Source organism: Fervidobacterium sp. (assembly GCA_026419195.1).
Classification (GTDB): domain Bacteria; phylum Thermotogota; class Thermotogae; order Thermotogales; family Fervidobacteriaceae; genus Fervidobacterium.
Window position 1 is genome coordinate 209,903 of sequence record JANZZV010000003.1, and the last position, 57,671, is coordinate 267,573.

Annotated in this window: 46 protein-coding genes and 1 pseudogene (1 of these 47 cut by a window edge); 28 read left to right on the forward strand and 19 right to left on the reverse strand. The window is 36.7% G+C overall.

The window, feature by feature from the left end; translation table 11 throughout:
- The 4 genes from N2Z58_02940 to purB all read left to right on the forward strand — a co-directional run.
- Positions 1 to 1,643: flagellar hook-associated protein FlgK (locus N2Z58_02940; GenBank protein ID MCX7653620.1), on the forward strand; the 1,643-nt coding region annotated here is incomplete at its 5' end.
- A gap of 25 nt (positions 1,644 to 1,668) precedes the next feature.
- Positions 1,669 to 2,562 (forward strand): flagellar hook-associated protein FlgL, encoded by an 894-nt coding sequence (gene flgL / locus N2Z58_02945; GenBank protein ID MCX7653621.1) that lies wholly within the window; start codon positions 1,669 to 1,671, stop codon positions 2,560 to 2,562.
- Between the two features lie 3 nt (positions 2,563 to 2,565).
- Entirely contained in the window at positions 2,566 to 3,234 is a 669-nt protein-coding gene (locus N2Z58_02950) for a methyltransferase (protein MCX7653622.1), read from the forward strand.
- Positions 3,235 to 3,257: 23 nt separating this feature from the next.
- Positions 3,258 to 4,547 (forward strand): adenylosuccinate lyase, encoded by a 1,290-nt coding sequence (purB, locus tag N2Z58_02955; protein MCX7653623.1) that lies wholly within the window; start codon positions 3,258 to 3,260, stop codon positions 4,545 to 4,547.
- 56 nt (positions 4,548 to 4,603) lie between these two features.
- On the opposite strand, the gene N2Z58_02960 is transcribed toward purB, so the two are convergent.
- Positions 4,604 to 4,888, reverse strand: coding sequence for a hypothetical protein (locus N2Z58_02960; GenBank protein ID MCX7653624.1), 285 nt, complete (start codon positions 4,886 to 4,888; stop codon positions 4,604 to 4,606).
- A gap of 461 nt (positions 4,889 to 5,349) precedes the next feature.
- On the opposite strand from N2Z58_02960, the gene ord reads away from it, so the two are divergent.
- From ord to oraE, 5 genes are all read left to right on the forward strand, one after another.
- Positions 5,350 to 6,360 (forward strand): 2,4-diaminopentanoate dehydrogenase, encoded by a 1,011-nt coding sequence (gene ord, locus N2Z58_02965; protein ID MCX7653625.1) that lies wholly within the window; start codon positions 5,350 to 5,352, stop codon positions 6,358 to 6,360.
- Positions 6,361 to 6,453: 93 nt separating this feature from the next.
- Entirely contained in the window at positions 6,454 to 6,762 is a 309-nt protein-coding gene (gene ortA, locus N2Z58_02970) for a 2-amino-4-oxopentanoate thiolase subunit OrtA (protein ID MCX7653626.1), read from the forward strand.
- A complete protein-coding gene (ortB, locus tag N2Z58_02975) occupies positions 6,759 to 8,180 on the forward strand; it encodes a 2-amino-4-oxopentanoate thiolase subunit OrtB (GenBank protein MCX7653627.1) in 1,422 nt (473 codons plus the stop codon). Before ortA ends, ortB begins: the two co-directional genes overlap by 4 nt.
- 57 nt (positions 8,181 to 8,237) lie before the next feature.
- Entirely contained in the window at positions 8,238 to 8,606 is a 369-nt protein-coding gene (locus N2Z58_02980) for an ornithine aminomutase subunit alpha (protein MCX7653628.1), read from the forward strand.
- Positions 8,603 to 10,816, forward strand: coding sequence for a D-ornithine 4,5-aminomutase subunit OraE (gene oraE, locus N2Z58_02985; protein MCX7653629.1), 2,214 nt, complete (start codon positions 8,603 to 8,605; stop codon positions 10,814 to 10,816). Before N2Z58_02980 ends, oraE begins: the two co-directional genes overlap by 4 nt.
- 38 nt (positions 10,817 to 10,854) lie before the next feature.
- On the opposite strand, the gene N2Z58_02990 is transcribed toward oraE, so the two are convergent.
- Entirely contained in the window at positions 10,855 to 11,523 is a 669-nt protein-coding gene (locus tag N2Z58_02990) for a hypothetical protein (protein ID MCX7653630.1), read from the reverse strand.
- Positions 11,524 to 11,824: 301 nt separating this feature from the next.
- Between N2Z58_02990 and pruA the strand changes: the two genes are divergently transcribed.
- The 6 genes and pseudogenes from pruA to N2Z58_03020 all read left to right on the forward strand — a co-directional run bounded on the left by pruA (position 11,825) and on the right by N2Z58_03020 (position 17,938).
- Positions 11,825 to 13,402, forward strand: coding sequence for an L-glutamate gamma-semialdehyde dehydrogenase (pruA, locus tag N2Z58_02995; protein MCX7653631.1), 1,578 nt, complete (start codon positions 11,825 to 11,827; stop codon positions 13,400 to 13,402).
- A 92-nt stretch (positions 13,403 to 13,494) separates the two neighbouring features.
- Positions 13,495 to 14,841, forward strand: a complete 1,347-nt coding sequence (locus tag N2Z58_03000) for a transglutaminase domain-containing protein (GenBank protein ID MCX7653632.1) — start codon at positions 13,495 to 13,497, stop codon at positions 14,839 to 14,841.
- A 16-nt stretch (positions 14,842 to 14,857) separates the two neighbouring features.
- Positions 14,858 to 15,889, forward strand: a complete 1,032-nt coding sequence (locus N2Z58_03005) for an L-Ala-D/L-Glu epimerase (protein MCX7653633.1) — start codon at positions 14,858 to 14,860, stop codon at positions 15,887 to 15,889.
- Positions 15,890 to 16,000: 111 nt separating this feature from the next.
- Positions 16,001 to 16,312, forward strand: a complete 312-nt coding sequence (locus N2Z58_03010) for a 4Fe-4S binding protein (GenBank protein ID MCX7653634.1) — start codon at positions 16,001 to 16,003, stop codon at positions 16,310 to 16,312.
- Positions 16,313 to 16,327: 15 nt separating this feature from the next.
- A pseudogene (locus N2Z58_03015) lies at positions 16,328 to 17,284 on the forward strand (hypothetical protein).
- Between the two features lie 267 nt (positions 17,285 to 17,551).
- Positions 17,552 to 17,938: a methyl-accepting chemotaxis protein gene (locus tag N2Z58_03020; protein ID MCX7653635.1), complete on the forward strand. Its 387-nt coding sequence runs from the start codon at positions 17,552 to 17,554 to the stop codon at positions 17,936 to 17,938.
- A 63-nt stretch (positions 17,939 to 18,001) separates the two neighbouring features.
- Here N2Z58_03020 and N2Z58_03025 read toward each other — a convergent pair whose 3' ends face one another.
- The 10 genes from N2Z58_03025 to N2Z58_03070 form a co-directional block, all read right to left on the reverse strand.
- Positions 18,002 to 22,954, reverse strand: a complete 4,953-nt coding sequence (locus N2Z58_03025; GenBank protein ID MCX7653636.1) for a DNA-directed RNA polymerase subunit beta' — start codon at positions 22,952 to 22,954, stop codon at positions 18,002 to 18,004.
- Between the two features lie 72 nt (positions 22,955 to 23,026).
- Positions 23,027 to 26,575, reverse strand: a complete 3,549-nt coding sequence (locus tag N2Z58_03030; protein ID MCX7653637.1) for a DNA-directed RNA polymerase subunit beta — start codon at positions 26,573 to 26,575, stop codon at positions 23,027 to 23,029.
- A gap of 211 nt (positions 26,576 to 26,786) precedes the next feature.
- Positions 26,787 to 27,173 (reverse strand): 50S ribosomal protein L7/L12, encoded by a 387-nt coding sequence (rplL, locus tag N2Z58_03035; protein ID MCX7653638.1) that lies wholly within the window; start codon positions 27,171 to 27,173, stop codon positions 26,787 to 26,789.
- 57 nt (positions 27,174 to 27,230) lie between these two features.
- Entirely contained in the window at positions 27,231 to 27,776 is a 546-nt protein-coding gene (rplJ, locus tag N2Z58_03040; GenBank protein MCX7653639.1) for a 50S ribosomal protein L10, read from the reverse strand.
- 244 nt (positions 27,777 to 28,020) lie between these two features.
- A complete protein-coding gene (locus N2Z58_03045; GenBank protein ID MCX7653640.1) occupies positions 28,021 to 29,784 on the reverse strand; it encodes a penicillin-binding protein 2 in 1,764 nt (587 codons plus the stop codon).
- Positions 29,781 to 30,041, reverse strand: coding sequence for a hypothetical protein (locus N2Z58_03050; protein ID MCX7653641.1), 261 nt, complete (start codon positions 30,039 to 30,041; stop codon positions 29,781 to 29,783). Before N2Z58_03050 ends, N2Z58_03045 begins: the two co-directional genes overlap by 4 nt.
- Before the next feature lie 138 nt (positions 30,042 to 30,179).
- Positions 30,180 to 31,064: a 16S rRNA (cytosine(1402)-N(4))-methyltransferase RsmH gene (gene rsmH / locus N2Z58_03055; GenBank protein ID MCX7653642.1), complete on the reverse strand. Its 885-nt coding sequence runs from the start codon at positions 31,062 to 31,064 to the stop codon at positions 30,180 to 30,182.
- Positions 31,065 to 31,284: 220 nt separating this feature from the next.
- Positions 31,285 to 32,220, reverse strand: coding sequence for a carbamate kinase (arcC, locus tag N2Z58_03060; GenBank protein MCX7653643.1), 936 nt, complete (start codon positions 32,218 to 32,220; stop codon positions 31,285 to 31,287).
- Positions 32,221 to 32,331: 111 nt separating this feature from the next.
- Positions 32,332 to 33,213: a bifunctional enoyl-CoA hydratase/phosphate acetyltransferase gene (locus N2Z58_03065; GenBank protein MCX7653644.1), complete on the reverse strand. Its 882-nt coding sequence runs from the start codon at positions 33,211 to 33,213 to the stop codon at positions 32,332 to 32,334.
- Between the two features lie 37 nt (positions 33,214 to 33,250).
- Entirely contained in the window at positions 33,251 to 34,081 is an 831-nt protein-coding gene (locus N2Z58_03070) for a M55 family metallopeptidase (GenBank protein ID MCX7653645.1), read from the reverse strand.
- Between the two features lie 413 nt (positions 34,082 to 34,494).
- Here N2Z58_03070 and dnaA point away from each other — a divergent pair, with 413 nt between their 5' ends.
- From dnaA to N2Z58_03120, 10 genes are all read left to right on the forward strand, one after another.
- Positions 34,495 to 35,835, forward strand: coding sequence for a chromosomal replication initiator protein DnaA (dnaA, locus tag N2Z58_03075; GenBank protein ID MCX7653646.1), 1,341 nt, complete (start codon positions 34,495 to 34,497; stop codon positions 35,833 to 35,835).
- Positions 35,836 to 35,910: 75 nt separating this feature from the next.
- The gene (locus N2Z58_03080) at positions 35,911 to 36,093 is read left to right on the forward strand and encodes a ferredoxin (GenBank protein MCX7653647.1); all 183 of its coding nucleotides are present in this window, start codon (positions 35,911 to 35,913) and stop codon (positions 36,091 to 36,093) included.
- Positions 36,094 to 36,348: 255 nt separating this feature from the next.
- On the forward strand, positions 36,349 to 38,196 hold the full coding sequence (locus tag N2Z58_03085; GenBank protein ID MCX7653648.1) for a hypothetical protein: 1,848 nt from the start codon (positions 36,349 to 36,351) through the stop codon (positions 38,194 to 38,196).
- Positions 38,193 to 39,293, forward strand: a complete 1,101-nt coding sequence (locus N2Z58_03090; protein MCX7653649.1) for a BMP family ABC transporter substrate-binding protein — start codon at positions 38,193 to 38,195, stop codon at positions 39,291 to 39,293. Before N2Z58_03085 ends, N2Z58_03090 begins: the two co-directional genes overlap by 4 nt.
- A gap of 203 nt (positions 39,294 to 39,496) precedes the next feature.
- Positions 39,497 to 41,011, forward strand: a complete 1,515-nt coding sequence (locus tag N2Z58_03095; GenBank protein MCX7653650.1) for an ABC transporter ATP-binding protein — start codon at positions 39,497 to 39,499, stop codon at positions 41,009 to 41,011.
- Entirely contained in the window at positions 41,008 to 42,042 is a 1,035-nt protein-coding gene (locus tag N2Z58_03100; protein ID MCX7653651.1) for an ABC transporter permease, read from the forward strand. The genes N2Z58_03095 and N2Z58_03100 overlap by 4 nt, the downstream gene beginning before the upstream one ends.
- Entirely contained in the window at positions 42,039 to 42,998 is a 960-nt protein-coding gene (locus N2Z58_03105; GenBank protein MCX7653652.1) for an ABC transporter permease, read from the forward strand. Before N2Z58_03100 ends, N2Z58_03105 begins: the two co-directional genes overlap by 4 nt.
- A 39-nt stretch (positions 42,999 to 43,037) precedes the next feature.
- Positions 43,038 to 43,436, forward strand: coding sequence for a secondary thiamine-phosphate synthase enzyme YjbQ (locus N2Z58_03110; protein ID MCX7653653.1), 399 nt, complete (start codon positions 43,038 to 43,040; stop codon positions 43,434 to 43,436).
- A gap of 14 nt (positions 43,437 to 43,450) precedes the next feature.
- On the forward strand, positions 43,451 to 43,921 hold the full coding sequence (locus N2Z58_03115; protein ID MCX7653654.1) for a shikimate kinase: 471 nt from the start codon (positions 43,451 to 43,453) through the stop codon (positions 43,919 to 43,921).
- 123 nt (positions 43,922 to 44,044) lie between these two features.
- Positions 44,045 to 44,320, forward strand: coding sequence for an HU family DNA-binding protein (locus tag N2Z58_03120; protein MCX7653655.1), 276 nt, complete (start codon positions 44,045 to 44,047; stop codon positions 44,318 to 44,320).
- Positions 44,321 to 44,395: 75 nt separating this feature from the next.
- Here the strand turns inward: N2Z58_03120 and N2Z58_03125 are convergent, their stop codons facing one another.
- The 5 genes from N2Z58_03125 to N2Z58_03145 are packed head-to-tail and all read right to left on the reverse strand — an operon-like array spanning position 44,396 to position 51,409.
- The gene (locus tag N2Z58_03125; GenBank protein MCX7653656.1) at positions 44,396 to 45,649 is read right to left on the reverse strand and encodes an HD domain-containing protein; all 1,254 of its coding nucleotides are present in this window, start codon (positions 45,647 to 45,649) and stop codon (positions 44,396 to 44,398) included.
- A 30-nt stretch (positions 45,650 to 45,679) separates the two neighbouring features.
- Positions 45,680 to 47,842 (reverse strand): FecR domain-containing protein, encoded by a 2,163-nt coding sequence (locus N2Z58_03130; GenBank protein MCX7653657.1) that lies wholly within the window; start codon positions 47,840 to 47,842, stop codon positions 45,680 to 45,682.
- Entirely contained in the window at positions 47,839 to 48,474 is a 636-nt protein-coding gene (locus N2Z58_03135; protein MCX7653658.1) for a DUF3307 domain-containing protein, read from the reverse strand. The genes N2Z58_03130 and N2Z58_03135 overlap by 4 nt, the downstream gene beginning before the upstream one ends.
- 13 nt (positions 48,475 to 48,487) lie before the next feature.
- Positions 48,488 to 49,453 carry a phosphohydrolase gene (locus N2Z58_03140; GenBank protein MCX7653659.1) on the reverse strand — a complete coding sequence of 322 codons (966 nt, stop codon included), beginning with the start codon at positions 49,451 to 49,453 and terminating at the stop codon, positions 48,488 to 48,490.
- A 15-nt stretch (positions 49,454 to 49,468) separates the two neighbouring features.
- The gene (locus N2Z58_03145; protein ID MCX7653660.1) at positions 49,469 to 51,409 is read right to left on the reverse strand and encodes an adenylate/guanylate cyclase domain-containing protein; all 1,941 of its coding nucleotides are present in this window, start codon (positions 51,407 to 51,409) and stop codon (positions 49,469 to 49,471) included.
- Positions 51,410 to 51,574: 165 nt separating this feature from the next.
- Between N2Z58_03145 and N2Z58_03150 the strand changes: the two genes are divergently transcribed.
- Genes N2Z58_03150 through N2Z58_03160 form a run of 3 tightly spaced genes read left to right on the forward strand, consistent with a single transcriptional unit; the run spans position 51,575 to position 54,806 of the window.
- Positions 51,575 to 51,985, forward strand: a complete 411-nt coding sequence (locus N2Z58_03150) for a secondary thiamine-phosphate synthase enzyme YjbQ (protein MCX7653661.1) — start codon at positions 51,575 to 51,577, stop codon at positions 51,983 to 51,985.
- Positions 51,986 to 52,015: 30 nt separating this feature from the next.
- On the forward strand, positions 52,016 to 53,710 hold the full coding sequence (locus N2Z58_03155; GenBank protein MCX7653662.1) for a sigma-54-dependent Fis family transcriptional regulator: 1,695 nt from the start codon (positions 52,016 to 52,018) through the stop codon (positions 53,708 to 53,710).
- The gene (locus N2Z58_03160; GenBank protein MCX7653663.1) at positions 53,694 to 54,806 is read left to right on the forward strand and encodes an MFS transporter; all 1,113 of its coding nucleotides are present in this window, start codon (positions 53,694 to 53,696) and stop codon (positions 54,804 to 54,806) included. The genes N2Z58_03155 and N2Z58_03160 overlap by 17 nt, the downstream gene beginning before the upstream one ends.
- Positions 54,807 to 54,841: 35 nt before the next feature.
- Here N2Z58_03160 and N2Z58_03165 read toward each other — a convergent pair whose 3' ends face one another.
- Together N2Z58_03165 and N2Z58_03170 are read right to left on the reverse strand one after the other, a co-directional pair.
- On the reverse strand, positions 54,842 to 55,462 hold the full coding sequence (locus N2Z58_03165; GenBank protein ID MCX7653664.1) for a hypothetical protein: 621 nt from the start codon (positions 55,460 to 55,462) through the stop codon (positions 54,842 to 54,844).
- 11 nt (positions 55,463 to 55,473) lie between these two features.
- Positions 55,474 to 57,671: the 3' portion of a hypothetical protein gene (locus N2Z58_03170; protein ID MCX7653665.1), read on the reverse strand. The gene runs 511 nt beyond the window's last position; only the last 2,198 of its 2,709 coding nucleotides appear in the window; its start codon lies off the right edge, out of view; the stop codon is at positions 55,474 to 55,476.

The window sequence follows — 57,671 nt, forward strand, 5'->3', positions numbered from 1 at the left end:
ATGAATTTGCACTTTCTCTCACAGACGAATTCAACCTAATACACCAAGACGGCTTTAACGGCGATGGTAGTGTCACAGGTCTGAAATTTTTCAACGACATAGAAGCTGAAAGGATAAAGGATTCTGTTCTTTACAGGCTTGCGGGTGCAAAACGAGTAGAAAACGGACCTATTAACTTTATATCTGGTATGAGTGATAGGTTTAATATTTCAGATATTACTACAAAACCCTTTATCGAGAAGGGTGCTATAGTATTTTTCAATGGAATCAACAAGATTTTCTCAGCACGTGTTAATCCTTACGATGATGTAGAAGACTTCCAAAATACGCTAAACAATATCACAGACAGATGGTTTGATTTAAAGGTAAGTGCACATGGTGATGGTGGTTACAGACTGTATTTTGAATCGTCTCAAAATCTTAGAAATACATTAGCATTGGATTTTAATGGAAATATGTTCAATACAATGGGTTTTGCAACAAAAAATGTTGACGTATTTGCGATGGATAGAAGAGATTTTAAAATAAAACCAGGTCAGTACAAAATAGCGATTAATGGTACTGAAGAGAATATAATCATAACAAACACAACAACCTTGGAGGATTTAGCAAATCAACTTAACACTCACTTTGGTTCACACATAGTAGCGTATGTACACGATGATAAGTTGCTAATAATACCAACCAAAGCAAATGAATTTGACATAAAGAGGCTGAAAATTAGCGACTCTGGTGGGTTATTTACACAAGCAAACTTACACATAGAAACTTACAAAGCATTGGACACGGGGAAAGAGACACTTGAGAATATTCTAAACCGTGCACAAGCGTTTTCTATAAGAATAGGCGCAACGGAGATTCGCATAGATCCAACAAAGATGACTATCAGAGACCTTGCTGATAAAATAAACGAAACGAATACTGGAATAATAGCAGAAGTTACACCACACAGTAAGTTCGTGTTGAGGGGTTCAAGATCCTTGGGATTTGAGTTAAAAAAAGTTGTACAAGGCCCAGAGGCATTGTGGACAGCACTTGGCTTTATTGATCCGGACGGAATTTCTGCAAACGACTGGGATGAAGGTTTTGTTTTTATCAATCCGTTTGAAAAACCAGAAGATCAAAGAATTAGGTATATAAAAGCAGACGCATTGTTTATCGACCGACAACTTCCAAAAGATCCTTACAGATTTGTAGAAAAATTGGCAGTAAACTCAACAATTAAAAGTAACCCGGAGACCTTAGCTGTAGATATTGGTTATACGGAAGAAAATCCAAACTGGGATGCAAAAGTATTCAAACCATCAGGACGTGCAAATACAAAAATTGTTGAACTACTTTCAGCACTAAGAAATAAGAAATTACTCAACGATGGTTTGGAATCTTTTAACGAATATCTCGGTAGCATCGTTGCAGAGCTTGGTGTCGAGAGTGAGACAGCAATGAAAATAAAGAGTAATACAGATCTAATGAAAAAAGAAATAGATGGTGAAAGAGAACGAGTCAAAGGGGTATCACTCGATGAAGAAATGGCAAATATGATTAAATACCAACAAGCATTCAATGCAGCTGCTCGTGTCATGACAGCAGTAGATGATATGATATCAAGAGTTATAGACAGACTCGGATTAGTCGGAAGATAGTAGGAACAACAATGGAGGGATGATTATGCGTATAACAAATAACATGATAAATGAACGGTCTTTGTTTAATATACAACAAAGTTTATACAGAATTGCTCGTATGCACGATAAGCTATCGTCAGGTAAGGAAGTTCAATATCCAAGCGATGATGCAGTTATCGCAACGCGTGCTTCGAACATATCAAGCCGTTTGAGGGAACTTGAACAATTTAAAAGGAACGTTGATCATATAAACAATTTTGTTCAATCTTACGACACAACTTTGCAGGAATTATCTGAGCTTTACCACAGAGTACGCGAACTAATGGTAAGAGGTGCAAATGGAACAAATACAGCAGATGAGAGAAACGCTATCGCTGCTGAGTTGAAAGCTTTGAAAGAACACCTAATAGAAGTGGCAAACACGAGGGTAGGAGATGAATTTATCTTTGGTGGCGCAAGATCAGAATTAAGACCCGTAGATGAAAATGGAAATATATCAACACCCATCGAGGCAAATGTTAGAAGAAGGGCAAATGTACTTGGATACAGCATAACTTACGGTGTAACAGTGTACGACGTATTCACATTGAGTAATGGAAAGACCGTTTTTTCGACTATCGATGATGCAATTCAAGCCTTAAATGAAGGTAATGAGCAAAAACTTTCTGAGATATCACTCAAAGAGATTGGTGTACTTGAAAAATCTGTAATGGAACACTTCGCAAGCGTTGGCTCAACTTCAAGAATGGCAGAGATGGTGTCATCAAGAATAGATGACTTAAAACTCTTTAACACCGAATATCTCTCAAAAGAACAAGATGCTGACCTGACAAAAATCTTAACTGATTTATCAATGCAGCAATCAGTCCTTCAAGCAGCACTTAAATCCGCAGCAATGGCCATTCAAAAATCCTTAGTTGATTTTGTAGGAGGATAGTGAATGAGAAAAAATCCAAACAATTTTTCAAGCAGTATAATAAAAGATATACTAACCGTTGACATAAAATCACATAAGCCGACGCATGCGTCGGCTTTTTTAGTCTGGTGTTCAAAACCTACAGCAGATGTAAAAAGAGTAATCGAGCTTGGCAGTGGTACTGGAATAGTTGCGTTTTCCATTGCTAAATTGTATAATCTTACTGTTGATGGAATTGAATTACAAAGTAAACTTTTTGAACTTGCTGTCAAAGGTATTGAACTCAACAAACTTCAAGAAAAAGTAAATTTCTACAATCTCGATATAAAAGAAGTGAGAAAGTATTTTAAGAGTGAAAGTTACGATATGGTTGTTTCAAATCTTCCTTTTCATATAGGTAAACATAGTTCTGATGAGATAAGAAAAATATCTAGAAGTGCGGATTTTGGAACAATCGATCATTTTGTAAGAGCTGCATTTTATTTGCTAAGAAACAAAGGGACTTTCGTGTTTGTATCGTCACCAAAGATACTTGTTTACCTTTTAGAAAAGCTTTCACAACAAAGGTTAATCACTCAAAAAATGGTATTCTTTCACGGAAATATTAATAAACCTGCCAAATTAGTAGCACTCCGCGGTAAGAAAAACGGTGGATACAATTTAATTGTTGAGCACGTAACTGAAAATGACTAACACTTGAAGTGGGGGATGAGACTGTGGTAGAAAGATACGCGTTAGAACCTTTGAAAAGCATTTGGACACTGAAAGCTCAATATGAAAGATGGCTCGAGGTTGAATTGGCTGTTGTTGAAGCATACGAAGAAAAAGGAATTGCTCCCCGTGGAACCACACAAAGTATTAAGGAAAAGGCAGTTATAGATGTTGATGATATACTTGAAATAGAGAAATCCGTTGACCACGACGTAATTGCTTTTATAAAATCTGTAACCAAAAATATGAAAGATGAAGCAAGATTTTTTCATTATGGTTTAACTTCTTCTGATGTAGTTGATACAGCAAACTCTCTTGCACTTACCAGATGCTTAGACATTATAACCAATGCTGCCGAAAGACTAAAAGACACTTTATACGAAAATGCCTTAAAATACAAAGAGTTACCAACAATAGGCAGAACTCACGGAGTTCACGCCGAACCCACTTCATTTGGTTTAAAATTCTTGTCATGGTATGCAGAACTTCTAAGAGATATTGATAGAATAAAAGCTGTGCGCAAAGAAATAGCTGTTGGTAAACTAAGTGGTGCGGTTGGAAATTATGCAAATATAGATCCGGAGATTGAAGAAATAGCTCTGAAAAAACTAGGGTTAAAACCAACACCCGTGGCTACTCAAGTTATTTCAAGAGACTATATAGCCCATATGCTTTCAACATTTGCACTTGTAGCGGGTTTAATAGAACGTATAGCAATAGAAATAAGACATCTTCAAAAAACAGAAGTGTTGGAAGCGATGGAACCATTTAAAGAAGGTCAGAGAGGTTCATCAGCAATGCCTCATAAGAAAAATCCAATACTTTGTGAAAGGCTATCAGGAATGGCAAGGCTAATGAGAAGTTACGCTCAAGTAGGTTTTGAGAATATGGCACTTTGGCATGAGAGAGACATATCGCATTCTTGCACGGAAAGATATATCCTTCCAGATGCTACAATGACTATTTACTATATGATAGAAAAAACAGAATACCTAATTAGAAACCTTAGGATATTTGAAGAAAAAGTGATTGAAAATATGAACTTGACAAAAGGTTTAGTATATTCACAAAGAGTTTTATTAGCCTTAATTGATGCCGGGATGAGTCGCGAACAAGCTTACAACATTGTTCAAAAACATGCGTTAAAGTGTTGGGAAAGTGGTGAAAGTTTTAAAAAATCTTTGGAAAGTGATGAACTTATAATAAAATACTTAGGTAACAAAATTAACGAGCTTTTCAAGCCTGATTTTTACTTAAGAAACGTTAATTACATATACTCAAGGTTCGATGAATAAATAAAAAACGGGCATCGTAGACGATGCCCATTTATATTTACCTACCCTTTTAAAGATTACTGGTTTGGAGTTGCTTCTTGAGTTGGTGTCCCTTCCATTGTTGTTTCCACAGGTGTTGCTTGTTCTGTTGTTGCTGGAGTGGTTTCTTCTGTTGTCGTTTCTTGCGTTGTAACTTCTTCTGTTGTTGTTTCTACTGGTGTTGCTTCTTCAACTGCTGTACTTGTTGCTTCTTCTGTCGTAGCACTAGCTTTTCCTCTGTTAGCCGCAACTGCCCAGATGATAGCCACAACGATGATAGCAATAACTATGAGTGTTACTGTAAGACCTTTTTTGGATGCCATAACTCCAACCTCCCTATAGAAATATTGAGTTTTCATCACCTTAGTGTCAAACACTTCGTGCTTATTATACCATTAGACAAGTTACTTTCAATGGTCCATTCGTGAAAAATGTTTGTTACATCCATATTAATCATATTCTGAATCCATGGTTTAATGAAGCATTTAGAAATTTACTTAATTTATTTACAAAGGAATATCCTATCTATATTTTTTCTTGGACTGAAATTTTAATGGTTTATCAAAGTGAGCATACTTAAGCAAACAAACGAGAAAGCGAGCATAAGATAAGTACAAGATAACATTTATTAATAGCATTTGAACTCTGTTAACTTGGAAATTTGAAAAATGGATGTAAAATTCTGTAAAATATTAACAAGCAGATTTTTTTGAACACGATTAGCAATCTCGTTGTATACCTTTGTATACTTCTAAAATTTGGAAAAAAAAAGGAGGTTTCAAATATGCGTATAGTAACTTGGGGATTTGGAGCAATGGGCAGGGGCATTGCAAAGAATATTGTAGATAGCAAATTTATGAAGCTTGTTGGGGTAATTGACAAAAATCCAGAGTTTATTGGTAAAGACGTAGGAGATTTATTGGGAACTGGAAGTTACGGTGTAAGAGTTAGAGATTCAATAGATGTTATTGAAGAATCGAATCCCGATCTTGTTGTTATAGCAACAAGTTCTTTCGTCAAAGATGTGTTACCACAGGTAGAATACGCTGTGAAAAACCACGCAAATGTAATCACTATTGCTGAAGAAATGGCTTTTCCTTTTGATTCACATCCAGAAGAATCATTGTATATGGATAGCTTAGCAAAAAGATACGGCGTTACGATCCTTGGTACAGGAGTTAATCCCGGATTTGTATTGGACACCCTCATAATAGCGTTGACAGGTGTATGTACAAGAATTAACAAGATAGTAGCGAAGAGAATAAACGACCTTTCACCATTTGGCAAGACAGTTATGGAAACACAAGGTGTTGGAACAACTTTAGAACAATTCGAAGATGGCTTGAAAAAAGGAACTATAGTCGGACATATTGGTTTTCCACAAAGTATATCGATGATTTCAAGAGCACTTGGTTGGAAGATAACAAGAATAGAGGAGGAAAGGAAACCTATTATATCAAATGTTTATAGAGAAACTCCGGTTGTAAAGGTCCAACCCGGAATGGTTGCAGGTTGTAATCATTCTGCTAAAGCATACATTGGTGATGAATGCGTTATAGAACTCTACCACCCACAGCAAATTCACCCACATCTTGAAGGTGTGGAAACTGGAGACTATATAGAAATCCACGGTGATATAAACATAAACCTTGCTATAAAGCCAGAAATTCCTGGTGGAAAAGCAACTATTGCAATAGCTACAAATATGATCCCCATTGTAATAGATGCTCAACCTGGTTTGAAATGTATGGCTGACTTACCAGTTCCAAGGTCGATTCTCTGTCAGATAAGATGAAATGGTTAGAAAATAATTGCTTCTTAATATTTAATCTTTTCGTGCCGGATTTCGGACATTAATTCCGGATTCCGGGGGCTGGAGGTGTGTTTCATGGAAGCAAGAAAAGGTGACTGGGTACAGATTGAGATCATGATACTTACTCCTCAAGAACGTGCCCCACAGGTACCAGAGGATACAAAAAAGGTACCGTTAATGATGCGCGTAAAGGGATTTCTTATGGACGAAAGTGCTGCAATTGGTCAAATGGTTACCATTCAAACCATGACAAAACGACTAATCACAGGAAAATTGGTCGCAATAAATCCAAAATACGAACACGATTTTGGTGAACCAGTACCAGAATTGATAACTATTGGTATGGAATTACGTGATTTTTTAACAGGTGGTGAGGATAAATGACTAAGGACAATTCGTACACCGCTGTTATGGCACGTCGTGCTGAAATAATGAGAAAAGCCGTCGGTATAGACTACGAGAAATTTATAATAAAAGGATTTGCATTTGATTATGAGAAAATGATGAGAGAAGTTGGTTATTCTATCGAGGAAGTAAAAAAGATTCAAGCAGAGACATGTGTTGGTAACACACCTCTTGTTGAACTCAAGAATATAAATAAGCTCATAAAAAAGCTAGCTCCTGCAGGAAAAGGTGCAAGAATATTTCTCAAAGATGAAGCAGTAAATCCTTCTGGAAGTTTTAAAGATAGACGGGCTGCGATCAGTGTTTATCACGCTCAAAAGCTTGGATATAAGGGTGTAATCGCAGCAACAAGCGGTAATTATGGAGCAGCAGTTGCTTCGCAAGCGGCGAAAAGGGGATTAAAATGCATTATAGTTCAAGAATGTTACGATAGCCAATGGAGGGGTCAACCTGAAATATTAGAGAAAGGAAGGGCCTGTGAAGCTTACGGGGCTGAAGTCGTTCAATTGACAGTAGGACCTGAGCTTTTTTATTACACTCTTTTGCTGTTGGAAGAAACCGGTTACTTCAACGCATCACTTTATTCTCCCTATGCAATTGCCGGTATAGAAACACTTGGTTATGAAATAGCTGAACAGATGAAAGAACTTACCGGTAGATTTCCAGATGCTGTTGTTGTAACACACGCTGGTGGTGGCCTCATCACTGGGACTGCACGCGGACTTAAAAAGGCTGGCGCAACTCTGACAAAGATAATAGGTGCAAGCGTTGATTTAAGAGGATTACATATGGCAAGTGACAGCGATTTCAACAAAAAATACTTCACCACTGGCCATACAGGATTTGGTATACCATTTGCCGTATTTCCAGACAGATCTGATGTTCCCAAGAATGCGGCAAGACCTCTCAGATATATGGATAAATATGTTCTTGTAACTCAGGGAGAAGTATTTTATGTAACGGAGATGCTTGCACAACTTGAAGGGTTACAACGTGGACCTGCTGGAAATACTTCGCTCACTGCTGCCATCGCTCTTGCACTTGAGATGGATGAAGACCAAACCATAGTGGTAAACGAAACTGAATACACAGGCGCTGGTAAATTACCGTCTGCACAGCTTACTTTTGCGAAAAGAATGGGAATGATTATAAAAAGAGGAGATCCTATCAAAGAAGATAAACCTGGACAGGTAATAGTTATACCTGAGCATCCATCACAGATCAGATACATTGAGTATCCTATCGAAGAAATGAAGAAAAGTTATATAAAAGAACTTATAAAACGTGAAGCAAGGAATAATTTTACAAAAGAGGAGATAGAATTTCTTAAAGAAGATCTAAGGGCCACAGAAGAAGAAATTAACGAATGGATAAAGACAGTTAGTCTCCAGCAATGATTAAATGCTTTTTCAAATTTTGCAAATTCATACTAAAACACCAAAGGAGGTATATTTGTGAAGCCGAGACCAGATGATTTTTTGGAAAGGTCAAAGCATCTTCAAAAAATGAGCGATGAAGAATTAAATGCATACTTTTGGCACCTTGTGGAAAAAGTTGTCGATCCGCTTGTAGAGTTAGCACGCACACACACAACACCATCTATCGAACGATCCGTCTTGCTGAGAATGGGATTCAATAGTCTTGAAGCAAAAAAACTTGTTGACATGATTTTTGAAAGGGGTTTACTCGGAAAAGGCGCTGGTCACATTGTATGGCGAATTGCAAAAGAACATAGTATTGATTATATTGAAGCAGGCAGAAGGATGATTGATGGTGAATACTGGGACGAAGTTGATAGGATTTTTAAAGGGGTGAGTAGATGATGGATAAACTTGATCCAATGCAACCGATAGATATAGAAGAAATATTAAAAGATTTGGATAAATACAGACCAAGGCGTAGAGGTTGGACTTGGAGAAAGAAGCTACCTGAAGGCACCAAAATTGATAAATACGAATATTACCAGATAAGTGAACCTTTGAAAAAAAGTATACCATTGCCAGCTGCACACTATTTTAATAATATCGATCCTCAACCTGACGTCGTTATCACGTCAGAAATAGCATCTGGAAGATTTGAAGATGATGTTAGACGTATGCGGATGGCAGCATGGCATGGTGCAGATCACATAATGGTCATACGTACACTTGGTCAGTCACATTTCGACGGCTTGATAGAAGGAACTCCGGAGGGTGTTGGCGGTATACCAATTACAAGAAAACAAGTTAGGGCAACGCGTAAAGCATTAGATTTAATAGAAGACGAAGTTGGTCGACCAATAAATTTCCATAGTTACGTTTCTGGTGTCGCAGGTCCGGAGATAGCTGTCCTGTTCGCAGAAGAAGGAGTTAACGGAGCACATCAGGATCCTCAATATAACGTTCTTTACAGGGGAGTTAACCCTGTTCGGTCATTTGTAGATGCTGCGGTCGCAAAGAAAATAATGGCATGGGCTGGTATGCTACAAATAGATGGTGCGCACAACGCAAATGCCTCAGCAAAACTTGCTTGGACAGTCATGCCAGAGCTGCTTGTTCAACACGGTATAAATTGTATGTACTCTGTTAAAGTAGGTATGCCAAAAGAAAATATCGCGCTTTCCACAGTTCCACCAGTTATAGCTCCACTACCAGAAATGAGAATTGATTTGCCATATGCTGTTGCACTTAGAGAATTATTCGAAGGTTATAAATTCAGAGCCCAAATGAACACGCGATATATTGAATCCGATCTTTTTGATGCAACGCGTGTACACGTTATTAACGCTATGCTTTCAAGACTTACAAGCGCCGATTTACAATCAACAATAACACCAGATGAAGGTAGAAATGTACCTTGGCATATAAACTCTATAAGAGGAGTTGAAACGGCCAAACATACACTATTGGCACTTGATGGCATAAAAAAATACGTTAAGATAGATCAAGAAGCAATAAGAGAAAAGGTAAGAGAACTTAAAATGAGAGCCATCCTTATGCTTGAAGAAATAATAAACATGGGTGGATACTTTGAAGCACTTGAGGCTGGTATGTTCGTTGACAATGGATATTATCCTGAAAGATTTGGTGACGGAATAGCCAGAAAGAAAGACGGTGAACTTGCGGCTGGCACGGTAGTACCGCGGGACCCAGATTACATGGCACCTGTTTGTGAGCATTTTGGATATAACAATTTACCAACTGAAATAGAAAAACCTTGTGATCTCATTGGCGGTTGCACATTTCATAATCCGGAAAAGATACAATTCATTGACGAGCTTGACGAAACTGATAATGTTAACCTAAGGCTCGAGCGAATTAAGGATATGAAAAACAGAAAGGTTGTAAAACCTGAAGTAGAATGGTTCTCAGATGGCTGGATTCAAATAGATATGACATTCTCTTTACCAGAAGAATATGCAGAAGCTGCCGCACTTGCAGTCTGTGAAAAACTCGGCTTGGAAGAACCAACAATAATTGCAAAGACAGTACTTCATCCAGCCGAAGGAACGTACGTTGAAATAAAGGCAAAAGTACCATTTGAAATAAAAATTGACGAACTTCAACTACCCAAAAAACCAGAAGTATTAGCTGAAGAAGAACTATTCAGCTTTGTTGAAAAAAGACCTATAAAAGTTGTTGCAGCCACTGTTGGAGAAGACGAACATTCGGTTGGATTGAGGGAAATACTTGACATAAAACATGGTGGAATTGAGAAGTATGGTATTAAGTACACATACCTTGGCACAAGTGTACCACCTGAGAAACTTATAGATGCAGCTATAGAAACAGGAGCTGATGCAATACTTGCATCTATGATAATTACACACAACGATGTGCACATAAAGAACATGAGAAGACTTAACGAACTTGCAATTGAAAAAGGTATAAGGGATAGAGTACTTATCATCGTTGGAGGAACACAAATAAACAATGATATGGCAGTGGAGAATGGAGTCGACGCAGGATTCGGAAGAGGTACAAAAGGTATACATGTTGCATCGTTTATTGTTAAAAAGCTGAAAGAAAAAGAAAATACCCAGCAAAATAAATAAACCGAAAAGCTCCTTTCGGAGCTTTTCGGTTTTTTGAATCACTGCAGTTCTTTAAAATTCACTATTTCTAATATATCACCTTTCACTACTAATCCATATATCCTTTTCTTTGTCAAAAGTTCTATTGTCTTTTTTTTCATGTCTACCGCTGCATATATTGGTATTATCTCATAACCTGTCAGCTCTGGTAAAAAGTAATTAAGTTTACTTATCTTCTCTTCAAAATCCTCAATGTATTCTTTCTTATCTGGTTTGGCTTTCACCTCTACAACAAACGCTTTTTTCTTCTCCCTATTTAACGCAAGAATGTCTATCTCAAGATTGTCTCCTTCTTTCTCCACTTCTTTGTTCTTATCAACAACATCTGGTCTTATACCAAAATGCTTTTGAATACACATACTTATAGACGGAGCAAATATATCTTCGACAAGTGTACCAAGCCTGTTTGATAACTCTCCCCACTTCTTCTTCATCTCTTGAATTGTTTTTTCAAGACTTTTTATCATCCCTTTACCCCAATTTTTGTACTCTACCATCTCGTCTTTGAACAATTTCATTTCATCTTTAAATGCTCTCATTTCATTTTTGAATTCTTCCATCTCTTGTTTAAGTTCTTGTATCTCAATTTGTGTTTGTTGTTGGATATATAACACCCTTTTTATTGCCTCTTCAAGAGTATTTACCCTATCTTGTATTGTCGCTTTCATTTTTGATTACCTCCCGGAACTTTTCTACATTTATATTATAACACATTAATTGTTATTTAATGTTATCTAAGAATATCCGAAATTTAGCTCAAAAAAGCAAAGCTTCTTTTGTTCTAAACGTTTTCAGATAAAATCAATGCTCAATATAGTTTAAATCCCTATTTCCTAAGCTTTGCTTCAAGAAACCCAAGTGTTATAATTTAAGTGTAAGCTGATCACTTAGGCTTTATTTTTTACTGAAACATCAGCTAAATCTTTCGATCGATTGAAAAAACTACGAAACCAGGGGGGGATAGCGTACATGTCTTACGAAGTAACTGACTGGACAGTTATACCACCTTTTACCAATGAATCGGTCACCGACTTTTCAAGACCTGACAATGAAGAAAAGATGAAAGAAGCATTGCAAAAAGTCTCAACCGAATTTGGTAGAGAGTACGACATTTTTATAGCAGGTAAACCTTACAAAACCGAAAGAAAGATCAAATCTATAAATCCGAGCAAGTTTGACGAAATCGTTGGATATGTTAACAGTGCCAACGAAGAACTCGCTGAAAAAGCGCTTGAGAGCGCATGGGAAGCCTTTAAATTTTGGAGTAAAACACCTGCACATGTGCGAGCTGAGTATTTATTAAAAGCAGCCAAGAAAATAAGAGAAAGAAAGTTTGAATTTGATGCTTGGCTTGTATATGAAGTAGGAAAGAATTGGTTAGAAGCTGATGCAGATGTTTCGGAGGCAATTGATTTTCTTGAATTCTACGCGAGAGAAATGTTACGCTACGCATCTGAACAACCGTTAGTTAGAATTCCCGATGAGAAGAATGAACTCAGATATATTCCGCTTGGCGCTGGTATAATTATCCCACCTTGGAACTTTCCACTCGCAATATTGGTTGGAATGACAAGTGCAGCCATAGTTACAGGAAATACGGTGGTACTAAAACCAGCAAGTGATAGTCCAGTTATTGCGGCAAAATTTTTCGAAGTCTTACAGGAAGTAGGTTTACCAGATGGAGTCGTTAACTTTTTACCTGGAAGTGGCGCACTTGCAGGTGAATTTCTCGTTAAACATCCAAAAACAAGATTCATTAGCTTCACAGGTTCTAAAGATGTGGGACTAAGAATAAATGAGCTTGCTGCAAAAGCACAGCCTGGACAGATTTGGATAAAAAGAACTGTATTAGAAATGGGAGGTAAGGATGCAGTCGTTGTTGATGAGACAGCAGACCTTGATGCTGCGGCAGAAGGAATAGTCGTAAGCGCGTTTGGATATCAAGGTCAGAAGTGCAGTGCAGGTAGCAGAGCAGTGATAGTAAAGGAAGTATATGATTTGGTCATAGAAAAAATTTTGGAACGCATGGCTAAGATAAAAATGGGAGACGTAAGGTACAAAGAGAATTGGCTCGGACCTGTGATAAATAAGAGTTCGATGGAAAAGATTTTAGCTTATATAGATATAGGGAGAAAAGAAGGCCAACTCATTTGGGGTGGAAATGGAAAAGAAGAACTCGGTGGTTACTTCATAGAACCGACTATTTTCAAAGATGTTCCATGGAATGCAAGAATTGCTCAAGAAGAAATATTTGGACCTGTGCTTGCCATAATAAAAGCAGAAGACTTTGAAGACGCCATGACAATAGCAAATGCAACTGAGTACGGCTTAACAGGATCATTGTACAGTAAAGACAGAAAAAGAATCGAAAGAGCAAAGGAAGAATTTCATGTTGGTAATCTTTACTTCAACAGAAAATCAACGGGTGCATTAGTTGGAGTGCATCCATTCGGTGGATTTAACATGTCAGGTACTGATAGCAAAGCTGGAGGAAGAGATTACCTTGGATTGTTCCTTCAAGCAAAGGCAATAAGTGAAAAGATATAAGCTTTAAAGCTTTTGACCAAACAAAAGCGGCTCTTTTTAAGGGAGCCGCGTTTTGTAAGTTATTCCATAATTCCTTAAGAGGTGATTAAATTATGGATTTTTTGGAAAATCCAACACCGGAAGACATCAAAATTGAAATTTTACGGGGAAATTTAAAAAAGGCGGAAAACAAAATAAAAGAAAGACTCGAATATAAAATACCCCCCGGTCTAAGTAAAAAATTGCATTTTGAGCTTTTTAGAATAAAAACCTTGCGAAAAGTTTACAGTTTAACTGAAAAGGAAGCATATGAAATACTTAAGAAAAATCTGCGCGGTTTAACAAAAAAAGAGTTTGAAAGATTAACCTACGAAAACGTTTTAGACTGGATGTACGTAGACGGTGTTAAATTTTACGAAAATCGTTTTGACAGTAACCTGTTTTTTAACCACCATGAATTTAGAGATAGACGGAAAATGACAAAAAACGTTAGACAAACAAAGAAGCGCAAAAGAATAGTAGACAACTCGATTTCAAAAATAATTAGAAGTGGAAAAGCAACAAAATATGAAGTGCAAGCTAAGATTTCCATAAAAAGAAAAGAACCGATCAGTGAAAAGGTTCGCGTGTGGTTGCCTTTCCCAAAAGAAGGATTTCAACAACACGATGTAAAACTTATATCAGCAAGTCATGAATTTTTCATTTCACCAAACGATGTCGGACAGAAAACAATTTATATGGAAGGAAAAGATACTGAGGAATTCTACGTGGAGTTTTCTTACAAAATTTACGAATGGATAGGTACTAAGAGACTTTGCACAGATTTGCCGTCTAGTCAAGACTTATCTGAGAAACCTCCACACATAAGATTCACCCCATATCTGTACAACTTGTTAGATATTATATTCCATGGAGAGGATTTAAAAAACATGGATGATACAGCAAAAGCAAGACGAATATATGATTTTGTAACACTAAACGTGAATTATTCTTATGTTTTACCATATATTATGTATGATAACATACCTGAATATGTGGCTACTGTCTTCAAGGGAGATTGTGGTTTTCAAGCCCTTCTGTTTATAACTCTATGCAGAATGGTAGGAATACCGGCAAAATGGCAATCTGGTTGGAGTGTCACTCCTATCAGTGCTTCTCCACATGATTGGGCTCTTGTGCACTTAGAGAAGTATGGATGGGTACCTGTTGATCTCTCGTTTGGTGGTGGCAGGAGAGATAATGAAAACTTAAGACTATTTTACTTTACTAACCTCGACGGCTTTAGAATGTTTGCTAATACAGATTTTCAGGATGACTTTATTCCAAAAAACGTGTCTTGGAGACAAGATCCATACGATAACCAATTAGGTGAAATGGAAATAATAACAAAACAGGAAGATGGATATGTACTTGACACTGAAAGTACGATAAATGTTCTAAAATTCGAAAAAATTGAATAAAATTAGAGGTGATAGCATGGCAAAGATCAAATCCGTGAAATTCAAACTCAACACATTTGAATACGTAAAGCCGTTTCACATAACAAACAATATATCATACGACACCCAAAATATCGAAGTTATACTTGAACTCGAAAATGGTGTTGTTGGTTACGGTGAAGCTTCTCCTTCTTTTAGAGTGAATGGTGAAAAGGTACAAGCTTTGATGGCTCTTGAAGACGTTGTCCGTGAAATGGTAGTAGGTATGGACGTCAGAGAATATCGAAAGATATTTGATATAACAGACTCTTTAAAATTTGCAACAAGTATTAAAGCAGCTGTCCAATATGCTGTTCTCGATGCTTTCAGTGAAGAGATAGGTGTACCGGTGTATCAGATCCTTGGCGGCGCAAAAAGAGAACTGGAAACAGACTACACAATTAGCATAGGTTCTATAGAAGAAAGGTTACAAGATGCAAAACAAATTGTTGAGCAGGGATATAAAGTAATAAAGATAAAAGTAGGAGAGAATTTAGAAGAAGATATACAATCTGTTATTGCGATACATAACATTAGTAAAGGTTGTAAATACATAGTTGATGCAAATACTGGTTACACACCGAAACAAGCTGTGAAGTTTGTGACAGAAATTTACAGGGAAGGTATTGATATATCCGTATTCGAACAACCTGTGGCTATGACGGATATTGAGGGATTAAAGTACGTAAGGTGGAACTCACCATTCCCTGTTGCTGCTGATGAAAGTGCTCGCACAAAATACGATGTAATGAGACTTATAAAAGAAGAAGCTGTGGATTATGTCAATATAAAACTTATGAAATCTGGTATAAGCGATGCGCTTGCAATTGTTGAAATAGTTAAGGCGGCAAATTTAAGGTTAATGATCGGTTGTATGGCAGAATCAAGCCTCGGTGTAAACCAAAGCGTACATTTTGCACTCGGAACTGGTGTATTTGATTTCCATGATCTTGACAGTCCACTGATGTTGAAAGAACCGCAATTTAGAGGGAAATACAAAGTAGAAGGAAGTTTGTACAAAATGGGATGAAAAAATTTATGCATATACCTTTGTATAACATAAAGTTTGTGATATAATTAATATATATCAATATTTTGAATACTGCTTTCAAAAGAATCTTTAATACTTACCTTCTGGGGGGTGACTCATGGCTGTTATCAGCTTCCAAAGTTGGTTGATGTTGCTCCAGAAAAATGTGTAAACTGTCAGTCTTGTGTTAGAGTATGTCCAGTAAAGTACTGCAACGATGCTTCTGGAGATCATGTAAAGATTATTCCCGAGCTATGTATTGGTTGTGGTGAGTGTTTGAATGCATGTACACATGATGCAAGGATTCCTATCGATGATTTTGAAAAATTTTTAAGTGATTTAAAACGTGGAGAACAAATCGTAGCAATTGTAGCACCTGGGGTTGCGGCAAATTTTGTTAATTATCTGAAACTCAATGGATGACTTAGATCTTTAGGGGTTAAAGCTTTTTTCGACGTTAGTTTTGGAGCGGAATTAACAGTAAAATCATACGTGGAATACATTAAAAAAAATAATCCCAAAACAGTTATAGCGCAACCTTGTCCTGCTATAGTTGATTTTGTCCAAATATATCATCCAGAATTAGTAGAGTACTTAGCTCCAGCTGACAGTCCTATGCTTCACACGATAAAGATGATAAAAGAGTTTTATCCAAACTATAGAAATCACAAAATAGCGATAATATCACCTTGTGTGGCAAAGAAACGTGAATTTTTCGAAACTAACTTAGGGGATTACAATGTAACATTTATATCATTATACAAATACATTAAAGAAAACAAGATCAATCTTGATTCTTATCCTGAAGTTGAGTTTGAAAACCCTCCAGCGGAAAGGGCTGTTGAATTCTCAACACCTGGTGGACTTATGAAAACTGCGTTAAGAGATGCACCGGAACTTGAAGGTAAGATTAGAAAAATAGAAGGTCCAACGATAATTTACAGATATCTTTCAAAATACATAGACGCTGTTGAAAACGCTACAGCCCCTCTAATTCTAGATTGTTTAAACTGTGAAATGGGTTGCAACGGTGGAACAGCAACAATTGCCAAGAAAGAAAATATGGACGTTGTCGAAAAGCGAGTAGAAGAGAGAAGTAACAGAATGCAAAATTTGTGGAAGAAACGCAGTATTTTTGGTAAAAAGAAAGTTAATATAAAAAAGCTTAGAAGAACAATAGATAGATATTGGAAACCAGGGCTGTACAAACGAACGTATCGTAATTTAAACGACAATTTCAAATCAATAGTAAGATTGCCTTCAAAGCATGATATTGAGCAAGTTTACAAAATGTTGAAAAAAGAGGACGAGAGAGATATCCTAAACTGTGGTTCTTGTGGCTATGAAACATGCGAAAAATTTGCTATAGTAATATTTAACCAACTAAACAAAGCTGAAAATTGCAAACTTTATGAAAAAAAGCTTGTTGAAGAAGAAAACCGTAGACTTCAAGAGCAAACACGTAAGAACGAGGAACTAATAGAAGAACTTCAACAACAACAAGCAACACTTGAAGAAGTATTCGCAACTTACTCAGAAGTTTCGACAAAGGTAAATGAAAACTTAGAAGAGCTTGACAAAAGTAATAAAGAAATAGTAGGGTTTTTGTCAAAGCTCGTTCAGTCTTTTGCAAACCAGCTGAAAAGTTTTGAAAATTCAAGGATGGAGCTTAAAGAATCGCTTCAAACAGTTAATCAACTCTGGGGTATAGCCAAAGCAATTAGTGAAATTTCGTCTCAAACAAATCTACTTGCACTTAATGCTTCAATAGAGGCTGCACGGGCTGGTGAATTTGGCAGAGGTTTTGCCGTCGTTGCAGATGAGGTGAGAAAGCTGGCTGAATCTACCGTCCAGGAAGTAAAGAAAATAGAACCGTTTGCTAAGGAAACAGAAGAATTGTTCATTAAAATAGGTTCAAAATTCGACCACGCCTCAAATACATTAAAAGAAGTTGAACTGGAAATAGAAAAAATCGCTCGTATCACCGGAGAAATAGCAGAAAGACTTGAGCAAGTCTATACTTTATCAAAGTCGATAAAATCGAAATGAAGATTTTTGAAAAAACCTACCTCCGCTTTTAAGCGGAGGTAGGTTTTGTTGAACTTACAAATATTAAGCAAGTTTTTCTTTTTCCTCTTTTGCCAACCTTGGAGTTTCTTCGTACTGCACAGCAGAGAATATCTCGTAACCTGTACCTGCGGGAATCAGCTGCCCTACAATGACGTTTTCTTTCAAACCTTTGAGATAATCTATCGCACCTTTTATAGCTGCATCTGTAAGTACTTGTTGTGTTTGTTGGAAACTTGCAGCACTAAGCCAGCCTTCGTATTCTAAGGATGCCTGTGTAATTCTCAATAGTCTTCTTTTGTATTTTACTGTTTCTTTTGGCATTATTTGGTAAATCTCCCTTTCTTTGTCATGATTGAGAGTTACTACTTCTTTAATACCATTTTCTACAAGCTTTTCAAGTAGTTGTTCGGTAATTTCCTCACCTTCTGAAGCCAGTTTCACAATTTCTCCGCTTTCATCCTTGATTAAAATATGCTTTGCAAGGGTTCTTCCTATTACTCTTTTTCTGTTCAGTTCTATTTTAGCATTACCTTCCATAATTTCCTTGTTAATTTTGTTGAGAACACTAATTGGTACAAGATCACCCGGTAAGAAGTCTGTATCACCAGAATCGATTACTTCAGCTTTGTTAAGCATCTGTCTAATTATGAGTTCAAAGTGTTTATCGTGAATATCGACACCTTGTTGTACATAAACCCTCTTTATTTCTTTCAGTAGGTAAGTAGCTGTCTCTTCGGGTCCCAGTTCTTCAAGTATTTTTCTGACTTTTAGAGAGCCGCTGGTAAGTGATTGACCAGGTAATACTTTCTGTCCAACAATTACGTTTACCCTTACCCTTGACGGAACCTCATATTCGTGGACATTTCCGAGTTCGTCTTGTATGTATATCTTCTTTGGCTCATCTTGAGAAATGTCTATTACAGTCCCCTTAACTTTTGAAAACACTCCTTCTGGATCCTTCGTTTTTTTCCTTGCTTCAAATAATTCCTCAACTCTTGGTAAACCTTGGGTAATATCTGCTGTTGTTGCAATACCTCCAGTATGGAATGTACGCATGGTAAGTTGTGTACCTGGTTCACCAATAGATTGCGCAGCTATTATACCTACTGATTCACCAACGTTAACTATCTTGTGATTGGAAAGATCAAGACCGTAACATTTAGCACAAACTCCTACTTCTGATTCACACGTTAACACAGATCTAACATATATTTCCGGTCTAACATATACGCTCTCAATATTGTTTTCCTCAAGTAACTTTGCCAATGTAATATCGACTTGCTCTTCTTCAACAGCGATTTGCACTTTCTTATTTTTGTCCCATATCACTTCTTCGGCTATGACATTTCCAACGATGGGGTATAATTTTATCTTAACACTCTTTACATTTGCTTCTCTTAATTTTCTAATAACCTCCCAATCTATCTCTGTCTCAGCTGGCAAAACTTCCACACGAATATCAACATCTTCAGCAAGTTCAGCGTATACATCAGGAATATTACCACTGACAAGCTCAAGTACACCTTCTTCTACAACATTTACCCTCTTTTTGTACTTTGAAAGAAATCTTGCATCTTCATCAAGTATAAGTACATCTCTTGTATAAAGTTTTCCGTTCTCTGGGTTCATTAACACATTACCTGTACCCGGTTCGTAAACGTCTTTTGCAAGTACCCTTCCAAATATAAAATCTTCTATCTTCTCAACGACAAAGTTATCAGAACTTCTGAGTAACGTTGCACGAACCCCTTCGTGGGTACCACAATCAGGCTCTGTAATGATTACACTTTGCACAACATCAACAAGTCTTCTTGTAAGATATCCTGCTGAACTTGTTCTAAGGGCCGTATCGGCTGAACCTTTTCTCGCACCGTGAGTACTTATGAAAAATTCAAGCACTGATAATCCTTCTCGGAAGTTTGAAATAATAGGTATTTCTATTGTTCGACCAGAAGGATCAGCCATGAGCCCCCTCATACCCGAGAGTTGCTTGAGTTGGTCTTTGTTACCTCTTGCTCCAGAATCAACCATTATGTAAACTGGGTTGAACGGATTTTCTCCGAGATACCTATACGTCTCTTCTTGAACAAGGTTCGTGGCTTCCGTCCATATTTTGATCGTTTCTTTGTATTTTTCATCATCACTGAGTAAACCCTCATCGTATAACCTTTCAATATGATCAATTTTCTTAAGTGCATCCGATATTATTTCATTCTTTTTCGGCGAAATCATAAAGTCTTTGAGACTTATCGTAAGTCCGGATATCGTTGCATAATGAAATCCGAGATCTTTGATGTTATCAAGCAGATCAGCTGTCCTATCGATACCATGGTTCTTAAATGTTTTGTAAACAACATCTTTAATTCCATTTTTGCCAAATGTTTTGGTATAGTCTCTGAGTTCATCGGGTAATATTGAATTGAATATAACACGTCCAAATGTTGTTTTCAACACTTGCCCTTTTATATTAACAAGTATTGGTTCGTGTAATTTTATATAACCAAATTCATAAGCAAGTTCAGCTTCCTCCGGACTCGAAAATTTCCATCTTATGTCTTCCGGTTGAATATTCTCGTAATTTTTATTCACCATCGTTAGATAGTAAATTCCTGCAACGATGTCTTTTCCTGGCATTGAAATTGGTTTGCCGTGAGCTGGCGAGATTATGTTATATCGTGAAAGCATCAGCAGTCTTGCTTCTGCTTGTGCAGCTGGTGACAGTGGCAAATGAACAGCCATTTGGTCACCATCGAAATCTGCATTAAATGGTGGACAAACCAATGGATGTAACTGTATAGCGTTTCCTTCTATCAGCTTCGGTTCAAACGCCTGGATAGACATTCTATGGAGTGTTGGTGCCCTATTTAATAATACAACTCTTCCTTGGATTACCTTCTCAAGCTTTTCCCAAGCTTTTGGATCTTCCCTTTGGAGTTCTTTTCTGTATTTCTTAACCTTTGTTTGCGTTGCTTCGACGTTTTCTTCCTTAGAAAGTTCGGCAATAACGAATGGTTCAAAGAGTTCGAGAGCCATTTTCTTTGGAAGACCACATTCGTGTATCTTCAAGTGAGGACCAACAACTATAACTGCGCGTCCTGAATAATCGACACGTTTACCAAGCAGATTCCTTCTGAATCTACCTTTTTTACCCCTGATAAGATCTGTAAGCGATTTCAACGGTCTTCCGTTCCTATCAACGTAAGCTTTTCCTATCTTTCCATTGTATATGAGATTATCGACAGCTTCCTGGAGCATTCTTTTCTCGTTCCTTACAATAACTTCTGGTGCATTCATTTCAAGAAGTTTTTTGAGCCTGTTGTTTCTCATTATTACTCTTCTGTACAGATCGTTTAAGTCAGTTGTTGCAAACCTTCCACCGTCAATTTGTATCATTGGTCTTATTTCGGGTGGAACGACAGGAAGTGCCTCAAGAACCATCCATTCAGGTTTTGTTTCACTGTCTATAAGATCTTTAACTATCTTAAGCTTTTTTAACAGCTTTTTAGCTTTAACACTGCTTTTTGGTATTTTCTTCAATTCGGCTTCTATTTCTGCTCTAAGTACTTCCAAATCTATCTGTTCGAGCAATTTCCTTATAGCCATTGCACCGGTTTCAGCTTCTATCTTACCCGGGTATATTCTTATATATGCTTCATAGTCTTGCTGAGTTATGATTTGCCCTTTGGTTATTCCAGTCTCCTCAGTAACTTCTGGATTTACATCCGTAACGACCATTATTGGTTTATCATTTTCTATTTGCTCTTCAACTATAAACATTCCATGGTAGTATTGGCTGAAAAGTTTGTACTCTTCAACTGTCAACTTTTCTTCTTCAAAAAGAAATCTATCTGCGAGCACATCCCCTTCTTTCACCACTTCTCCATCTTGTACATAAATCCATGCACCTTCAAAAACTGGGTACTGCTTCACTTGCTGAACATTTTCGATGTATACATTACCTGTAGTTAGTACTTCGTAAAGTCCGTTTTCTAAAGGTCTTAAGTTGAGTTGTTTGCTGTATCTTAATGTACCTGAAACAGGTGCTATCACACTATAAAGAATTGTTTCAGTTGTAAGCTGTTGGCCTTTCTTTATTTTTTCACCGTTTTTTACAAGTGCTCTTACACCGTACGGTAAAGAAAATGTGATAGGTGTATTCTTACTTGTTGGAAGTGGATTGACCGTTATAGTCTCTGAAAGTTCATCTACTTCAACTGTTCCATCGAATGGAGCAAATATAGCATCCACTCTCTTTTCCGAAACAATTTCATCACCTTGACTAACCTGATCTCCATCTTTAAAGTTCAATACCATACCAGTGTATACCCTTAACTCTACTTTTGAAACGTTACGTACAGTTATCCAATACAAATCTCTATCTGTGTGAGTTTTCTCATGTTTTATACGTATTTCTCCATCTATCTCGGATACTAAAGGGGCCCTCGGCTCTTTAACAATGTACGCCGGAGATACTTCAAAATCCCATTTTTTGGCGTAAATTTCATATTCAGTCTGGTTAAGTATTGAACCTTTAATAAATGGGGTATTTTTTGGATTCGTAACTATGAAAACACGCTCATTCACTCGCCTACTCCCAAAATACACTATGTTCTCAATATCCTTAACACTCATGTCAAGAAGTGTAGCAATTATACTTGGAGTATTTTTCAAATACCAAACATGTGTCACAGGAGCTGCAAGTTCTATATGTCCAAATCGTCTTCGCCTTGCATCTTTGGATTCTACTCTTACACCACATTTCTCACAAACCGTACCTTCGTATTTTTTCCCACTGTATTTTCCACAAGCACATTCGTAATCTTTTACAGGTCCAAATATCCTTTCACAGAAAAGTCCTTCCCTTTCAGGTTTAAAGGTACGGTAATTTATAGTTTCCGCTTTCTTAACTTCTCCACTCGACCAATTCCTTATAACTTCAGAAGACGCTACTCGTACTTTTACACTTGCAATCTTTCTTTTGAAAGAAGAACTCATTTATTTTCCCTCCTCTTAACGTCGGGCACTTATTTAAGTATTCCTTTCCGTACCAATTATATTTTGGTACTACTATAGTTTTTCTATATCGATTTCATTACCACGTTCATCGTATACCCTTACATCGAGTGCAAGCCCCTTCAATTCACGTACCAAGACTTTGAAGCTTTCTGGCAAACCAGGTTCAGGTAAATTCTTGCTTTTCATTATTGCTTTGTAAACTTCTGTTCTACCTTTAATATCGTCACTTTTAACAGTCAACATTTCATTTAGTGTATAAGAAGCTCCATACGCTTCAAGTGCCCAGACTTCCATCTCTCCAAATCTTTGACCACCGAATTGTGCTTTACCACCGAGTGGTTGCTGATGGATAAGCGAGTATGGTCCAGTTGCTCGTGCATGAATCTTATCACGTGCTATGTGAATAAGTTTCATAATGTACATGTAGCCTACGAGTACTGGATAGTCAAATTCTTTACCTGTCCTACCATCCCTCAATACAACCTTGCCAGACGGATTTTCTGGATCATCTCCATAGTGTAGTTTCAACGACTCTCTTGCTTTGTAAAGTTCTGGTAATATTTCATCTTCCTTTGCACCATCAAAAACAGGAGTAGCAAAATATCTATTTGTCAACTTAGCTAGCCATCCAAGTGATGTCTCAAGTACCTGACCAATGTTCATACGTGATGGAACACCAAGAGGACTTAACACAACTTGTACAGGCGTACCATCTGGTAAAAATGGCATATCTTCTTTTGGAAGAATCATTGAAACAACGCCTTTGTTACCATGCCTACCTGCAAGTTTATCTCCAACCTCAAGAGGTTTTCTTGTAGCGAGATAAACTCTAACAAGTGTGTTAACACCTGGACCTAAATCACCAACTTCTTCTTTATGAAAAACATGTACACCTATAACTCTACCTTCGACACCGTGAGGTACTCTGAGTGAAGAGTCTTTTACATCTTTACCTTTTTCACCAAAGACAGATCTCATTATTTTTTCTTCAGGACTTGCATCGCTTTCTCCTTTTGGTGTGACTTTACCAACCAATATATCTTGCGAACTGAAATATTTCTGTTTACCAACGTACGCTCCTATCCGAATGATACCGTTTTCATCAAGATTTCTTAAATTTTCCTTTGAGACGTTCGGTATCTCAGCGGTTATTTCTTCTGGACCAACACGCGTCTCCCTAGCTGTTGTTTCATACACCTCTATGTGAACAGAAGTGAATGTGTCATCTTCAAGAAGCTCTTCACTAACAAGAATTGCATCCTCAAAGTTATATCCTTCCCAAGGTAAGAACGCAACAAGTACATTTTTACCAAGTGCAAGCTCACCATTGTCGGTAGCAGGACCGTCGGCTATTGGTGTACCTCTTTTTACAAACTCACCAACATTTACAATTGGTCTTTGGTTAATCGATGTATCTTGGTTTGACCTAACATATTTCAAAAGATTGTACTCATCAACGATTGGGTTACCCTTTTTGTCATATAGTAACTCTCCATTTTCATTTGTTCTGTGAACTATAATCTTTCTACCGTCTACTTTTTTAACTACACCGTCATTTTTTGCAATGACTACATGTCCAGAGTATATAGCCGCATAATATTCCATACCAGTACCCACAAGTGGAGCCTCGGGTTTGACAAGTGGCACAGCTTGCCTTTGCATATTTGAACCCATCAGCGCACGGTTTGCATCATCATGCTCAAGAAACGGAATTAACGATGTTGTAACACTCACTATTTGCTTGGGAGAAATGTCGACTAAGTCAACCTCATCTTTATGGACATAAACTATCTTTTCCAAATATCTAACAGGTACCCTTTCTTGAACAATATTCCCATATTCATCAAAAGCAATTGTCACAGACGCAATTCTGTAATTTTCTTCCTCATCTGCAGCCAAGTAAACAACTTCATCCGTAAGTTTTCCATCGACAACTTTCCTATACGGTGTTACCAAAAATCCAAATCTATCAATCGTGGCATAAACAGACAGAGAGGTTATAAGACCTATGTTACCTCCTTCTGGAGTTTCAATAGGGCACATTCTACCGTAATGTGAATGGTGAACGTCGCGAACCTCGAATCTTGCCCTTTCTCTTTTTAACCCACCTGGTCCTACAGCTGTTAACCTTCTTTTATGAGTTAATTCCGCTATTGGGTTCACCTGATCCATGAATTGTGATAATGGATTGGTTGCAAAGAAACTATTTAGCGAAGCAATTACATTTCTTAAGTTAATCAAACTTGGTATCGAGATTTTGTCAAGGCTAGTGTACGTAGCCAATTTTTCTTGGATTTGGTGAACTGATTTTGAAAATGCCCTCTCAAACTCAGAGGCAATTAGTTCACCAACGGTTTTAACTCTTTTGTTTGCAAGATGATCTTTTGTGTCAAGTGTTTCTGGATGTTTCTCAGTCTCAAGAAGCATTCTAAGAACAAGTATTATATCCATCGGTGTTAAAGCATTAAAGCTTTCTTCATATTCAACGTTCTCAACAATTTTTTGATTCTTACCCTCAATTTCCATCAGATATTTCCTATAAGCATTTGTCAATTTCTTATTCATCTTGTAGCGTCCAACCTCAGAAAGTTCAAAACGTTCTTCGTTAAAGTATAGATTATGCCAATACGATTTTGCTGCATTGTACCTAAAGACTTCACCGGGTCTGAGTTCTTTGTAAATTTCCATATAAGCTCTCAATTCGCTTATATTCTCTTCCATAGGTATCTTGAGCTTTTCTTTTAATTTCGCATATGTTTTAAAAACGTACTTGTTAACAACCTTTATCTTTTCAATTCCATGTTCTCTGAATATATCAACTAAGGTAGGTGTTAAAACAGACCCCTTTTCGGCTAAAACTTCGCCACTTTTTGAAATAACCTTCTCAAGAATTATTATTCCTTCTGATTGCCTCAAGGTATAATCGTCTTCAACATCGATGTAAGTTGGAAAAAGCGACAGAATATCTATATCATTTTGAAATCCAAGGGTTTTCAAAACGAGGAAAAGGTTTAATCTCTTTCTTCTATCAATTCTTGCGTAAAGTGTTTCATCGTTGAGATTCAACATTATTTCAAGCCAAACACCACGGACGGGTAAAAAGTGAGCCAAATATATTGGTTTTGCACCTATATTTTTGGTTGGCTCTTCAACAAAATAAACACCGGGGCTTCTGACAAGTTGACTTACAACTACCCGTTCAACACCGTTAATAACAAACGTTTGATTTTCTGTCATCACAGGATAATTGCCAAGTGAAACTTCCTCTTCACGCATTTCACCAGTTGAAATATCAGTAACTCTAACTGTTGCGTAAAAAGGAGCAACATATGTTAACAACCTCTGCTTACATTCTTCAACAGAGTGCAATGGTTCACCTACTCTGAATTTGACAAACTCAAGGCTAAAACCTTTGTCCCTTCTACCTTCGACTTTTGCTGAGGTTATAGGACTGAACTTCTTAAGAATACGCAATATACCACTTTCAAGGAGTTCTTGGAAAGATTTACGCTGAATCTCAACAAGGTCGGGGACTTCTACAATCTCTTTGACTTTTCCAAAAAGATGCCTTGTTCTCTTACCAATTTGGTAGGTTTTCATATCATCACCTCTTCCTCATTCATTACACATTCGGTTGGAAATTAAACATCTGCGGGGGTTGAGAAAGAAAAAATGGATAGGTATAAACCTAATTTACCGTTCTTGAAAAACGGTTGATAATAGACCAATTATATATTAAACCATAAAAACCCCGCATTGTACAGTACCATGCGGGGTTTGATACACAATATTCTTTGTTTAGAAAAATATGTTACTTTATTTCAACTTCTCCTCCAACTTCTGTAATCTTTTTCTTGATATCCTCTGCTTCTTCTTTCTTTACACCTTGCTTAATGAATGCATCTGGCGCACCTGCTTTTTCCACCAAGTCTTTTGCTTCTTTAAGACCAAGACCTGTGATTTCTCTTACGACTTTAATAACTTCCACTTTCTTTGCACCGAAGCTCTTGAGCAGAACATCAAATGTATCTTTTTCTTCTACAGCTGCGGCTGGAGCTGCTGCAGCTGCTACAGGCATAGCTGCCATGACTGGGGCTGCTGCGCTAACACCAAATCTTTCTTCAAGCATTTTGACAAGTTGGGCAAGTTCTGCAACGGTTAAACTTTCGATCGCTTTTACGAGTTCTTCCAATGTCATGATATACACCTCCACTTTTTTAGTTATATTTTTCATACACAAGCAAAAGTCAATATCTTATTGTTGCTCTTTTTTCTCCTTAATTGCGTTAAGAGCGTACATAACACTTCTAAGCACACCGGCAAGAGAATTGACCAACCCACGGATGGGTGCTTGGATTCCGCCAACAACCATTGCAATGAGTTGTTCTCTTGATGGAAGCTTCGACAATTCTTCCAGTTGTTCGCCTGGGAAGAACTTTTTCTCAAGGTACACACCTTTGCAAGTAGGTACTCCTTTGTTTTCTTTGACGAAGTTATAGAAAATTTTTATAGCCTCTACTGGATCACCTTCTGTAACGTACAAAACTGCTGTTGGACCAAACAATGCTGTACCGTGGTTTTCAATATCATAGCCTGAGTTTTTAAGAGCCATTTTTAAAAGCGTGTTTTTGACAACAGTTAACCTTGCGCCGGCTCCAAACTTTTCTCTCAACGACCTTCTCAATTTGGTCATTTGAGCGACTGTTAAACCTTTGAAATCTGCAAACAAAACCAACGATGAGTTTTCGAATTCGCCCGTCAACTCCTGGACAAGTTGTTCTTTTTCAGGTCTTCTAAGCACATCTTCACCTCCCGTATATTCATAAGCTATATCAGTTGACTCTTAATAATACAAAAAGAAAAAAGCCTCTCAACGAGGCAAGACAAAAGAGAACACCACTGAGGTTTCTCTTTTGTGCCTCCTGCAGGCGACCGAAAGGTCTTTGTTGAACCTGCATTCTCAGGCGTTATAGCACTGGTATTTTATCATCATGTACGATACGTGTGGTGAATTCAATGTAACAATCTGATGAAATATTATAATTTCACTTCTGTTGATTTAAAACAGGTTTTTCCGAAAGAATTATATCTAACGTAGTTCCTTCGGGTGTTTCTTTAAATTGATAGTCTTTTACATAAAGTCCAAGGTTCAACAGATTAAGCTTTATTTTCTTTGCCTTACTGTACTCATAAATCTGCTCAAGTGTCCATCCTTTAAAATCTCGACTTTTTTCAGTCAACTCATTTTTAGATTCTTGTGAATAATACTCTTTTAATTTTTCCACTACACCTTTGAAAAACGGGGCTGCAACAATGCCACTTAATTTCCCTTTTTGTGGTGAGTCAACCCACACAAGAATGGTAAATTTCCTATCAAGTTCCACTTGGCCAACAACTAAAGCTGTAATATCCTTTTTGAAATTCTTTTGTGCTGTACCTGTCTTTCCATAGATTCTTGTGTTTTCTATTTTTGCGTTAATACCTGTTCCTCTTTCCACAACATCTAATAACATTTGCTTTACTAACTCCGCTGTTTCTTTTGAGATAATTCTCTTATTCACAACTTTTTTCTTTTCATCTATAGTGGGGGTTACATAAATCCCATCGTTTACAATTGAGTTGAATGAAGCTATTAATTGAATAGGAGTAACTCCCAGAGATTGTCCAATAGCAATAAATGCCCAGTTCGCTTTGTACCATTTATCAGGTGTGCTCAATTTTCCAGAAACCTCTCCAGGAAGTTCGATTCCTGTTGCCATACCTAAACCGAAAGACGTCAAAAGTTCATATAACTTTGCTTGACCATAAGTATCAATGATTTTCTTTGCAGTTAATATTGAAACAACGTTGCAAGAATGAACCAGTCCATCATGCAAGTTTATGCTCTCGTGTTTCTTTAGATCTTTTATCGTAAGATTAATTCCATCAACTGGTTTAATATAACCAGGACAATAGTAATTTGTGTCCGGTTTTACAACACCGAGCTCAAGTGCCCCAGCAAAGATAATTGGTTTTATAGTTGAGCCAGGTTCGAAATATCCCATATAAAAGGTAGGCCATGTTTGGGTGGTAATTGCTGCGCGAATCTTGCCAGTCTCGCTTTCCATTATTAGTACACCAACTTCGGCAGCTTTCTCTTCCTCCTGATAATGCAATGCAAGATTGTAAAGTGTTTTTTGTAGTACACTATCAATGGTTAAAGTCACGTTTTTGCCATTTTCCGGTTTTATTTTAAATGTTTTTATTTTATTACCTACAAAACCAGAATAGCTTACTAATGCTGTACCATCGCGCACAGGTCTAAGGACCTTGTCAAAAAATGCTTCTGCACCGCTCAGTCCGTACCTTTGCTCAGTTTTTCCAACAATGAAACTTAGAGCAGAATCAGATATGGAAATTCTCTGTTCCTCAGCTTCTATGCTGATGAACTTTAAATATTGTGCTGGAATCTTTTTTTGTATATCCTCTCTTTTCGGAAATGAACCTAGCTTTATTATGTACTTTCCATCGAAATCATCTGGATTATATAAAACTCCAAAGTTTGAAAGCATCTTTATAAAATCCGGATCACGCTTGTAAGCATTCCCGGCTATTGATTTCAAATATCTTAGATCAAGATAGGCAGTGTAAACAACCTCACTTGTTGCAAGTAACCTACCTCTGCAGTCGTAAATATTTCCACGTAGTGCAGGAATTTTACTGCTAAAGGCATACTGGTTGTTAGCTATGTTATACCAGACTTTGAACAGAAAAGTTAACACTAGAACACTTATCAATGTGAAAAGAATTTTGTACCTGACAATCCTCAATTTATCACATCACGCCCTATAAACAATTTTGTAATCTGTCTGTCCAAGACCTCGTTTTGTTGCTGAATGTTTGACAAGTTTTTTCTAATTTGACTTAGCTCGTAACTAACCTGCGATGCCTTAACATTCAACATATACGCTGCAAAAACAAGTAACACGAGAAGAAAACCTGGTAAAAAATATCTTAGCAGTACCAAGAAACTCGAACGTTCCCTTTCAATGGCAACTTCACTTTGCCTTGATTTTACAAGAGTCATACCTTATCCCCCTTCGCTCCGCTGAATTTTTGAATGCTTTTGACAAAACTTAAAGGTTTAGCATCAAGTTTAATATCATGCTCCGCTGTCTGATTTTTTCTATATTGAGTGTTACTTTATCCCTATCAGTTTAAGCATCTATATACGCTCCGCTACCCTCAGTTTAGCACTCCTTGCTCTCGGATTTTCCGATATTTCTTGCGCTGTCGGTTCAATAAAATCGCCCAGTACTTTAAGGCGCACGTCACTTCTAAAAGCTCGCTTCACAAGCCTGTCTTCCAAAGAATGAAATGAAATTATTACCAACCTTCCTCCTACATTTAAATAATCAGGAGCAAACTCCAAAAATTTTGAAATATTTTCAAGCTCTTTATTCACTTCTATTCGTATCGCTTGGAAAGTTTTTGTTGCAAAGTGTCTTTTTCTACTATGCACTTCTCTGTAAGGAAGGGCTTTTCTTATTACTTCGACAAGTTGTTTTGTCGTATGTATAGGTCTGTTTCGAACAATAGCACTTGCTATCTTTCGCGCAAAATTTTCTTCTCCATAGTTATATATAATATCTGCCAATTTCTCTTCCGGGTAGGTATTAACAACTTGGTAGGCGGTTAATGTATTCTCAAGGTTCATCCTCATATCAAGAGGTTCATCCACGTTAAATGAAAAGCCTCTACCTTCTGCTTTTAATTGGTAGGTAGAAACTCCTAAATCAACAAGTAGTCCATCAACTTTATGGACTTGTAATAGATTCAGCAAGACGGGCAACTCAACGTAGGAGAATTTGAAAAGCTGAACTTCAGGGTAGGCTTCCAAATTTCGCTCCGCTATTTGCAACACTTCGCTGTCAACGTCAATGCCAATAACCCTACCACCACTTGATGATATCCGCTCCGCTATCGCTCGTGTATGTCCACCTTCTCCTACTGTACAATCTACGTACACCCCGTCCGGCTTCCAGATTAAGTTCTCAATAACTTCATCTAAAAGTACCGGGATGTGACGTCCACTATATACTCTATTCATCTTCACTTCGCTCCGCTAATTTTAGAAAAAGACTATTTACATTGTAGAACAATTAATATGAAATTTGCAATTTTTTCTATTCTAATATATGTTCAAAAAAGCGCTTATTTATTACAATTTCGGAAAACTGAGGCTATTATACTTCAGTATAGTAAAATTTAACAATTTTGTATGAAAAAAAAACGATGTACAGACATCTGTACATCGTTTTTTAGTAAACCTATCTTACAATCTTTGTACCAGTCTCTCCTCTCAAAGCTTTGTCAAGTACCGCCATGTCTGTAATTATGCATTCTTTTCCGGTTGCACTGACAAAATCAATGGCGGCTTCTATCTTAGGTCCCATACTACCTGCTGGAAAATGACCTTCGTCCAGATATTTTCTTGCTTCTTCCACTGTCAACTTATCCAATTCAATTTGATCTGGTTTTTTATAGTTTATACAAACTTTTTCCACACCTGTTAAAATAATTAGAAGATCTGCGGCTATTTCCTTAGCAAGTAAAGCACTTGCTCTGTCTTTATCAATAACTGCTTCTACCCCTTTAATTTGACCATTTTCTTCTATCACAGGAATTCCGCCTCCACCAGCAGCAATTACTATGACATCTTTTTCAACGAGCATCTTTATAACTTCTTTTTCTATTATGTCAAGAGGGATAGGTGAAGGAACTACTCTTCTCCATCCCCTTCCCGCATCTTCTTTCATTATCCATCCTTTTTCTTGTGATAACTTTTCCGCTTCTTCTCTTGAATAAAATGGTCCAACAGGCTTTGATGGTTTCTGAAAAGCAGGGTCGTTCTTATCAACTAAGATTTGAGTTACTATTGCTGATATGTATCTGTTTACATTGCGCCTTTTAAGCTCATTTTCAAGAGTCAGCGCAATCATGTATCCAAGACTACCTTGTGTTTGAGCATCATTCACATCAAGAGGAAATGGTGGTATAACGTGCTTTGCAAGGTCTTGTTGGACAAGCAAATTTCCTACTTGTGGACCGTTACCATGCGTAATTACAATATCATATTCATCGAGCATAGAAGCAAGATAATGAGCTGTTTCAGAAAGATTCCTAAGCATGTTCTCAGCCGTTGGTTCTTCTCCTGGCCTGTTAACTGCATTTCCACCTATGGCAACAACCGCTAACTTTTTCATGTAAACACCTCCACAAATACTGTAAAGTTTTCCTCAAAATTACTGATAGAGTGTTTATTTGTTAAAAAACAAGCATTCTTCTGCCATTTCTTGGTAAACGATTAGATCTAATCATGTTAATGCTACCGCAAGAGCTATGGATACAAATTTTGAATCGCTTGTGTCGGCTCTTGAAATCACTATAACAGGAGCTTTTGCACCAACAATTATTCCTGCTATTCTACCATTGGCAAAGTACACAGCAGATTTTCCAAGAAAGTTACCACTGTGTATATCAGGAACAACTAAAATGTCTGCATGTCCTGCAACCTCTCCTTTTACTCCCTTTACTTCAGCTGCGTAAACACTTAGTGCATTGTCTATTCCAAGAGGTCCATCAATTTTGCATCCCTTTATTTGTCCACGTTCATTCATCTTTGAAAGTAATGCAGCTTCCATTGTTTCTGGCATATCAGGATTCACAGTTTCAACTGCAGTTATTAAACCTACTTTTGGCACTTCATAACCAAGTTTTCTTGCAACATCAACAGCATTCTGGATAATCTGAATTTTTTGTTCAAGTGTAGGTCTTATGACCATACCACCGTCTGTGATGAATACCAGTCTGTTGATTCCAGGTACTTCAACTACAGCAACGTGTGATAATAGTCTATCAGTTCTTAATCCGTACTCTTTGTCAAGAACGGCTTTTAGCAATGTCGATGTTTTCACAAGACCTTTCATAACTATATGTGCCTGACCTTGCATAACGCTTTTTACTGATTCTTTACAGGTTTCTTCTTCACTCTTGCAATCAACAATTGGATAATCTGTACCTAATTCTTCCAAATTTTTTTCGATAATTTCTTTCTTCCCAAATAATATAGCTGAAATACCAAGCTCACGTGCTTCGTAAACAGCTTTGATTGCTTCTTTATCTTCCGCTCCCGCAACTGCAATTACTTTCCTTTTACCTCTCGCCATCTCTACAACTTCATCAAGGCTCCTTAGCATATAAACACCTCCGTTCATTTGTCCATAAATTAAATTTTTACAATAAAACCTTTGCGGCAGCACAAATGTAAGTCATCGCAAGTAATGCTTCAAAAATTACTTTGTAATCTTGATGTATTATACACACTTTCCTTCCATCAATCCTTTCCACAAGCGGCATTGATGCTACCAAATCAGCGCGAAGTGTATCTGAAAATTCAACCACCATCTTGATCGGAGGATTAAAACTGAAAATCTCAAAATCTGACTTGTCTTTTTCAAGTAGTCTTCTTGCGCCATTTTCAATTTCAGAAAGTACCTCTTTCATAGGTTTCATCACGGCACTATGACGCCCTATAGAATTTTTTGTTGAAACGTAAATTGTCTTAGGCAGGTATTGTCTTGTCTGATTTACGACCTTGTCGTCACCTATTAAATAACCAACGGGAACATTGAATAAACTACCAAATGCAGCGTTAATCAAAGCTTCATTCATTTCTATGTCGTTTATCCATATGTTGTGGATTGAAGAACTGGAATAGGTATGATCCATATTCGCCTCGAGCGTTCCCACGCCAGCATGATAACCAAAAAATACAATATAATCGAAAGAGCTATCTATTCCATACATCATGTAGTGTTTTCTTACACCGCCACTAACTATTGTCAAATTTGGGAATTCGTTCGTTATCTCCCATGGAACATTATCACCTGCTGCGTGTGAATCAACAAGAAATATTTCTGAGTTGCTCAGTCCATTCAAAAGTGCCTTAAGCTGCAATATCATAGCTTCCTTTTTATAATCGGCACTTCCTTTCTCAACATCATGCCAGCTTGTTACCCCAGCCAAACCTTCAAAGTCCAAAGAAACAAAGATTTTCTTTCTCACGAATTTGCCTCCTTTGAACTACAAAATGTTCAAAAATCAGCAACATCCATCATCGTCTTCACATGAAAAATTATATATTACAATCCTCTAAAGTCAAAACATTGAAAAAAGAAGAAAAATTAAGCATGCATATGCATACTCCTGTATGCTGAATTTTGAAGTTGGCAAATAGATTTAAAATAAAAGATCCAAAGTTTTCATTTAAAGAAATTTTCAAATTACAATGTTTCTAAGCAAAGATACTTTTAACGTACATTTATCACTTAAATTCAAAAGTAACACAAGTTCACAAATCATTATTCCACGGAAAAATAGCATTAAAGAGTTAACATAAAGTTTGTCTTGATTTTTAACATCACCTTGTGAGATAATACTGAATGCACTCTACTTGTACATTATTCTGAGGTGTTATTATGAGTGAAATAAAGGACAAAATCTTAGCCTTACTGAAAGAGAAAGTTAGCCGACAGCAATGGGAACATTGGTTTATTGATTTTTCTATAAAAAGAATAGAAGATACCCACGTTGTATTTGAAGTGGGAAATTTGTTTATTAAAGGTTATATAGAGAACAAGTTTGATAAAATTCTAAGAAAGGTACTAAACGAAATCTTAGGACCGAGTTCATCTTACGAAATTGTCTATGCTCAGATTCCAGAAGAAAGAGATTACGGATCAACTTTTCCAGATAACGTAGCCCTTGTTAGAAAACGTCCTGTACTTATAACACCATTAAACCCAAGATACACGTTTGACAACTTTGTTGTCGATGAATTCAACCAATTTGCCTACAACTTACTACTTGAAGCAGCTAAGCGACCTGGAAGTTATAACCCAATTTTCATACACAGCGAAGCTGGAATGGGAAAGACGCACCTTGTTCAAGCTTACGGAAATTACTTATTACAAAATAATCCAGATCTAAGATTTGCTTATTTAACAAGTGAAACGTTTATGAACGAGTTAATTTCAAAATTAAAATCAAATGCTGTCGAAGAGTTTAGAGAAAAATACAGAAAGAAAGTAGACGTACTTGTTATCGACGATATACAGTTCTTGGCTGGTAAAAAAGGTGTTCAAATTGAACTTTTCCATACATTTAACACACTGTACGAATCAGGCAAGCAAATAATAGTTTGCTCAGATAGATCACCAAAAGAATTGAAAGAATTCCAGGATAGGGTTATCTCACGTTTTCAAATGGGGGTAGTTGTTCAGATAAAAAGTCCATCAGTTGAGGCTATGTACAAAATAGCTAAAAAGGTAGTAATTGATGAAAAGGCAGATATACCTGATGAAATACTGAATTACGTGGCCAAAAACTTGAAGGGAAGTATAAGAATTTTGAAAGGTGCGATAGTTAAGCTGATTGCTTACAAAAGTATGTATAATGATATCGATCTAAATACAACAAAGGTCTTACTCAAAGATGTTTTAACTCAAGAAGATAGTTTAAACAACGATGATGTTATAGGACTAGTGTCTAAATATTTCAAGTGTTCAAAGCAAGATATTATATCAGACAAAAAAGACAAGAATATAGTTCTTGCAAGACAGATAGCTATGTATCTGCTAAACGTTCATTATCAAGTTTCTGCAAGAAAAATAGCGAGTATATTTGGAAAAAGCCATCCTACTGTCTTGTCAAGTCTTAAGAATATAGATGAGAAGGTTAAATCTGATCCTGAAATCAAAAAGATCATCGAAAAACTTGAAAGTGAACTTACAACAAAGATAAATAAGGCTTTTTCTTAGCTTTTTTACAAATCTTGAGTTATTAAAATCAATATGGTATAATAGCATTGAGCTTATATGGGGAGGTGCTAAGATATGAAGGTAAGAGTTGACGAAGCAACATGCATCGGTTGTGGTGTTTGTGAAAACTTGTGTCCAGATGTTTTCAAACTTGCAGATGATATGAAAGCAAAAGTCTTGCAACCGGAAACAGATCTTGATTGTGCAAAAGACGCAGCAGATAGCTGTCCAACGGCTGCTATTGTTATCGAAGAGTAAGTTAAGAGTCTAAATCTGGAGAAAGAGGTCAATTAAAGGGGGTAAATCCCCCTTTTATTGATTTTTTAACAAAATTGATGGACATGAAATAAATTAATTTCGTTTTTGACACCCATGTTTAGTCGTTCTGTTTTTTTCTCATTACTTGACATTAGATATACATTTGATTTGAATTGTTGTGGTATAATATAATTGCTGTGCTCATATAATTTTGAAAAGACAAACCCAAACTATTGAAAAGGAAGGTGCTAAGAAGTGGCAAAAGAAAGGACAAATAGTACCATCTTTTTAATTTTTTTACTATCTTTATTGATCTTATCTTCCAGTTATGTTTTTTCCCTTGATCTAAACTCCGCTGAAAAGATTTATAAGTCATATTTTACCTCTTCATCGTCGTTTGGCTCTTACGTGAAAAAATCTATCTATGATGATTTACCACTATATCGATTTTTTAAGATATATTTTGTTGGTTCCACAGAAAAGGCAGAAACAACCAAGAAAACTGGAGACTATCTATTAACGCTCAAACCTTTTGACAATGTCAATTCTGATGAAGAAGCACTTGCACGAGCGGTGTATTTATCTTACTGGGAAGCAAAATTGAATAATAGATACTTCGATGAGGAGATAGTTAAAAATTCCCCAGTGTTCAATGAGTTTTTTTCTCAGTATCAGATAAGGGTTTCTGAAGCTTTTGGAAACTTTGTGCAAGACTTCGTTGCTTACATATTTGGTTTAGATATTCCTATGGAAGACTTACCTAAGGAGCTCGAAAGACTAAGAGATATTGTGATAAGAAATTATAAATATGAAAAAATCTACAATGGAGAAGAAAAAGAAGCGATCAGATTGCTTCTTTCTAATCCAGAGGTGGTAAAAATAATCTCTGATACAGTTTCTGAATCAAAGAAAAACGCTGCCGAGTATGATCCAGAAACACTCATCATGAGAACACGGGCTTCGATATTCAGAAGTGTGTTTGTTTATATAGCAGGTTTAAAAGATAAGATAGCCGCCCGGTTTGTTATGATTACTCCAAGAGAAATCAACCTCGCATGGTTAAGGTGGTTGATTTATGGTGTACTTTTTGCCATAGGATATGTAGCTTTTAAAAACATAAGCCTGCCATTCAAACTTTTTATAGCTTCCGAAACAGTTTACATAGCATCGTTTTTCAATATACAATCAACAACTGATGGAATGATTTACGGTATAACCTTTGCAATTGCGATTATATCATCGATTTTGTATTTTTTTGTCAAGAAGTTGTATAGTTACCTACTCCTATCGGTTTTTACTCTGATTGTACTATTCATTCCATCTTTCTTCACAGAAGATCTAGTGATGAAAGACACTTTTTCAAAATCACCCTTCTTCAATGCTTTAGCGTACGATATTTTTGATGACTCGCTTGGAAAAGTCCAAAGAAGTCTAAAGGAATATAACTCGACAATAAATGAATCAATTCAATCTTTTTCAAATCTCATCTCTGAACTCGATATCGATACAAATGTTTCTGAAGAATACTTCGAGCCACAAAATTTTTCAATGCGTATAGAACTTGCAAAAAAACTTAGAACGCAGTACAAAGATCATGCCAGAGAGATCGAAGACTTCATTTACTTTGAAAGCAACAGGCAAAAAAAAGTTGAAAAAATTGTAGGCACAATCAAGAAAATATTTGCAAGAATTGTATCCATCTCCTCGAGCAAGTTCAAAAATCAAGTTTTTGATTACGTCAAAATTAATTTCAGTGATAAGATAGCTACACAACTTTTAAACGAGCTAGAAAAAATACCTACGAAAAGGGTAATAGCACTTCCAACTTACAAAGTTAGCGGAGCACTATCCTCTGTAATCCTTTTAAGTATTGCTCTTTTTCTAACAGCTATGAATTTGAAAGAGGCTTTCATACCATTAGCAGGCTCTTTAGCTACATCGGTCTTGGCTCTGTTTAAATATCAAACTGTTTTTATTCAAGTTGGTGTACCTTCTACAAGTTTATATGTGAATTTCAACATTCCATACACCTTAGTTTTGGTACTTATAGTCGGTTTCATATGGTTTTATCCTAACATCCTTAGAAGGAGGGAAAAAGTATGAAGAAACTTTTGGCGGTTGTTCTTTTAGCAGTTGTTTTGACACTCGGTTTTTCTTTTAAGGCCATTATGGTAACGGACACAGGAGGGCTTGGTGACAAGTCTTTCAACGACGGTACTTGGGCAGGTATCGAAAAGGCAGCGAAGGAACTGAAAGTAGAGGCAAAGGTCATTATGTCACAAGAGCAGTCGGATTACATTCCAAACTTAACAAAAGCAGCTGAAGAAGTTATGAAAGAAAAAGATGGTGGAATTGTATTTGCAGTTGGATTCATGATGACAGATGCACTCGAAAAAGTAGCAAAACAATATCCAACGGTGTATTTTGCAGGTATCGACATTGCATTCGAAAAAGAACTTCCAAACGTTATAAATTTCCTGTTTAAAGAACAAGAATCAGCGTTCTTAGTCGGTTATATCGCAGCAGCTATGACAAAAACAGGTAAAGTAGGTTTCGTGGGTGGTATTCCGATTCCTCCAGTTGAAAGATTCAGATACGGTTACGAAGCAGGTATAAAAGCTTACACTGATCTTAAAGGTAAGAAAGTAACAGTAATTAAAGGTTACACAAACGAGTTCAGCGATCCAAAGAAGGGTAAAGACCTTGCAAATTCACAATTCTCTCAAGGTGTAGATATTATCTTTGCAGCAGCAGGTGCTTGTGGTAACGGTGTTATCGAAGCTGCAAAGGAAAGAAGCGAAAAATTGGCAGGCAAGGGACTTGAAAATATTAAAAAGTACGCACTATCAGGTAAAGCCCTTTTCTACGCAATTGGTGTCGATGTTGACCAGGACTATATGGCACCTGGAGTAGTTTTAACAAGCGCAATGAAAGGTATTGATACAGCAGGATACTATGGTGTTAAATGGGCATTCACAGGTCAATTCAAGGGTGGTACAAAGAATCTCGGTTTGAAAGAACAAGGTGTAAGGATGTCAGAACTCAAATACACAAAAGATATGATCGAAAAACTTGCTCCAAATGCATTGAAAGAACTTGATTACCTCAAACAATTAGTAATTGAAGGAAAGATAACAATTCCTGATTCGGAAGAATCCTTGAAAGCCTTCACAGTTAAAGGAATAAAACTTCCAAAGTAATAAAGTCAAAAGCAGACCTTTTCAAAGATTTCCACTATGGGGGCTCTGGCCCCCCATTTTGATAGATTGCTTAATTTCAAGTAATCTATCAAAGTGGAAGTATCGGTCTAAATCAATGTGTTTAAGTATGATCATATGGAGGTGGACTTTTAGTGAGTTCGAAAGTTCAGCAGAAATCACAAGAACACAAGTATGCAGTAGAGATGATAGAAATTACAAAGAGGTTTCCAGGTGTACTGGCAAATGATAGGGTCACGATTCGCATAGAAAAGGGGGAAATCCACGCTATTGTTGGAGAAAACGGTGCTGGCAAGAGTACTCTCATGAATCAACTATACGGGCTTTACCATCCTGATAGTGGTGAAATTAAGATATTTGGTGAGAAAAAAGTTTTTGTAGGACCACGTGATGCTATAAAGGCCGGAATCGGAATGGTTCACCAACATTTTATGCTTGTGAACACTCTTACTGTTGCCGAGAATGTGGTACTTGGTAGCGAACCAACAAAAGGTGTAAATTTTGACTTGGCAAGGGCAAAGAGAGACGTGAAAGAATTATCAGAAAAGTATGGTTTGTATGTAGACGTTGATGCAAAGATAGAAGACATACCAGTTGGTATGCAACAAAGGGTTGAAATTATAAAAACGCTTTACAGGGGTGCAAACATAATCATACTTGACGAACCAACTGCAGTGCTTACACCTCAAGAAGTTGAAGAATTATTTGTTATTATGCGGAACTTACAAAACGCGGGAAAAACTATTTTATTTATATCCCATAAACTCAATGAAGTAATGGAAATAAGTGACAGAATTACTGTCATGCGCGGCGGAAGGGTAACAGCCGAGTTAATTACAAAGCAAACTAACGAAAGAGAGATAGCTAAAGCAATGGTAGGTAGAGATGTGGTACTAAAGCTTGACAAAACACCACATAAACCAAAAGAAACAATATTTGAAGTCAAAGACATTTGGGTAAAGGATAACAGACATCTTGATGCTGTCAAAGGCGTATCATTTCAAGTTAGAAGAGGGGAAATTGTTGGTATAGCCGGTGTTGCAGGTAACGGGCAGACAGAGCTTATAGAAGCTATCACTGGTCTGAGAAAAATAGAAAAGGGAAGCATTTATTTTGATGGAATTGACGTTACAAATACTCATCCAAAGATCCTCAGAGAAATGGGAATGACTCATATTGCAGAAGACAGACTCAAGCACGCCTTAATAAAACCTTTCCCAGCATACTATAATTCAATACTTGGTAAGCATTACAAGAAACCATTTTCAAAAAGTGGATTCTTGAACCACAGTGAGATTAAGAGATTCACAATGGAATTGATGGAAGAATTTGACGTTAGACCACGCATAATAGATCATCTTGGTGGGAATTTTTCAGGAGGAAACCAGCAAAAGCTGGTTGTGGGAAGGGAAATAAAAGCTAATCCTAAGTTTATGGTGATAGCTCAACCAACCAGAGGTCTTGACGTTGGTGCTATTGAATTCATACATAGGCAGATATTACGTATGAGGGAAAACGATGTTGCTATACTATTAATATCCATGGAGCTTGAAGAAATATTCTCGCTCAGTGATAGAATATTGGTTATGTACGAAGGTAAGATAATGGGTGAAGTTAAACCTGATGAGACTACTGTAGAAGAAGTGGGATTAATGATGGCTGGGAAAAGACTTGAAGAATTACGAGGTGGTAAAAAATGAAGAAATTATTTGAAAGTGTTGCTGTTCCAATAATTTCCGTTCTTATCGCTTTACTTATATCAGCACTTGTCATAATGGCAATTGGAAAAAACCCCATACAAGCTTACGGGAAGCTTGTACACGGTGCTTTTGGAAACCAACAGGCTATAATAGATACGCTTATAAAAACAACACCACTTATATTAACCGGTCTTGCTGTTGGTTTTGGATTCAGAGCTGGTGTGTTTAATATAGGCGCAGAAGGACAAATGGCGATGGGTGCACTCATGGCAGCAAGTGTAGCAAGTAATTTTGGTGGACTTCCACCTGCAGTTGCAATACCATTAACAATGTTGATAGGTATGGCAGCAGGAGCAGGTTGGGCGGCTATCGCTGGATTTTTGAAAGCAAAAACAGGGGCACATGAGGTAGTGACAACGATTATGCTCAACTGGACTACAACATACATTGCATCTTTTATGGTTACAGGTCCACTTGCAACAGGCTCAGGTACACCAAAAAGTCCTGAAATATCACTTTCAGCTCAATTACCTGTTTTGATGAAAGTTGGTGCGATGGAATTGAGTGCAGGTATAATAATTTCGATCGCTGCAGCAGTGTTCATGTATGTGTTTTTAAATAAAACAACAATAGGTTACGAGATCAAAGCAGTTGGTTTCAATCCTTATGCAGCAGAATACGGAGGTATCAGCGTAGCGAGAAATGTAGTACTCGCTATGGCAATCAGTGGTGCACTTGCCGGACTCGCTGGCGTTACCGAACTGATGGGAGTGCATCATAGATTTCTAGGAGAACTCTCTGGAGGAAAGGGTTTTGACGGGATTAGTATTGCATTGATTGGTCAAAATAATCCAATCGGAATAATATTCGCTGCATTGTTAATTGGAGCACTGAGAACAGGCAGTAACGAAATGCAGTTTATGGGTGTTTCAAAATACGTTGTGATAATAGTACAAGCGATTGTAATTTTCTTAGTTGCTGCCGATAGAATTGTTAGAACAATCTACGCAAAGAAGAGGGTGAAATCATGAGAGTTTTAAGCGCCATTTTTTCAATATTCCTCAATCCACAATTTTACAAAATAGCACTAACGGCAGCTACTCCTCTTATCTTTGCCTCTTTGGGCGGGGTTTTCAGTGAAATTACAGGAGTTGTAAACATAGCCCTTGAAGGGATCATTTTGATGGGAGCTTTCACCTCTATTGTCTTTACTTATCTGACAGGAAACGTATGGTTTGGCGTTCTAATGGCTATTATTAGTGGAATCCTACTTGCATTGCTACATGCGTGGGGTAGTATAAAGTGGGCTGGTAATCAGGTGGTGCTTGGTACATCTATTATACTTTTATCGCAAGGTTTAACCGGATTCTTGATGGAGCCTATCTTCGGTCAGCCTGGTCAAACGGACTTCGTTGGAAAGATCGATGAAGTAGTTATACCAGGATTAGTAAACGTTCCGTTCATAGGTCAAATTATAGGAGAAATAAGCCCGTTTGTTTACATTGCTTTCAGTTGTGTGGTGTTTGGCTGGTGGCTAATTTACAAAACAAAACTCGGTTTGAGGATGAGGGCAGTTGGAGAGAATCCAGAAGCAGCCGACACACTTGGCGTAAATGTCTTTGCAATAAGGTACTTTGGTGTGATAATGAGTGGTGTTTTCGCTTCGTTAGCCGGTGCGTATTTAAGTGTCGGTGAAATCGGTCAATTCAAAGAACTTATGTCCGGAGGAAGAGGGTTCATAGGATTAGCCGCAATGATTATAGGAAAATGGAACCCTGTCGGTGCGATGCTTGCTAGTTTGTTTTTTGGTGTGTTCGGTGCATTTTCAAATCAACTACAAAGCCTACAGCAAATTGCCGTTGCATCTAATGTTAAGTCGCTGTTTGACACTATACCATTCATTTTGACCATAATAGTTGTGGCGGGTTTTGTTGGTAGATCAAGACCACCTGCAGCTGATGGTGTACCATATGAAAAGCATGATTGACATATATTCAGTGTTAAGTAATGATAAGGGGTGTAAAAGATGCTCTTTAAACTAGAAATTAACAGTAATAAACGCATTGAATTTATAGATATAACATCTAAAGTTTCAAATCTTGTTTCTCAATCAGGTATTAAAAATGGCTTATGCGTGATTTTTGTACCTCATACAACTTGTGGTATAACTATAAACGAACACGCCGACCCTTCGGTTGTAGAAGACTTAATAAATCATACATCAAAATTAGTACCAAGCAGTGAGAGATATAAACATACCGAAGGAAACTCAGATGCCCATATCAAAGCCTCTTTGTTTGGAAGCAATCTTTCAATTATTGTTGTTGATTCCAAGTTATTACTCGGCACGTGGCAAGGTATATTTTTATGTGAATTCGATGGTCCAAGGAGAAGAACTGTTTATATAAAACTATTGGAGGGATAAGCCTGAATCTACTTGTGGTGGGACTCCCAGGTAGTGGAAAGGACACTATAGTTAAGATATTATCTGAAGACTTTGGCTTTAATGTTATAAGAATTGAAGACATCTTTAAAATTGAAACCAAAAAGGATATATGTGATCTTGTAAAAAATAATGGATTTCAAAGTGTAGGTAAAATGGAAAGAAAAATTCTGAATAGATTTGAAAAAACTCGTGGTAAAATAATAATCGGTTGTGGTATTACGACAGACTTTTCTTCGAATAACTTTTTGATAATCTATCTAAAATGCTCAAAAGATAAATTTATTGAGAAATTCAAAAAGTGTGGTAGCAGAAACAGCCTTGAGAATCACTATAATACTTTTCACAAATACTACAGTTCACAAGCTGATTTGGTAATATCAACAGAACACAAAATGAAATTTGAAATTGCGGCGATTATCAACGATTTTTACAAGAAAAATATCCTTCATAAGCAAAATGCTTGATTTTTTAAAGATCTTTGTGATATAATATCGTAGAAACCTGTATTTATCATACTCTTGATTTTGACACATCAAAAGTGCTATTATATAAGTGTATTTTCACCACTTTAAAAGGAGGGGGATTACATGAACAAAAAGGTACTTGTTAATGCGGTAGCGGAAAAAACGCAACTCAAGAAAAAAGATGTAAAAGCTGTTGTAGACACTCTCTTTGAAGTTATAGCGGAAGCTCTTGAAAAAGGCGAAAAAGTTCAACTTGTTGATTTCGGAACATTCGAAGTTAAGAAAATGGAAGGAAGAACAGGTGTAAATCCAAGAACGAAAGCAAAGATTAACATTCCATCGAGAAAGGTACCGAAATTCAAACCTGGAAAAGTTTTGAAGACAAGAGTCAACAAATAATCAAGGTACAAAGTCATTGAAAAAATTTGTTCAAAAAAACCGGGGATTTGAAATCCCCGGTTGTTTTTTATAATTTTAGTACTGTGTATTTTCCTCTTGAATCATCTCCTCCAGACATCTGTATATATTTTCATCAAACTTTCCTTTTTCTACATCCGATTTTATCAAGCTAAGTACATCAGAAACATCCCACGCCTCTTTGTAAGTCCTTTTCGAAGAAAGCGCATCAAAGACATCAGCAACACCGATTATTCTACCAAATAAGGAAATTTCTCCATTTTTCTTTCCATATGGATAACCACTTCCATCAAGCCTTTCGTGATGCTCTAAGGCTCCACTTATTATATCCTCGTCTACGTACTTAATTTCTGAAAGTATCTCTGCACCGTATACTGTGTGATTTTTTATAACTTGGTACTCTTCATTCGTTAGTTTTCCAGGCTTAAGAAGAATACTGTCAGGTATCCCTATTTTTCCGACATCGTGAAGTATAGCGGAAAATTCCAATTTTTCAAGCATCTGTTGATTAAGTTTCATTCTTCTTCCAATTTCTACTGAATACATGGCAACATTTTTTGAATGTTGATGTGTATATTTGTCTCTCTTATCTATAGCAATAGCAATTGCAAGTAAAAGTTTTTTGAAGTTCTCAGAAAATTTCTCATACTTCCATGTACTCAGTAATTTTCTACCAATCAACTTTGCGAATTGATCAACAATCTCAGCATCTTGTTGTACAAAACCTTCATCTTTGTTGAGCACTTCTATAACACCTATCTTTTGTTCTTCAACCCATATTGGTGCACCAACTATATTTCTTGTTTTGAACTTTGCTGCCTTATCAACTCCTTTGAAGTGGGCGGGATTGTTTTCTAAATCGTTGAAAATTAGAGCTTTGCCTTCTTGGAAGATCTTTCCTGCTATAGAATCCATGGGAACAGGTATGCTTTCTATCTTACCACTCGCCTTCCCAACTGTCACAAGAAAACGCAGATGGTCTTGTTCGTACATGAGTATGGAAGCTGCTTCTGCGTTAATGATAGTGCATATTTCGTTTTGTATATCCTTGAGTAATTCATTCAACCTAAGATTATTATTTAGTTTCGCAGCTATATATACAACTTGGTCACGAAAGTTAGCAGGATTCACATTAATACCTAGGTTCAGAAGTTTATTCATTTTCTCTAAAAGCCAGGTAGAATACCCACCAAGTACGTAAAAAACCTTGTCTTGTATACTTACAGAAATCTTTGTTTTTCGACCATAAAGCTTTCCTTTGAATTCATATCCACTTAACCATGTAGGAGATTCCACATAATCTTTCTCCATTTCGTCACCTTCCTGCACTCAAAAACATCGTTACCAGTTTATTTCACTTCCAATATAAACGCTTTGAATCCATGTTTTCTTTACGTTGTCCCACGTATAAACTATACCTGCTACAAGATTCTTTTCCATTATAGGATAAGTTATTCTTAAGAAAGCAACTGTATCAGAATCGGCAAATTGTCCCTCTACAAATGGTGTTGCGTCAAAATAATAACCATAAACGAATAGACCAGCAACTGCACCCATTTGTGGTACAACAACTCTCAATTCACCAAGTGCATCCATATCACCAGAAAAATTACCCAAGAGATAAAATCTTCCCATTGCCAGTTGCGTCTCGAAATTAAATCCAGCTAAGAATCCAAAAGTTAACTGCTCGTCACTTAAGGTTGGTAATTTATTCGCAACCTTTTGTGAAGTGTAAACCCTTCCAAAATGGAAAGGTCTAAAGCCATTCCAAGTTCCGTAAGCTCCAGCGATGATATCAAATATGAAAAATCTCCCAGACAACCCTGCAAAAGTTCCAAGACCGAATTTCGAACCGTCCTTTAAAAATTGCGCGCTCGTTTCAAAACCAAGATAAAATCCTGCCATTAGCGGATATCTTAAATAAACAGATGTGGAAAGGTTTATAGGGGTTGCACTATTCAGTACGTTGTTATTATTAACATTAAAATCATAAAGTGCAGCAATTCCAAGGTCCATACCCGCAAGTACCGATTTTAATTCTAATTCGGTCGCAAATACACTATCAGACTGTGTAAATTCAAAGGGCCAAAGTTTAGTCAATTCATAAGGCAAATGCCCCATCAAACTAAACGCGCCAAATGACAGTTCAAAGTCGAAAGATTTCGCATATGGCCTGTAATAATCCCTCACAGAAAATCCCATTCCAAGTGACATCAGTTGCATATTACCATATCTAAAGTAAAAGTTTCCAAGGTTCAATGCAACAGAGTTGATTGTGATCATATTTATGACGTTTGTACTCGGATTTGTTGTAGGTAATCCATAATACAATGTTCCTCCTACTTCTGTAGCATATGCTGTCAAACCAATACCCAGTGTTACAGGACCTATCGAAAATTCAGGAGATATACTGTACACAATATATCGTTGCCCATCTTTCATGGCAGTTTCAACACCAAGAGGTGGTATATATGCCTTTGGTTGTGCAAACTCTGTCGCTGTTTTTGCTATACCCTCTTCCTTTTTCTGCTCTTGTGTGGGCATCTGTGTTTGCGGGATTTCAGGCAACTGGATATCTTCAATGCTCGGCAAAGTTTCACGCAAAGGTTCAAGTTGGATACTATCAAACAGTTGACTCATATCTTCTAAAACACCCTTAAAGAGTTCATATGCCAGCTTCTGACCTTCATACACAGGCACAACAAAATTATCGTCAAAAAACGCAAGGACTTGTCCTTCCCACACCTTCAACACTGGTTTCTCATCCATTGTTGATAACTCAAACTTCGTTCCCCTGACTCCAGCCGTTACGCTACCTGCTTTAACTTCAAACGAGGAACCTGCTACCATCTTTTGGACGACATTGTAAGTTCCACCCTTTTTGATAACAATGGATACAAGAATTCTTCCGTCCTTAGACTGTCTTAGTCTTTCGAAAAGTACTTGTGTATTTTCCGAGATCTTTGTCATAGAACCATCTGGAAATTTGACAACGACGTATGCTTTTTCAAGTGTTAGTATCTCGTCTCCTTCTTGTAAAGTTGTATTCGATTTTATCGGTTCCCATACCTGCTTTCCTTCTTTCTTGTATGCTACACTACCTTTAAACGAATCTATCGTTGCTTTAAGTTTATCAGTAAACTCACTTTCGTCCCTTTCCGTTATACGTAAAGTTAATTCTTTTGTGAAAACCTTCTTATCAGCTGTTTCTGCAGTAAATGTTATCTTCGTCTCACCAGCTTTTTTTGGAGCTAAGAAATTGAGCTCAATCTTTCCGTCCACCTTTATACCTTTGGTTAAGACATCGGGTTTTTCAAATCCACCGAGTGTAACTTTCGCTTTTAACGTAAACGTTTGAAGTTTTCCAGCTTCATCAACTAAAGAAACTTTTACAGGCAACTTCCCTCCAACAACTACACTATCAGAATCTGTTTTTACATCTAGATTTGCAAACAAAAATACAGACATCAATACAACAAACACCATCAATAAATTTCTTCTCATAACATCACCTCCATAAGTATCATTGTTGAAAATACGGTTAATAAATAATTCAACAGATTGGATTTGGAAAAGCGCAAGCAAACAACTGTAAAACAAATCCCAGCGTAGATAACAAAAAAGTAAATATTCAAAATGTAAATGAAAGGGGCTAACATTCTAAGAATATAACCCATGTAATCCCTTTTATAAACCCCATTTGAAAAAATAAAATGAACAAGTATACTGAGAAAATATCCATTGAAAATTGAAGTTGAAAATATAACTGCAATCGTACGACTGAGGAACGGTTGGACATTTACAAACTGCGTTGCTAAAAACAACGTTGTGAGATGAAGTAGTTGGTCGAATACGTAATAATACCAAGTTTTACAAAATTCTGTTTTGCACAGGAATTTTAAGTAATCAATGCCAAAATGCAATAAACTCATCAGAAGAACAACTATAAATTCTTGCAATCCAAATCCTTTTCCAACAATCACTAACAGCTGAGCTGTAAATACAAGCACTGTATGTAATAAAAGAACTCTGATGTCTTTTCCCTTCTTAGCTGCTATATAACTATTCTGAAGTACATAATCACCTACTAAATGACCAAAGAAAAAATATGGAAAATAGTGATTTAACGCGTTCAAAAAATCTCACCTCTTATTTATTATCACATTCTATTGTTTCGCTTACAATTTCTAAGTACTCATCTGGGTACTTTCCAAAAAGTTCATGTAACTCATGTCCCAAGAGCACTATATTTTCTGCAATACCAATTATCATAGCTAACTTAGGTATCTGAACACCAATTAAGCCCTTTGGACCTGTACCATCAAGGACCTCATGATGATAGAGACAAGCATCCAACAGATCAATTTGAACATCGAGGTGTTTCAAAATCTCATACCCATAGTCTGTGTGTTTTAAAAACTCTTCCCATTCTTGAGAAGTTATATTTTTCGTCCTTATCTTTTCAAATAACTCGTCTCGAACACCGATCAAACCAACATTGGCAGTCTTGAGAGCTATTAAACCGAGCTCTATATCTATTCCTTCGTGCTCAGATAACTTTGTAACTATTCTTTCCATTCCAGAGAGTTCTTGTTTTGTTAACCTTGCCCTCTTGTTGAGAGCTAAATAAAGGGTATTTAAAGCACTCTCAAGCAGCTGGCTAAGTCTATAACTTAATATTAAACCCTCTATCACTGACACAAAGGAATCGTAAAATGCCAAAAAACCAAGAACTTGGTTAATGAGAAATTCACCAGTTATTGTCATATGTCCAAGATTACCTGAATTTTTGCTCAATATAGGAATTTTCAACACATCATTTTGAATAAGCAATTCGTTATTTTCCTCTTTGTAAGACACTTTGACTACTTTTTGATACCTATTTTTGAAAAAGCTCTCAACTTTATTTTTTAATTCTTCTATGTTGTTTGCTGTTAAAAGATAATTTAGAAGGTCAAACACCTTCTCATCTATCTGGAGTCTGTATTCCATAGCAAACTCATAAATATCATCCTGCCTTGGTATGTTACCAGTTATTTTAAAAGTTCTCTTATCAAAATTAATGTTGTAGTTTGTACCATTTAAGTTCCTCTCTATAAATCCTCTCTCGTTCATCCATTTCAACTCCATTTATTCTGATAGGTTATCCTTAACCTTTTCACCAATCAACTTGTACAATCTCAACTCGTTACTCTTTCCTTTAACAGAAAAACTACCTATGTATTCAAAAGTAAAATTATCCGTTCTTTTCATTACATCTTCAGAAACTATTATTTCTGCATCAACTTCTCTTGTTAAATGCTCAATTCTTGAAGCAGTATTAACGGTATCTCCTATGCAAGTATAATCCATCCTAAAAGGAGCACCTATGTTTCCAACGATTGCAGGCCCGTAATGTATACCTATGCCACTGTCCAAATTTAACCCCGTTTCTTTATTCAATTCTTTTAGAGCTGAACGCATCTCCAATGCACACTTCAAAGAGCGATCTATATCATTTTCATAAGAAACTGGAGCACCAAAAATAGCCATTATTGCATCACCAATAAATTTATCTATAGTCCCTTCGTATTTGTATCTTATAATCTCACTCATCTTTGTCAAATATACATTCAAGAAAGAAACAACCTCTTCAGGTGTTAATTTCTCAGACATAGATGTAAAACCTTTAATATCAGAAAAAAGTACAACCACGTTTCTCGTTTCACCACCAAGTTTTAACTCGCCTTTATTCAAAATTTCCTCGGCAACCTTATCCGGTACGTATCTGTACAAATATTCTTTCATCCTTCTTTTTTCCGCACTTTCTCTTAAAAAATCTGAGAGTGTCTTCACAACAGCAACTGTTAAAGTTCCAAAAAATGGATGGAATGTTACAATATAAATTCTTTGCAAAAATAAAAAGAAAGAAGTGATAAGAATAATGATAGGCATCATCAACAAAACAGAAGTTACAAACTGACTTTTCAAAGAAATCAACATTCCTACGATAATCATTATACATATAAAAATTATAGAATTATAAAATGGTGATATTGGTTTGATGTATTCTTCACTTATCAGGTTTTGTATAGCATTGGCATGTACAAAGACTCCTGCCTCGTTGTTGGAAAATGGAGTTACCCTTAAATCGTATAATCCTTTGGCTGTGGCAGTATAACCAATAAGAACTATTTTGTCCTTAAAAGTTCCTTTCTTAAACTCCCCATTCAAGACTTTATAAAAAGGAACCTCTGGAAAAACGTCGCTTCCTTTTCCGTAAAACCAAATGTGCATATAACCGGAATTATCAAAACTAATATTCTTATTACCGATAATTATTTTTCTTTTGGCAAAGTCGATAAGTAAATTTTGGGGATTAATCCCCATGTAGACAGCTGCAGTCAAAACATTCATATGAGGCAATACACCAGATGATATCCCTGTTTCCCTTGCCCATTCTTCTATAACCAACAATGGTATTTTCCTAACTATACCATCAGCATCAAGTGCACCTATCTCGTAACTTGCACTGTAAGCGGACACCGCAAATGGTTCATAAACTGGCCTGATTTTATAAATAGTAAAAGGATTTAGAAGTCCAAATTCTCTAAAATTGGTCATCTTGTATGCATAATCCAAATAACTTGTGTTTTTCTCAATCATTTCTCTTAATCGATTGTCGTAAGATAAATAAGTAGTCTTTTCATTTATCAAATACGTTCCGAGAATAACATTACCGTAAATCAACAAAGTACTTGCAAAATAACTATCACTATCTTCCTCCCCAGCTTCTGTAAATGAAATATCAAATGCCGCAACCTTGGCACCATCTTCAAATACCTTCTCAAGTAACTTGCCATACACCTCTCTCTTCCAAGGCCATGTATCACCTTCGACCTCCAGGGCACTCAATGAGTATTCATCAACACCTACAACTACTACATCGACTTTTTTATATATTCTACCACGTAAGTTATAAAACAAATCCATTATTTTCAAATCTAATACTTTGACAAACTTAACATTGAATAATATAGCCCATATGAAGAATATTGAAATCCCAATCACAAGCAGATATATTTTGCGCATAAGCCCCTCCATTTGATTGTATTCAACGTTTTGTATTATCAAAATTTAAGATATAATAAATTATTGAGCTTTCTGTGTAAGATAGGCTCATTAGTTTTGACAGACTATACTCATAAAACGTTGAGAGATTTAGAAATTATTAAATAGTCGATGGAGGTGAAAAGAATGAAGTCTTACACAGAGTACCTTTGGTTTAACACTTCTAAGAGAAAAGAACTAATATTAATAACACCAAAGATAGAAGAAATCGTTAACAAAAGTAACATTAAAGAAGGGATTTGCCTTGTATCTGCAATGCACATAACAGCCGGAATTATTGTCAACGATAACGAATCAGGTCTTCACAAAGACATATGGAATTGGCTCGAAAAACTCGCACCAGAAGGGAATTACCATCATCATTTAACCGGAGAAACAAACGGTGACGCGCATTTAAAACGTATATTAGTACATCATCAAGTTATATTACCCGTTACCAATGGCAAGTTAGACTTAGGTCCATGGGAAGAAGTCTTTTATGCTGAATTCGATGGACAAAGAAGGAAAAGGGTTGTGGTGAAAGTAATCGGTGAGTAGTTAAATAAAGATATTGGAGCTGGATACCAGATGGAAAGAATTTTGAAATTTGTTCTTGATTCGATTATAGAAGGTATCATTCTTGTGGATAGTCAAGGTAAAGTAATATACGTTAATAAAAACGCCTGCAAATTACTTGGGTTGAGTCCCGAGATTATAGGTAAACCTGTCGAAGAGGTTGTTAAGAACACAAGGTTACACATAGTTGTAAAAACTGGAATTCCAGAAATAGATCAAGTTCAGCATACCGAAAATTCCATAATTATCACATCAAGAATTCCACTAAGGGATGAGAACGGTAAATTACTCGGCGCAGTGGCTGTTTTCAGAGATATAACCAGTTTGAGGAAATTGGCTGAGGAGATAACCAATCTTAAGGAAATCGAAGCTCAACTGAAAGCTATTATAGAATCGACAAACGATGCCATAAGCGTAGCAGATGAAAATGGAATTGTGCGGTTAGTGAACAAGGCTTACACAAGGATAACAGGTTACTCACCAGAGGAGGTTATTGGTAAACCTGCAACTGTTGACATTGCTGAAGGTGAAAGTATCCACATGTTGATAGCTCGGACAAGGCAACCAATATACAATGCTAGACTCAAGGTAGGTCCTGCAAAAAAGGAAGTTATAGTTAACGCAACTCCTCTTTTTGTAAAGGGACAGTTCAAAGGTAGCGTTGCCGTTGTACACGATGTATCAGAGATATTGCGACTTACGAATGAACTCGAAGAAGTAAAAAGAATGATTAGATATATGAAAGCACAATATACATTTGATGATATAATAGGCGACAGTAAATTGCTACAAATAGCCAAGGAACAGGCAAAGAAAGTAGCTCAAACTCCAGCAACTGTTTTACTTAGAGGCGAGAGTGGTACTGGAAAAGAATTATTTGCACACGCAATACACAACTCAAGCCCAAGAAAAAACAAACCTTTTGTGAGTGTCAATTGTGCTGCAATTCCGGAATCGATATTAGAATCTGAGCTTTTTGGATACGAAGAAGGAGCATTTACAGGCGCAATTAAAGGTGGAAAGAAAGGACTTGTCGAAGAAGCGGATGGAGGTACACTCTTTCTTGATGAAGTTGGAAAACTTCCACTTTCACTGCAACCTAAGTTGCTGAGATTTATAGAAACAAAAGAATTCGTACCTGTCGGTGGGAGAAGTATAAGAAAAGTAGATGTACGGATTATAGCTGCAACAAACGTTGAGCTTGAAAAGATGGTCAAAAATGGAGAATTTTTACCTGATTTGTACTTCAGACTCAACGTATTTCCAATATATCTGCCTGCTTTAAAGGACAGAAAAGAAGACATACCCAAGCTTGCGGTACACATAGTAAGAAAATTGAATCAGCAATACGGTAGAATGGTCGAAGGTATTAGTCCACAGGTGGTTAAATATCTTGTAAACAGGGAATGGATTGGTAACGTAAGAGAACTTGAAAATTTCCTTGGAAGAGTAATGATAAACATGAGCCCGGAAGAGAGAATAATAGAACTAAAACATCTGTCTGAAGGAATAGAAATTAGAAAGAACAAAGAACAAATTGAGGTTGAAATAGGACCTTTAAGAGAATTGATAGAAGAATACGAAAAGAAAATAATTATCGAAGCTCTCAGAAAAAGCAAAAATGACAAGCAGAAAGTTGCTGAATTGTTAAACATAAGCATTCGAACACTTTATTACAAGATAGAAAAATATGGCATCAAAGCTTAAGAAAGGAATGAGGATAATGAGTGAAAACATATTACCAATGCTCATAATCTTTTCTTATTCACTTGTACTCAATTCCATGGCTCCGCTTTTAAAATCCTTTAGAGAGCTGTTTAATATATCAACTGCATTGTCATCACTTCTTCCATTTTTCTCACTTTCTGGAACAGTTATATCGAACATATTTGTTGGTGTGTACATTAGTAAACTTGGGCTCAAGAGATCTCTTATCATAGGCAGTATACTAACCATAGTTGGTACCTTTGTAGTTGCGTTTGCTACTAATTACTCATTAGCACTAATAGGAATTTTGATTTTCGGCCTTTCAACAGGATTTGGGTTCACAGGTGGAACTACTTTACTTACTCTCAGCAAAAATGCAAATTATGGTTTTTTTCACGGTGCTTATGGATTAGGAGGGATAATAGCACCATTTATAATAACAATAGCCGAAAAAACAACGAGCAATTTTAAAAACGTCTACTACATCTACGCAGTTGGGTTTGCGTTTTTGTATATTTACCTCTTGTTTAGAAAAATACCTGAACTCAAAACAACAGAACCGTTTAATTTAAAACAAATTAAAAATGCTTTTAGAGATAGAAACTTCTCCTTGTTTCTAATATTACTCATCTTGTACTCTTCTGCGGAAATAGGTACAATAACATGGTCAGGTAGCACAATGAGAGAAACTAACATAAGCCTGTTTATATCTTACACACTATTTTGGTTAACCTTTACACTGAGTAGATTTCTCGTAAATAATCTTTCTAATTTAGTGAAAAACCTTGTAAGATTGAATTCATTAATACTTTTATTTTTGGTAGTCATTTTTGTCATAACAAAAAACCCGGTATTTTTCAGTCTATCAGGTTTTTTCTTTGGTCCCATATTTCCGTACGTACAAAATATAGCGATAAACTCAATAAATCGTACCTACACCAATCTGTTTAACGGCTCAACGTACGCATTTACTTCTCTTGGTGGAAACATTGTGAGTACGTTGATGGGATTATTCTTAGACAAAAGTTTACTTTTATCGTGGAGTATTCCCGTAATTATCATATTTACAATATATTTCATCAGTAAAGAACTATAAAAAGAAAACTCCCCAACAGGGAGTTTTCTTTTTAATCACTTGAAATTGTTTATTTCTATGCGGCTAATTTCAGGTTTTGTAGAAGTTGGTATTTTCAGCTCTTCAACAATCTCGTCTTGACCAACTGGAGAAATTTTATTTTTGTCGGGTGGCACCACCGCTATAAGCCAGTTACCTGCGAGTACCATTTGATTGTTGTTCAATCGCATGTATGTAAATGTACTAAGTTTGTTTTTCAGCCATATTGAAACGTACGGTGTATTTTTGTAGCCGTAAACATACAGTCTCAAATATCCATTTGAAGTTCTCAACAGTTGAATCCCTTTTTCCACTGAACGTTCCAATGTTATCGTAACTGACTTATTTGGTTCCACGAATATATCCTTGATTTTGAAAACGGACAAAGTTTCAGAAAAAACCACATTCACAGACGGTGATTCAATCTTTGCATTAATATAAACACCATTTTTGTCTGCTTTGATCACGTTGTCGTTTATGTTTCCTTCAATGAACAACTTATTTCCGTACGGATCAATTATGTTAACTTCGGTTCTGTAGTTAGATTCCGCTGGTTTGTTGTTATTACTGAAAGTACCGCACGAAGAAACAAAAATAAAAACAAGCAAAATGGAGATAAAAGTAAACAGCTTTCTCATAAGAACTCACCTCACTTTACTCTTTCACTTTCGGGTACAGATATTCCAAACATACTGACAAAAATAAAGAAATCATCGTCGTTAACTTTCTTCGTTGTATCGCTTAAAAATCCTGCATTGAAGCTATTCAAAGATGGATAAGGTGGTACAAACCCTTCTCTTGGTCCGATGTTGTAAACCAAGTTACCTTCGGAAACCTCTTGACCAAGGAATGGAGAAAACAATATCCAATCGTTTGCATCAACATCGTAATCACCATCAAAATCACCAGGAATATATAAAAATTTATTATTCTTGTAAACCGATTTTGCTTTTAGATTGTCCAGATCAACAAGCTGTCCTTGAATTTGAGAATAACCGTACAGCTCAAAAAACTGTCTGAACACAGAATCATCATTTCCATATAGCCGCGTTTTTTCAGGAAAGTAAAGATTCAAAGTTACCGTCGCTACTCTTGTTTTTTGAGCAAAAGGCAGAGCATAGTTTGAGAAAACATAATTTAACTCATTGTCCTTGACATAACTAAGAGCATCGACTATTGAAACATTCGGTGCAGGGTTATTCTGACCTGTCAAATTAGCTTCTACGATTTTTACCCCACCTTTCGTTTTTAGTTGCAATTTATGTGCTATAGAATTAGGTGCGGCATCCAAGAAAAGGTATCCTTTGACATTTCCATAAGCAAATTCTGGTAACAGTAAAGTTATGGTAGCAGACAGCTCTGCATAGTAAATCTCTATATAGTGAGGTCCGCTCAAAGGTAATGAAACAGAGTCTTTATCATAAACTGTGGATTTCGTGTAACCTCCAGGCACATCAGGATTCCATGAATATATATCCCATCTATAAGCGTAAAATTTCTTACCTCCTTGATCAGTTTTCGAACTTATTATCATTTTCGCTTGTGCAGGATTGTTTCTGTAATCATTGTAATCGAAAATACCTATTTTGCTTTCTGTTGATTCACCTAAATTACCTGACAAAGGATATTTATGGTAAATGTAGTATCTGTATTTCGCATCAGTGTACACTTTAACCGTTCTGTCGTTGAATCTGTAAGTTAGCACAGCTGGATTATCGCTTTCTGATGGACCCTCGTAGGCATCAGGACCTGATTTATTCCAGAATCTGAACTTAAAGAGTGAATCGGTTGCTGGAGGAGTACCGCCCTTTACAACAGAGCTTTTAAATGTGCCTCTTAACAAAACTGCTAACTGGGTTCTTTTGCTAAAGGTTACCCTAAGTTTTTGAGTACCTGGGATGCCGGCAACAACACGTGCAGGATCTGTAACATTAGTTCTGTAATCTTGAAATGATCCTGCAACACTGTTATCAGCGTTCAACAACGTTGCATCATATAAAAGACCGTAGTTTGTTTCATCACCGAGTATGTTACTTGAGAGAGGTCTTCCGTAAAATCCTTCAACAGCGTTTATGAATATCCTTGTTCTAAATTGCATCGAAGCTGAATCGATAAAGTTGGTTCGATATGCATTTGCCCCATACATACCCCATATACCGTAAGGACCGCGTGCATCTGTTTTCCAAGCATAAATTGTACCATTGTTATCGGCAGATGCAAAGACATAATATTCTGTCCCCACAGCACCAAGTGGTGCAACTCCAACTGCGGCACTCATTGGAAAAGACCTATTTGTGTTAAATTCAACAACTTTTTCCAATCTTCCGAGAGCTGAATCAAATGAAAGTACCGTAATCTTTCCAGAATATTCGCCACCGGTAGATGGAACTACAATGTATGTCAGTCCATTACCTTTTTTCAATATAGCTGGAGTAGCTGTTATATTCTGCCCAATAGTATTTTCAGCAACTTTCGTTAAGCTGTTGTTCAAAACAACGACTTTTCCATTATCTCCAAACAGGTAAATAAAACCTTCTCCATCGATTAAAGGTCCGCAACTGTTTGCTGAATTTAAGTATTTTACATGTATTTCACTCCCAGAAGGATCGATCTTGTATAAGATTCCGTTTGCACTTAATGCGTACACAAAACCAGCTTCATCCATAGCCATTGGAACGGCAAATTCTCCAGATATTGAAATTTTTAATGTTAGTGTTGCAAAGGTACTTGCATCGATTTCATAAAACTTACCGTTTGAAGTCATAACGTATAATCTAGACCTATCCGGTGTAAGTATTGGAGGAATTTTGATAGGTGAATCAACACTACGCTCTTTTGATTCAGTAG

Coding starts and splice junctions, on each gene's coding strand:
- flgL (MCX7653621.1), top strand. CDS start 1,669: ATGCGTATAACAAATAACATGATAAATGAACGGTCTTTGTTTAATATA.
- N2Z58_02950 (MCX7653622.1), top strand. CDS start 2,566: ATGAGAAAAAATCCAAACAATTTTTCAAGCAGTATAATAAAAGATATA.
- N2Z58_02960 (MCX7653624.1), bottom strand. CDS start 4,888: ATGGCATCCAAAAAAGGTCTTACAGTAACACTCATAGTTATTGCTATC.
- ord (MCX7653625.1), top strand. CDS start 5,350: ATGCGTATAGTAACTTGGGGATTTGGAGCAATGGGCAGGGGCATTGCA.
- ortA (MCX7653626.1), top strand. CDS start 6,454: ATGGAAGCAAGAAAAGGTGACTGGGTACAGATTGAGATCATGATACTT.
- ortB (MCX7653627.1), top strand. CDS start 6,759: ATGACTAAGGACAATTCGTACACCGCTGTTATGGCACGTCGTGCTGAA.
- oraE (MCX7653629.1), top strand. CDS start 8,603: ATGATGGATAAACTTGATCCAATGCAACCGATAGATATAGAAGAAATA.
- N2Z58_02990 (MCX7653630.1), bottom strand. CDS start 11,523: ATGAAAGCGACAATACAAGATAGGGTAAATACTCTTGAAGAGGCAATA.
- pruA (MCX7653631.1), top strand. CDS start 11,825: ATGTCTTACGAAGTAACTGACTGGACAGTTATACCACCTTTTACCAAT.
- N2Z58_03000 (MCX7653632.1), top strand. CDS start 13,495: ATGGATTTTTTGGAAAATCCAACACCGGAAGACATCAAAATTGAAATT.
- N2Z58_03005 (MCX7653633.1), top strand. CDS start 14,858: ATGGCAAAGATCAAATCCGTGAAATTCAAACTCAACACATTTGAATAC.
- N2Z58_03020 (MCX7653635.1), top strand. CDS start 17,552: ATGGAGCTTAAAGAATCGCTTCAAACAGTTAATCAACTCTGGGGTATA.
- N2Z58_03025 (MCX7653636.1), bottom strand. CDS start 22,954: ATGAGTTCTTCTTTCAAAAGAAAGATTGCAAGTGTAAAAGTACGAGTA.
- N2Z58_03030 (MCX7653637.1), bottom strand. CDS start 26,575: ATGAAAACCTACCAAATTGGTAAGAGAACAAGGCATCTTTTTGGAAAA.
- rplL (MCX7653638.1), bottom strand. CDS start 27,173: ATGACATTGGAAGAACTCGTAAAAGCGATCGAAAGTTTAACCGTTGCA.
- N2Z58_03050 (MCX7653641.1), bottom strand. CDS start 30,041: ATGACTCTTGTAAAATCAAGGCAAAGTGAAGTTGCCATTGAAAGGGAA.
- rsmH (MCX7653642.1), bottom strand. CDS start 31,064: ATGAATAGAGTATATAGTGGACGTCACATCCCGGTACTTTTAGATGAA.
- arcC (MCX7653643.1), bottom strand. CDS start 32,220: ATGAAAAAGTTAGCGGTTGTTGCCATAGGTGGAAATGCAGTTAACAGG.
- N2Z58_03065 (MCX7653644.1), bottom strand. CDS start 33,213: ATGCTAAGGAGCCTTGATGAAGTTGTAGAGATGGCGAGAGGTAAAAGG.
- dnaA (MCX7653646.1), top strand. CDS start 34,495: ATGAGTGAAATAAAGGACAAAATCTTAGCCTTACTGAAAGAGAAAGTT.
- N2Z58_03080 (MCX7653647.1), top strand. CDS start 35,911: ATGAAGGTAAGAGTTGACGAAGCAACATGCATCGGTTGTGGTGTTTGT.
- N2Z58_03090 (MCX7653649.1), top strand. CDS start 38,193: ATGAAGAAACTTTTGGCGGTTGTTCTTTTAGCAGTTGTTTTGACACTC.
- N2Z58_03095 (MCX7653650.1), top strand. CDS start 39,497: ATGATAGAAATTACAAAGAGGTTTCCAGGTGTACTGGCAAATGATAGG.
- N2Z58_03100 (MCX7653651.1), top strand. CDS start 41,008: ATGAAGAAATTATTTGAAAGTGTTGCTGTTCCAATAATTTCCGTTCTT.
- N2Z58_03105 (MCX7653652.1), top strand. CDS start 42,039: ATGAGAGTTTTAAGCGCCATTTTTTCAATATTCCTCAATCCACAATTT.
- N2Z58_03110 (MCX7653653.1), top strand. CDS start 43,038: ATGCTCTTTAAACTAGAAATTAACAGTAATAAACGCATTGAATTTATA.
- N2Z58_03120 (MCX7653655.1), top strand. CDS start 44,045: ATGAACAAAAAGGTACTTGTTAATGCGGTAGCGGAAAAAACGCAACTC.
- N2Z58_03125 (MCX7653656.1), bottom strand. CDS start 45,649: ATGGAGAAAGATTATGTGGAATCTCCTACATGGTTAAGTGGATATGAA.
- N2Z58_03130 (MCX7653657.1), bottom strand. CDS start 47,842: ATGAGAAGAAATTTATTGATGGTGTTTGTTGTATTGATGTCTGTATTT.
- N2Z58_03140 (MCX7653659.1), bottom strand. CDS start 49,453: ATGAACGAGAGAGGATTTATAGAGAGGAACTTAAATGGTACAAACTAC.
- N2Z58_03145 (MCX7653660.1), bottom strand. CDS start 51,409: ATGCGCAAAATATATCTGCTTGTGATTGGGATTTCAATATTCTTCATA.
- N2Z58_03150 (MCX7653661.1), top strand. CDS start 51,575: ATGAAGTCTTACACAGAGTACCTTTGGTTTAACACTTCTAAGAGAAAA.
- N2Z58_03155 (MCX7653662.1), top strand. CDS start 52,016: ATGGAAAGAATTTTGAAATTTGTTCTTGATTCGATTATAGAAGGTATC.
- N2Z58_03160 (MCX7653663.1), top strand. CDS start 53,694: ATGGCATCAAAGCTTAAGAAAGGAATGAGGATAATGAGTGAAAACATA.
- N2Z58_03165 (MCX7653664.1), bottom strand. CDS start 55,462: ATGAGAAAGCTGTTTACTTTTATCTCCATTTTGCTTGTTTTTATTTTT.